The organism is Falsiroseomonas frigidaquae (assembly GCF_012163145.1).
GTDB classification, from domain to species: Bacteria; Pseudomonadota; Alphaproteobacteria; order Acetobacterales; family Acetobacteraceae; genus Falsiroseomonas; species Falsiroseomonas frigidaquae.
This window is the reverse complement of sequence record NZ_JAAVTX010000009.1, coordinates 1-56,390: the sequence shown is the minus strand read 5'-3', so window position 1 is coordinate 56,390 and position 56,390 is coordinate 1. Positions and strand designations below refer to the sequence as shown.

Sequence of the window (56,390 nt, the reverse complement as noted above, 5' to 3'; positions counted from 1 at the left end):
GGCGGCGAAGGCGGCCGGATTCATCAGGTGGTGCGTGGCGGGCGAGAGCGGGCAATGCAGCGTCACCACATCCGCCTCGCCCAGCGCCGCATGCAGGTCGCGCACGGCCCGGAAGCCGTCGGCGGCGATGCGGTGCGGGGAGAAGCCGGGATCCAGCACCGCCACATCCATGCGGAAGGCCTTCAGGTACTGCGCGACGCGGGTGCCGATGCGGCCATAGCCCACAACCAGGGCCCGCTTGCCGGCCAGGTCCACCATCCGCAGCCCACCCGGCGGCCACCAGCCGCCGCCGGCGACGTGGTTGTGGATATCCACCGCCCGCCGCGCCACCGCCAGCAGCAGCATCATGGCATGCTCGGCCACCGAGAGGTCGTTCGACCCATTGGCCACCATCACCGCCACGCCGCGTTCGGAACACGCCGGCACATCCACCGTGTCGTAGCCGACGCCGATGCGGGAGACGACGCGCAGCTGCTTCGCCGCGGCCAGGGCCGGGTGGTCCATCTTCTCCAGCCAGCACAGCGTGCCATGCGCATCGGCGATCGCCGCGTGCCACTCCGCCACGCCGGGATTGTCCAGCACCACAAGATCCAGCTCCGGCCGCGCGGCGAAGACCGCCATGCCGGCCTCCGGCAGCCTGCGGCCGAGCACCACCTTGAACGCCATTGCGCCTGTCCCCCCTTTTGAATCGTGCCCGCATGCTGGCAAGGCCCGACGCATCGCGCCAGCGCTTGCGGCCCAGGCCATGCCTCGCTATCGTCGCCACAGCCATGATGCCCCGCGCCGCCCGTATCGAGCTGTCCGCCGCCCTCCGGGCCGGCCTGCTGCCGCGCGCGCTCCTTCTCCTTCGACTTAGCCACCCCTGGGCGTAAGCTCCGGCCCCCCTCTTCGAAAGAGGTAACGGCTGGTATCGCTCAGGGGACCCCCGGGGGCAGCTTTGCCCTCGCGCATGGCATGACGAATCAGAAGCAAGGAACGCCCCCAATGGCCATCACCCACCCGTCCTTCGGCACCATGGACCCCGACCGGGTCATCGTCTTCGACACCACGCTGCGCGACGGCGAGCAGTCGCCCGGCTTCTCCATGAACCTGGAGGAGAAGCTGCGCATGGCCGAGGCCCTGGCCGAGCTCGGCGCGGATGTGCTGGAAGCCGGCTTCCCCATCGCGAGCCCCGGCGACTTCGAAAGCGTGCAGTCCATCGCCCGCCGCTTCGCCAAGGATGGCCCGGTGGTCTGCGGCCTGGCCCGCACCGCGCCCGGCGATATCCAGAAGGCGGCGGATGCCATCAAGGACGCCGCGCGCGGCCGCATCCACACCTTCGTCTCGACCTCGCCCCTGCATATGCGCGTGAAGCTGCGGATGGAGCCGGAGAAGGTGCTGGAGCTGGTCACCGCCTCCGTGACCATGGCGCGCAATGCCACCGATGACGTCGAATGGTCCGCCGAGGATGGCACGCGGACGGAGATGGATTTCCTCTGCCGCTGCGTCGAGGCCGCGATCAAGGCCGGCGCCACCACCATCAACATCCCCGACACGGTCGGCTACGCGGTGCCGGAGGATATGTTCCGCATCTTCAACATGGTGCGGGAGAAGGTGCCGGGCGCGGATCGGGTGATCCTGTCCACCCACAACCACAATGACCTTGGCCTGGCAGTGGCCAATACCATCGCCGCCATCCGCGCCGGCGCCCGCCAGGTGGAATGCACCATCAACGGCATCGGCGAGCGCGCCGGCAATGCGAGCCTGGAGGAGATCGCCATGGCGCTGCGCACGCGCCATGACGCCATCCCGGTCAGCAACGGCGTGCAGACAAAGAATATCCTGCGCACCTCCCGCCTGCTGGCCACCATCACCGGCTTCGACGTGCAGCCCAACAAGGCGATCGTCGGCCGCAACGCCTTCGCGCATGAATCCGGCATCCACCAGGACGGCATGCTGAAGGATTCCTCGACGTATGAGATCATGACGCCGGAGAGCGTCGGCTGGACCAAGTCGTCCCTCGTGCTGGGCAAGCACTCCGGCCGCGCCGCCTTCAAGGACAAGCTGAAGGCGCTGGGCTACGAGGTCGGCGACAACGCCATGAACGACGCCTTCAAGCGCTTCAAGGACCTCGCCGACCGCAAGAAGGTCGTCTACGACGAGGACATCGTGGCGCTGGTGGATGACGAGGTCGTCCGCGCCAATGACCGCATCAAGCTGACCGGCCTGTCCGTCTCCACCGGCATGCACACCCGCCCCATCGCCTCCATCGCGCTGGAAGTGGATGGCGAGGCGCGGGAAGGCGTCGCCGGTGGCGATGGCGGCGTGGATGCCACCTTCGCGGCGCTGCGCCAGGCCTTCCCGCACGAGGTGAACCTGAAGCTCTACGCCGTGCAGTCGGTTACCGGCGGCACCGACGCCCAGGCCCGCGTGACGGTGCGGCTGGAGGAGGATGGCAAGCTGGTGGACGGGCAGGGGGCGGATACGGACACCATCGTCGCCTCCGCCCGCGCCTATGTCCACGCGCTGAACAAGCTGCTGGTCAAGCGGGCGCGGACGGCCCCGGGGGCGTTGCCGGAGGCACTTTCGGCCTGAGCGCCGGCGGCGGGCGGGGGGTGGGCGGGCGCAGCGGGAATTCCAGCGCCAGCCCGGCCTCCTGCCGCTTCAACTCCGCGCCCAATTGCCGCGCCAATCCGCGTAGCAGCAGGGCGCGCAGCTGGTCATCCGGGCGCGGCACCACGCCGTCATCCTCGATCGCCAGCGAGGCCCGGCGCTCATCCGCCGCCACATTGATCGAGATGCGGCCGCCCTGGCCGGGCGGGAAGCCCTGCTTCAGCGCGGCGGACACCGCCTCCGTGATGATCAGCGCCAGCGGGACCGCCTGGTCCGAGGAAATCCGCAGCGCCGGCGCGGTGACATCGAGCGCGATGCGACGGCCGGGCTTGTCGCCGATCGCCGCGAACAACTGCACGCCCAACTCCTCGATGAAGGCGCGGAGGTCGATCGCCTCCGGGTCGTGATGCGCGTACATGTGGCGATGCAGCGTCGCCAGCGCCCCGATGCGGTCGCGCGCCGCCTCGAATTCCGTGCGGGCCTGGCCGTCGGTCACCCGCTGCGCCTGCAAGGCCAGCAGGCTGCTGACGATCTGCAGGTTGTTCTTGACCCGGTGGTGGACCTCCGCGGCCAGGATCTCCGCCCGCTCGATCGCAGCCTGCAGGTCGCGTTCACGGTCTGCCAGTGCCTTGGCGCCGGCCTGGAAGCTTTCCGCCAGGTCGCGGATCTCGTCCGGCATGCCGGCGGCGCCGGGAATCTCGAAGGGCGCCGCGCCGGCATTCCACTTTGCCACGGCGTGGCGCAGCCGGGACAGCGGGCGGGTGACCGCGTAGTTGGCGCCGAGCACCACAGCGAGGATGGACAGGGCGAGCAGCGCGCCGACCTCCGCAAGCCGCTGCGTCGCGGCGAGGGACGCGGCGGCGCGGATCGGCGCCATTGGCCGGGCCACCACCAGGAACGCATGGCTGGAGAGCATGCCGCGCGCCGCCACCACATCCGCCCCGCCGAAGCTGGTCTGGGTGGCGGCCCCATCCGGCGCGACGACGGGCGGCGCCGCGGTGGAGGCTGTCCGGCCGAGCGGCCAGGACCGGTTTTCGGCATCCACCAGCCAGCCGAGCAGGCCCGCGGGCAAGGCTGGCGGCGCGACGCGCGCCAGCAGCAGGCGGCCCGATGCCGGCAGTGTCCGCAGCACGGAGATCATGCCGGAGGCACCGGCCAGGATCAGCGAATCGGTCGCACCGGCCACGCGGGCCCGCAGTTCCGGGCCGATACCCGGCAGGGCGGCACCGGGGCATTCCACCAGCACCACCACGCCCTCCGGCGCCGTGTCGCGCAGCCATTCGCCGCAACGTCCGGCATCCGGCTGCCAGGTTCCTGCAATGCCGCGCAGCGCACCATCCGCCGAGGCGATGCGCGCCGCGAAGGAGGCAACGGCAAGGTCGCGTTCCAGGGTAAGGTCGCGGTCAGCCTGGCGAAGTGCACCGCGATAGCCGACGAACGCGCCGGCCAGCACCAGCAGGACAACCGGAAAGGCGGCGACCAGCAGCAGGCATAGCAAGCGGCCCCGCAGGCTGGCCTGGGGGCGCGGAAGTCTCCAGCGTCGCGGCGTCCCGCCGGGTATACTCATCGCGGCTGTCGTGTCTCTCCGGCACGGCGGGGCTTACTTGCCGCGCCGGGACCGATCCTCCTCGATGAGTCGCATAAGCTCCGGCGGAATCGGCTCCGCCGCAACGTCGTCATAAAGCTGGTGCAGCCCACGCTGCAGCCAAAGATCGAACGCATCCTCACCCGCACGCTCTGCCTTGCGCTTCGGGGCTTTTGGGGAGGGCGCGGGCTTGCTGCTGTCGCTGCTGTCCATGTCCATCGCCGAAGCCAGCGTCGCCCATGACCCATGTCCGGGGCGACGGCTGGCACCTTCGACTTAAGCCAGCAGATGGTGTTCGCCAACCCCCGAACCGTTTCGGGCACGCTGGCCGCCGCGCTCGCTACTGCGCCCGCTGATACGCGCCCGCTCCGTCCGCTGCTCCTCGGTGGTCGCCTCGGCGGATTCTTCGCCGGCGAGCCAGGTCTGCAACTGGCGACGTGCACGGAACACCCGGCTTTTCGCGGTACCGACGGCGCAGCCGGTGGCTTCCGCCACATCCTCGTAGGACATGCCCTGCAGCACCACCATGAACAGCGCCTCGCGCTGGTCCGCCGGCAGGCGGTTCACCGCGTTGCCCAGCTCCTTCAGCACCAGCCGGTCCTCATGCGTCGCGGACACCGCGAAGGCACCTGCCGGCACATCCTCGATATCCGTCGTCTCGCGCTGCTTGCGGAGCGTGCTGATGAAGCGGTTGCGCAGGATGCGATGCATCCAGGCGGCAAAATTGGTGCCCGGCGTGAAGCTGTTCTGGGCGGCAAGGGCATTGGCCACGGCATCCTGCACCAGGTCGTCCGCGGCGGCCCGGTTGCGGGTCAGGGCGAGCGCCTGCACCCGAAGCCGGGGCAGCAACGCGATGACCTGACCGTGGAACTCGTTTGCCATGCTGATCGCTCCATCCTCTATGCAACCTGAATGAACGGGCCGAAGGGATGGTTGCATCGCGCTTCCGTTACTCATTCACAGGAGCGAGAGCGCGCGAAAGCGCGGCGCGGGCGCGGGATACGCGGGCCTTCATGGTGCCCACCGGCACCTCGCAGATTGCCGCGGCCGCTTCCAGGCTCAGGCCGCGCGCCGCCACCAGCATCAGCGCTTCCCGCATGGCGGGGGGCAGTCGGGACACGGCCCGGGCCAGGTCGCGCACCTCATGCGCGCTTTCCTGGTCCGACTGCCGGCTGGCCTCGGCTTCCGGCGGGTTGGCCTCGGCATGGTCGCGTTCCCGCCGCGCCTTGCGCCAACCCTCGCGGAACGTATTCCGCAGCACGGTCAGGCCCCAGGGCCGCAGGGCGGCCTGCGGGTCGCCGGCCAGCTCAGGGGGCGGCACGAAGCCGTCCAGGCCGCGAAGCATTCGCAGTACCGTCTCCTGTACCAGATCGTCGGCTTCGGCTCTCGAACGCGTGAGCATTCGGGCGGCGGCGCGCAGTTCCGGCAACAACTGCGCGATTACGGCGCGCAAAGCGCCGGAGTTCTCTTGTTCGTCCACACCACACTGCATATCAAGCCCGGAAGGTATGCGGCAGCGCGCGCCGCTCGTTTGGGAGATGAAAAAGCGATGAGCGAGATGGATCGCACGGCGCTGATCGGCGCCCTGCCCTATGCGCGCCGCTTTGCCCGCGCGCTGACCGGTTCCCAATCACGCGGGGACGGGCTGGTGGCGGAGGCTTTGCGGGGCGAGTTGGAGGCGCCGGCGGGTCTGGCGGATGCGGCGCTTTTGGCGCGGCTGACGCTGTATGGCGCCATCTGCCGCATCTCGGCGGCCCGGCCGGATGCGGAGGAGGGCCCGGCAAGCGGCCTGAGCCGACCGCAGCGCATGCTGCTGCTGCTGACCTCGCTGGAGGAGCTGGAGCCGGCGCATGCCGCGCTGGCGCTCGGCATCTCGACCGACCAGGCGATGGCGCATGCCGATGCGGCGCGCAGCCACCTGCGGGCCGGCGCCGTCGCCCGCGTGCTGATCATCGAGGATGAGCCGATCATCGCGCTCGACCTGCAGCAACTGGTGGAGGCGGCCGGGCATGAGGTGGTCGGCATCGCCGCCTCGGAGGATGAGGCGGTGGCGATCGCGGCCGCCGAACGCCCCACCCTGGTCCTGGCGGACGTCAACCTGGGCGCCGGCGGCGATGGTACCTCCGCCGTCGCGCGCATCATGCGGACCCAGCAGGCGCCGGTGATCTTCGTCACTGCCTATCCCGAGCGGCTGCTGACGGGGCAGGACCTGGAGCCGGCCTTCATCATCACCAAGCCGTTCGAACCGACGACGCTGGCCATCGCCACCTACCAGGCGGTGACCCGTGGGGTGCATCTCGACCCGGTGTAACATTCAGTGACGCCCCGGAGGGTTGTGCCGGAACCGTTCCGGCCCTCCCGGCGTTGTTCCGGCACAGACTGACGCCGGAGTTTACAATGCTTTACTGGACCCTCGTCTTCCTGGTCGTGGCCCTTGTTGCCGGCCTGCTCGGTTTCGGCGGCGTCGCCTCCGCCTTCGCGGGGATCGCCAAGATCCTGTTCGCCGTCTTCATCGTGCTGTTCCTGCTGAGCCTGATCTTCGGCGCCTTCCGCACCAACTAGCAGCAGGATATTCGCGCCATGCGCGCCATCCGGTTGCTGGTGCTATGCGCCGCGGCGCTGCCGCTGGCGGCAGCACCGGCCGTGGCCCAGCAGCCGCCGGACCCGGCACCGCGGGCGCATTTCTGGTTCGATCCCACCCAGCTACCGACCTTCACAGGCACGGTGGACCGTTATCTGGTGAACCCGGCCGGGGAAACCGACGCCTTGCTGTTCCGCGAAGGACCACAGGTGGTGTTTCCGCCCGATGTGGCGGAGGCGGTGCGGCAGGCAGGTCCGGCTGGGCAGCGGCTGATCGTCTGGGGCATCCGCGCCCGGCAGGCCCCCGTCATCACCATGCTGGCCTTTGCCGCGACGCAGGAAGCGGAGCCCGGCGTCGTGGACCGCTTTTACTGGCGCCTCGGCGGCGGCCCCTCCGAGCAGTCGCAGCGCCTCGCCGTCTCCGGCACCGTCCGTGCGCCCTACTTCGCACCGCAGGGCCAGGTGGCCGGCGCGGTGCTGGAGGATGGCACGGTGGTGCTGCTGCCGCCCGGCATGGCGGAGCCGTTCGCAGATCTGCTGCGCGGCGGCGCCCGGCTTGCCGCGGAAGGCCGCGGCTTTGCCGGCAAGGCGGGCCGCGCGCTGGTCGCAGAACGCCTGGGCGAAGCTGCCGATGCGCTGCGCCCGGTTCTCCCCGAATCCCCCCCGAATGGTTCCCCCACGCCTGCGCCGTCCGCGCAGCCGCAACGCTGAGCCGCCATGTCCGACCCGATACCTGCGGCCCCCGAGCTTCCGCCGCAGGATGGCCTGATGCGCCGCTTCTGGCGCCTGGCCCGAGGCTACTACACCTCCCCCGCCGATCGCCGTCAGGCCTGGCTGCTGACAGTGGCGGTGATCGGCCTGACCCTGTTCCAGATTGGCGTGCAGGTACGCTTCAACCTGTGGAACCGGGATTTCTTCAACGCGCTGGAAAACCGCGACAGTCCGGCCTTCTACGGCCAGATGTGGATGTTCGCGCTGCTGACGGGGCTGGCGATGGTCGCCGCTGTCGGCCAGCTCTGGGCGCGCCAGGCGCTGATGCTGGGCTGGCGGCGCTGGCTGGTGCACCGGCTGCAGGGGCGCTGGCTGGAGCATGGCCGGCACTACCAGCTCAACTTCCTGCCGGGCGCCGCCGACAACCCTGACCAGCGGATCAGCGAGAATACCCGCTGGGCAACCGCCATGGCGGTGGACCTGACAATCGGCCTGCTCAGCGCCCTGCTGACGCTGGCCAGCTTCCTCGGCATCCTGTGGTCACTCTCGGGTCCGCTGCGGATGTCCGCCGGCGGCACGGAGTTCGAGATTCCGGGCTACATGGTCTGGTGCGCGCTGATCTACGCGCTGATCGGCTCGATCGCCACGATGTGGATCGGCGGCCCGATGGTGGATATCAACATCCGCCGCAACGAGGCCGAGAGCGACCACCGCTTCGCCCTGATCCGCATGCGGGAGAACAGCGAGGGCATCGCCCTGATCCGTGGCGAGGCCGATGAGGACCGGGGCCTGCAGCGCGCCTTCGGCCGCGTCGTCTCCGTGATGAAGGAGCTGTACGACCGGGAAAGGCGGCTGATGTGGCTGACCAGCGGCTACGGCATGGCGGCGACGGTCATCCCCATCCTGGTCGCCAGCCCGCGCTACTTCGCCGGCGCCATCACGCTGGGGGTGCTGATGCAGATCAGCTCCGCCTTCCTGGAGGTGACGCGCGGCCTGAACTGGTTCGTCGACAACTTCCCCCGCCTGGCCGACTGGCGCAGCCACGTGGAACGCGTGGTCGATCTGGAGGACACCTTCGACATGGCGGAGGCCGGGGCCGGGCAGACCCGCATCGACGTGCTCGAGGCCCAGCCGGGGGAGGAGCCGGAGGTGCTGGCCTTCAAGGACCTGCAGGTGGCGCATTCCGACGGCAATGTGGTGATCCAGGACGCGAATGCGGAAATCCGCGCCGGCGAGAAGGTGCTGATCGTCGGCGAGAGCGGCACGGGCAAATCGACGCTGTTCCGCGCCATCGCCGGCTTCTGGCCCTGGGGATCGGGGCAGATCCGCGTCCCGCCCCGCGCCCACATGATGTTCATGCCGCAGCGCCCCTACATCCCGCTCGGCACGCTGCGCGCCGCGCTGACCTATCCGGCCTCCACCGACCATTTCCCGCCGGAGGACCAATCCGCGGCGCTGGAACGCTGCGGCCTGCCGCATCTGGTGGCGCGGCTGGATGAGGAGGAGCGCTGGGACCGCGTGCTGTCGCTCGGCGAGCAGCAGCGCCTCGCCTTCGCCCGCCTGCTGCTGCACAAGCCGCGCTGGGTGTTCCTGGACGAGGCGACGGCGGCACTGGATGAGGAAAACCAGGACCAGATGATGCGCCTGTTCCGGGAGGAACTGGATGGCACCGCGCTGATCTCCATCGGCCACCGCCCCGGCCTCGACGTGTATCACGACCGTACGCTGCAATTGCTGCGGGCGCCGGATGGGGCGCGGCTTCAGGTACGCCGCAAGCCGGTGCGGGAGCGCGGCCAGCGCGTCTCCGGCGGCCGCGCGGCGCTGCGGCGCATGCTGCGACGAAGCTGAACCGGCGAAGCTGAGACGGCAGGGCGCCTGAACAGGAAAGCCGCCACCCCGGGGGAGGTGGCGGCTTCTCTGGAGCGTCGGGATGGTCCCCGGCGGGTCAGCGCCGGGGGATCAACCCCAGCTGGTTAGCGCCAGGCGGGGCGGCCCAGGTTGACCGTGCCCGGGTTGGTCAGGGCGCCGCCGGCCGCACCGGCCGCGCCGCCGAGCAGAGCACCGGTCCCGGCACTGCCGCTCAGGGAGCCGATGGCAGCGCCGGCGCCGGCGCCGAGCAGGCCGCCGGAGACTGCGCGGTCACCCGTGGTCTGGCCGCAGGCACCCAGGGTGGCGGCAAGGACCAGCAGCATCGGAAGTTTACGCATCGGGGGGATTCCTTCGGGATTGAACGATGCAGCAACAACGCGCGACGGCTCCGCCGGTTCGCCGCACCATTGCGGTTTCGGTCTTTTTCCGGCGGCGCCTGCCTGCCCCGCGTCCAGGGCGGTGATCGGGGCTTGAGCCTGGGGCGGGGGAGGGGTATCGGGTGCGCCTCGCGCCATCCCGCGGAACCGTCGGCACCGGACGGTGCCAGGCCCCAGGCTTCCAGCCCGGGACTGGCCCGAAACGGCCGGATGAGGCCCGGCGCGGTGCCATCTGCGATACTCGGAAGGTTCCGGCTGCATGTTCTCCCGCCTGTTCGGCTTCCTCTCGGCCGACATGGCCATCGACCTCGGCACCGCGAATACGCTGGTCTACGTGAAGGGGCGGGGCATCGTGCTGAACGAGCCCTCCGTCGTCGCCATCTCCGACCATCGCGGCAAGAAGCAGGTCCTGGCGGTGGGGGAGGAGGCCAAGCTGATGCTCGGCCGCACCCCCGGCAACATCGCCGCCATCCGCCCGCTACGGGACGGCGTGATCGCCGATTTCGAGGTGGCGGAGGAGATGATCAAGCATTTCATCCGCAAGGTGCATAACCGGCGGTCCTTCGCCTCGCCGATGATCATCGTCTGCGTGCCCTCCGGCTCGACCGCCGTGGAACGCCGCGCGATCCAGGAATCCGCGGAGAGCGCGGGCGCCCGCAAGGTGTTGCTGATCGAGGAGCCGATGGCCGCCGCGATCGGCGCCGGGCTGCCGGTGACGGAGCCGTCCGGGTCGATGGTGGTGGATATCGGCGGCGGCACCACGGAAGTGGCGGTGATCTCGCTCGGCGGCATCGTCTATGCGCGGTCCGTGCGCGTCGGAGGCGACAAGATGGACGAGGCCATCATCTCCTACATCCGCCGCAACCATAACCTGCTGATCGGCGAGAGCACGGCCGAGCGCATCAAGATGGAGATCGGCGCCGCCGCGCCGCCGTGGGAGGGCGAGGAAGGCCCGATGACGGAGGTGAAGGGCCGCGACCTGATGAACGGCGTGCCGCGTGAGGTGGTGGTCAGCCAGCGGCAGATCGCCGAAAGCCTGTACGAGCCGGTGATCCAGATCGTCGAGGCGGTGCGCGTGGCGCTGGAGAATACGCCGCCGGAACTCGCCGCCGACATCGTCGACAAGGGCATCGTGCTGACCGGTGGCGGCGCGCTGCTGCACCGCCTGGATGGCGTGCTGCGGGAAGCCACCGGCCTGCCCGTTGTCGTGGCAGAGGAAGCCCTTTCCTGCGTCGCCCTCGGCACCGGACGGGCCCTTGAGGAAATGAAGCGGCTTCGCCACGTGCTCACCTCGATGTATTGAGGGTCTTTGCGGAGCGTTGGGGACGCTCCGGAAGATGTTGATCTTAAAGCTTCGAATGGGGTCAGATGGTGGTCTGATCCCGCATTGCCCTGTGGGGCAGGGGGGAGCGCCGCTTGATCCGACTCAGCATTCCGCTCCGCCAGGCGCTGGCGCGGCTTTCGCTGCCGGTGCTGATCGCGGCGGCCTTCGGCACCATGCTGCTCGGCAAGGCGGATGCGCTGCTGGCGGAGCGCGCGCGGATCGCGCTGGCCGATGCGCTGGCGCCGTTCTACGCCGCCTTCGCCGAACCCGCCCGGGCGCTGCGCGACGCGGCAGAAGACATGCAGCGCCTGCTGGTGCTGCGGGAGGAGAATGCCCGGCTGCGGGAGGAGAATGAGCGCCTGCGCCGCTGGCAGGCCGCCGCCCTGGCGCTGGAGGCGGAGAATGCCATGCTGCGCCGGCAGCTCGATTTCGTGCCGGAGCGGGCGCCCGCCTTCCACACCGCCCGCGTGGTGGCCGATGGTGGCGGTGTCTATGCCCGCGCGGTGCTGCTTTCCATCCCGCCGGAGATGCAGGTGCGGCGCGGCCAGATCGCGCTGGATGAACGCGGCTTCGCCGGGCGTGTCACCGAAGTCGGCACCCGCTCCGCACGGGTGCTGCTGGCCACCGACATGAACAGCCGCATCCCGGTGACGCTGGAGGGCAGCCGGGTGCGCGCCATGCTGGTCGGCACCAACGGGGCCCGGCCGCGGCTGCAGCACTGGTCGGAAGGCAGCCGCCCGGCAGAGGGGGAACGCGTGGTGACGAGCGCCGAGGGCGTTTCCTTCCCCGCGGGCCTGCCGGTCGGCGTGGTGCGCTGGACCGAGGGCGGCGTGGCCGAGGTCGAGCTGTTCGCGCGGACGGACCGGCTGGACGTGGTGCGGCTGTTCGATTTTGGCCTTGGCGGAATCCTGCCGCCCGAGGCCATCGCGCGGCCCGAACCGCGTGCGCGGCGCTGAGGCCCGGAGCCGCCCATGGTCGGACACCCGGAGCCATCGCCCGGACTGCTGCGCCGCCTGGACGACATGGCCCGCGCCGCCTTTCCCGCCACCGGGACGGCGCTGCTGATGGTGCTGGCGGCCGGGCCATCCGGCGTGCCGGGGCTGGTGCCGGCGGCGACGCTGCCCTGCATCATCTTCTGGTCGGTGTTCCGGCCCGGCGCCATGCCGCCGCCGGCGGTGTTCCTGCTCGGCCTGCTGCAGGACCTGCTGACCATGGCGCCGCTCGGCACCGGGGTGGTGACGCTGCTGGTGGCGCATGGGCTGGCAGTAGCCTGGCGGCGCTTCCTGGTGCGGCAGAGCTTCATGTTCGTCTGGCTGGCCTTCTGCGCCTTTTCGGCCGGCATGGCGCTGCTTGGCTGGCTGCTGACCGCGCTGCTCGCCTGGGACCTGCCGGCCCCGGCGCCTGCCCTGCACCAGGCGGCGCTGTCCGCCGGCCTGTATCCCGCCTTCGCCTTCGTCCTCAGCCGCATCCACGGCGTGATGCGCCGCGCGGAGGAGACACCGTGACGCCTGGGTGCCGCCCCCCGCACCCCACGCGCAGCGCCGCCTTCCAGCCGGCGCAGCAGTGGGTAGGCGCGCAGGCAAGCGCGCGGAGCCCGCGCCCAGGCCATCCGCCCGGCCAGGCGCACCAGTGCGCCGGCGCGCAGGCAAGCGCGCGCCCGCCGCATGAGGGCGCACCAGGCGGCCTGCGCATTTCAGCAGGCCGAGGCCGCGAATGCGGCCCGCGCCCAGGCCATCCGCGCGGCCAGGCGCACCAGTGCACCGGCGCGCAGGCAAGCGCGCGGAGCGCGCGCCCGCCGCTTGAGGGCCTGGAATCATGAGCCGCAAGCAGCGGGAGGAGGAGAGGGTCCGCGGCATCTTCGGCCGCCGTGCGCTGGCGCTGGGCCTGGGGCAGATGGGACTGCTCGGCTTCCTGGCGCATCGGCTGCACCGGCTGCAGGTGGATGAGGGCGAGCGCTACGCCACACTGGCGGAGGAGAACCGCCTCTCGGCGCGGCTGCTGGCGCCGCCGCGCGGCCGGGTGCTGGACCGCGAAGGCCGCGTGATCGCCGGCAACCAGCTCAACTGGCGTGCCCTGCTGACGGCGGAACAGACCACCGATGTCGGCGCCACGCTGGAGACCTTCAGCCGCATCGTGCCGCTGACCGATGCCGAGCGCGCGCGGATCGAACGCGACGTGCGCCGCCGCCGGCGGTTCGTTCCGGTCACGGTGCGCGACTTCCTGACCTGGGAGGAAATGGCGCGGATCGAGCTGAACGCGCCGGATCTGCCGGGCATCAGCGTCGATGTCGGCACCACGCGGGTCTACCCGGAAGCGGACCACCTGGCGCATATCGTGGGCTATGTGGCGCCGCCGGCGGAGCGCGACATGGATGGCGACCCGTTGCTGGAACTGCCCGGCATCCGAGTCGGCCGGTCGGGCATCGAGCGGCACCACGACCTGGCGCTGCGCGGCCGCGCCGGGGCGGTGCAGATGGAGGTCAACGCCGTCGGCCGCATCATCCGCGAGCTGGACAGGCGCGAGGGCGTGCAGGGCCAGGATGTGCAGCTTTCCGTCGATGCCGCGCTGACCCGCACGCTACGCGGCAAGATCGAGGAAGGCACCTCCGTGGTGCTGATGGATGCGCGGAACGGGGAGGTGCTGGCGATGGCCACCCAGCCTTCCTTCGATCCGAACCTGTTCAATTCCGGCGTTTCCACCGCGCAGTGGCGGGAATGGACACGCAACCGCGCGACGCCGCTGATCAACAAGGCGACCAACGGGCTGTATGCGCCGGGTTCCACCTTCAAGATGGTGGTGGCGCTGGCGGCGCTGGAGGCGCGGGCCGTGACGCCGGGGGAGCGGGTGTACTGCCCTGGCCACATGGACCTCGGCGAATCCCGCTTCCATTGCTGGAACCGGGGCGGCCATGGCGGGGTGGATATGCGGACGGCGCTGAAGCTGTCCTGCGACGTCTATTTCTACGAGATGGCGAAGCGCCTCGGCATCGACAAGATCGCCGCCATGGGCCGTCGCTTCGGCCTCGGCGTGCCGCTGGATATCGAGCTGCCGGGCATCCGCAACGGCCTGATGCCGACGCGCGAATGGCGCCAGGCACAGGGCCGCGGCTGGGCGCTGGGCGATACGGTGATCCATGGCATCGGCCAGGGCTTCTACCAGCTCACCCCGCTGCAACTGGCGACGATGACGGCGCGGCTCGCCACCGGGCGCGCGGTGCAGCCGCATCTGACGCGCAGCATCGGCGGCCGGCCGGTGCGTGGCACGCGGGCGGAGGATTGGCCGAGCCTCGGCATTCCCGAACGCGACCTGCGCCTGGTGCGGGACGCCATGTGGTCGGTGGTGAACGAGGCGGGTGGCACCGCCCGGGTCGCCCGCCTGCCGCCCGAGATGGGCGCGATGGCCGGCAAGACCGGCACGACCCAGGTGCGGCGCGTGACGCGCGAGCAGCGCGAACGCGGCTACCGGGTGGACCAGGTGCCGCGCGAATGGCGGCCGCATGCGCTGTTCGTGGCCTTTGCGCCGCATGACAATCCGGTCTTCGCGGTTTCCGTCATCGTCGAGCATGGCAGTTCCGGCTCCGCCGCCGCGGCGCCGCTGGCGCGCGACGTGCTGATCGAGGCGTTCCAGCAATTGCGCCCCGGGCCGGGCGGCAGTTTCGGTGCGCGGGTGGCGGAAGCGCCGCGCCCGGCAGGTCCGGCGCGGCCATGAGGTTGGCCCGATGAGGTTTGTCCCATGAGGTTCGAGCGCCGCCTGCTGCTGCGGGAACGCGGCACCGGGGTGCTGGAGAAGCTGTGGCAGATCCCGTGGATCTTCGTGCTGCTGCTGTGTGCGGTGGGCGGCGTGGGCTATGTCGCGCTGTATTCCGCGGGCGGCGGCGCACCGGAGCCCTATGCGGCGAAGCATGCCATCCGCTTCGGCTTCGGCCTGGTGCTGATGCTGTCGATCGCGCTGGTCGATGTGCGGCTGATCGCCCGCTTTGCCTGGCTCGGCTATGCGGGCGGCATCGGCCTGCTGGTGATGGTGGCGCTGCATGGGCAGATGGGCGGCGGCGCGCAGCGCTGGCTGGACCTTGGCGGCTTCCAGCTGCAGCCCTCGGAGCTGATGAAGATCCTGCTGGTGGTGGCGCTCGCCTCCTGGTTCCACAAGGCGTCCTGGGAGCGGATGGGCAACCCGCTGTTCCTGGTGCCGCCAATCCTGGCGGTGCTGTTGCCGGCGGCGCTGATCCTGAAGCAGCCCAATCTGGGCACGGCGCTGATCACGCTGATGGTGGGCGGCGCGGTGTTCTTCGCGGCCGGCGTAAGGCTGTGGAAATTCGCCGTGGTGCTGGGCATCGTCGCGGTGGCGGCGCCGATCGCCTATGAGCAGCTGCACGACTACCAGCGCGCCCGCATCACCACCTTCCTCGACCCCGAGAGCGACCCGCTGGGGGCTGGCTACAACATCATCCAGTCCAAGATCGCGTTGGGGTCGGGTGGCTTCTGGGGCAAGGGCTTCCTGCAGGGCACGCAGGGCCACCTGAACTTCCTGCCGGAGAAGCAGACGGACTTCATCTTCACCATGCTGGCCGAGGAGTTCGGCCTGGTCGGCGCGCTGAGCGTGCTCGGCCTGCTGGCCACGGTGATCGCCTTCGGCTTCCTGGTGGCGCTGCGCAGCCGGCACCAGTTCGGCCGGCTGCTGGCGGTGGGTCTTGCGACCAACTTCTTCATGTACGTCTTCGTCAACATCGCCATGGTCACCGGCGCCATCCCGGTCGGCGGCGTGCCACTGCCGCTGATCAGCCATGGCGGGTCCGCCATGCTGACGGCGATGGTGGGCTTCGGCCTGCTGATGTCCGCCCATGTGCACCGGGACACGGAGTGGGAGGCGGCGCGGGACGAGCAATGAGCGACGGACATGGCGGATTTGCGCATGGTTCTGGCCGTACCTGTCTGGACAAGCCTGTCGCGCCGATCTAAACGACCGCTCTCGCCGCAACGCGGTGCGGGCGCTTAGCTCAGTTGGTAGAGCAGCTGACTCTTAATCAGCGGGTCGTAGGTTCGAGCCCTACAGCGCCCACCATTCATTCCAAGACCTTATATCCGGCAAGAACGCGATCCCAAGCGGGGAACGTGCGTCCAGCCTGCGCGCGTCCCCCCACCCGGAAAGCGATGTCCGCCGATCAGGCGGACACCTCCTCGGCCACGCTTTCCGCAAACGTTACGCGATTGCGGCCTGCGGCCTTCGAAGCGTACAGCGCCCGATCGGCATGCCTCAGGGCGGCCTGCAGGTTCATCCTGTTGCTTTCGATCACCGCGACGCCGATCGAGACCGTGACGCTCGGCAGCACGGCGTTGGCGTTGGCTATGGTCAGTTCGGCGACACCCGCGCGAAGTGCATCAACTCGCGCTTCGATCTCGTGCAGCCCGGCTTCTCCGATCAGCAGAACGAATTCCTCGCCGCCGTAGCGGAACATCCAATCGCTTTCGCGAATATGCCGCCTGATATAGTCGCAGACCGTCACCAGCACGAAATCGCCGGCGGCATGGCCGTGAACGTCGTTGAATTTCTTGAAGTGATCGACGTCGAGCATGACAACCGCCAGGGGCTGGTTGAGGCGCAGGCTCTGAGCGATCTCCTTTTCCCCGACAATCTCCAGGTACCTGCGATTGAACGCGCCGGTGAGCGGATCGCGGATTGCCTGTTCCTTCAGCGAGTCACGCAGCTGGAGATTGGCAACCGCCAGGCTGAGCTGACGCGCCGCCATCTCGGAGAACTGAGACATGCTGGCGTCAAAAGCCTCCTCATCCTCTGCGGCACCCTTCTGCGCCACGAAGGAAAGCAGGCCGATCGTTTCGCCGTACGCAATCAGGGGCAGGCAAAGGCTGTCATGTTCCGGCGCTTCCCCGTGATGGTGGGCACAGACCGGCGCTCCGGCGCTGAAACGATGGACCTGGCCCCGGCGCAGTCCCCAGCAATGCTCGGGTAGGACGACCTCCGGGCTATCACTTCCGCCCCATTGCGCATGCCGGACAAGCTGGTTGCGCGACGCCGCATAAAGATAGAGCGCGCCGGAATAATTCGGGAAGAGGCGTTCCAGGAAGGTGCTCGCCAGCGAGCCGATCTCCTGCAGTGACTTGCAGCTTTGCAGAAAGCTGTTGATCTCGCCGATCCGGCCCACATAGTTGCGCTCGATCTGCAATGCGCGAACGGTTTTTTCTATTTCCACCACCTGGCTGGCATGCAGCGTCGGGGACTTTATCCGATGCCGGTTTTCGCGCCGCATGAGGAAAAACAAGGCCAGGACAAGCATACTGCAGGTCAGTGCAAAGGCGAGCATCGACAGGACGGACGACCGCCATTGCGAATCGTAGATCGCCTGTCGTTCAGCCAGCAGGCGCGCCTCCTCCGCGGACATGTCCCGCAGGATGGAGCGGCTGACATCCATATTGATGATGGACCGGCCCTGATCAACGGAGGTGGACGCCTCGCCACTGAAGACGACGCCGGCCAGGATGGTTGCCGACATCTCGTTGAGACGCTCGGTAACCGCTTGGCGAAGTTCCACGACCCGCGCGATCTGTAGGGGGTTGTCGTCGACTTCCCTCTGCAATGCATCCAGCTTCTGCGGAATAGATCCGCCGGCTTCGTAGAATTCGGCCAGATAGCGCTGGCTGGACGTAATCAGATAGCCGCGTTGCCCACTCTCGGCTCTCAACAGCGTTTTCAGGAGATCGGCCATCAGTCGCTCGCTGGCCAGGGTATGGTGGACCCAGCTCGTGGCCTGCGTCAGTGATTGCAGGTTCTGATAAACGACGATGCTGTTGACCAGCACGCCGACCAACCCGGCGACCAGAAGGCCGAGGCTGCTGACCCACTTCCTGACGGCCATCAAAGTCCAGCTCCAAGAGTGCCTGGTGGCAATGTGCGGTTAGGTCACCCGTCGCGGGTCCGACCACGCCCACATCTGATGAACTTGTCTGTCTCGCATGTTAAGGAGATGACGGATGTCGATGGGCTGGTGGTGACCACCGCAAGGGCGGCCCACCCGCACGAACGCGGTTGCCCGCCCCGCGCCTGGCGCGTCTGTTAGGAGGCCTCGCTGCTCACCAGCGGCAGACGCCGAGACCGACTGATCGCCGGCATCATCAGTTTCTCTGGCCGCGACGAACCGCCACCGCGCCATCGTTCAGCCGGAATGGCGAGGCGATCCGTGCTCGGGCAGCAGAGCGGCCCTTTCAGATCACCTGGCCAAGCTCCGTTATCCGGCCGCGCAAAGTGTCAGCGGTCACCGATTCGCGGCGTCGGCAGCAGCAGAATTGTTGCCGGTCTGCCCCCGCCGTGAAGTAAACATTGTTGTCTCTTGCGATAAATGTATCAAATATCTCAACGGCCTCCGAGCGAGTCGCTGGCACCATAAAAATGGCAAATGGCAACCATCCCGGTTTCAGTGAACCGGCCGCGATATTGCTCGTCTCACGCGCATTTTTACCTGGACGTCGCAACGACTGAATTTTAATACATTCAGGCGTGGCCGGCTTGTGCAGCTGCGTCAAGAGGCGAAAGGGGCAAGGAGGTGATGATGGATGCGAAGCAGGGCCGAACCCGGGAGGTCGTGGCCGACCATGCCGCAAGCGCGGAGGTAGCCGAGCTGGTGGCGATATGGCGCGGCCTGCCTCTGTCCAAGCGACGCATCCTGCTTGAGCAGTTCCGTGCCGTGGCGCATGCCGAGCGGGGAGCGGAGAGTGCGCCGATGCTGGAGGCGGAGCGCCACTCATAGCGGCACGGCCCTCTGCAACCGAAGCCGGGCCACCTCGTTCCCGTCGCAACCGACCATGCGCGAGGGCTTTGCCATGAACCCGATCCCGTTCTGCGGCCCGCCCCCGCTACCCGGCGGTGCCGTCTGGAATACCCACCCGATATTGATTTCCGCGCTGTTGCTGGGCGCCGCTGCAACCCTGCTGCTGGTGCGACGGGCCGGGCAGGGTGCTGCCTGGCCGATGGCCGGCTGGGCCATGCTGGCGCTGGCGCTCGTCTCCCCGCTTTGCAGCCTATCGGTTGCCCTGTTCAGCGTGCGGGTGACGCAGCATCTGGTGGTGGTGCTCGGCGCGGCGCCGCTGTTGGCGATGGCTGCGATGCGGCTGCGGTCGGTCGCGCGCTGCGGCATCGCCGCGCCAGCCGCCGCCTTCGCCGTGCTGCTCTGGCTGTGGCATGCCCCCGGCCCCTATGCCGCGACCTTCGCGGCGGATGGCATCGCCTATTGGATGATGCATGTCTCGCTGGCCTTCAGCGCAACCTGGTTCTGGGCCGCGCTGCTGCGCGTGGACCCGGCACGCCCCCTGGCGGCCACGGTCGGCGCGCTGGCGACGGCGATCCAGATGGGCGTGCTCGGCGCGCTGCTGACCTTCGCGCCGCGACCGCTCTATGCCGTGCATGCGCCGGACGTGACCCTGCCCTGGGGCTACACGCCGCTGGAGGACCAGCAGCTTGGCGGGTTGCTGATGTGGGTGCCGGGCGGGCTGCTGTTCGTGCTGGTATTGGCCGCGGGCCTCACCCTGGCGCTGCGCCCCGGCGCTCGCACCGCATCCTGAGGGCCGCATCCTGAGGCAAGGTGCCGGCGCTCAGCGCGCGCCGAACCTCGCGTGCCGTTCCAGGATCGCCGCCCGCGCCGCCGCATCTTCCGTCCCGCGCAGCGCCGTGTCGCGGGCCAGCGCGGCGTGGCGGGCCAGCACCGCATTGCGGCCAGGGTCGGATTCCACCGCCGCCACCGCCCCCAGAACTTCCAGCAGCCGGATCATCACGGAGGGCTGGGTCTCCCCGGCCTGGCGCAGCATGTGGAACATCGCATCCGCCAGCCCGCCGTAATCCGTTGCCGGCCGGACCAGGCGAAGCCGGTCCTCCCGGCGCAGGCGTCCGCTGGGCAGGTTGCGCCCGGCAAGGCCCGCCAGAGACGCCCCCAGCCGGTCCAGCACGCCGATCGCGGTGAAGGGGTCGTTGATGCCGGGCGACAGGGCACGCAGGGCAATCTCGACCAACTGCCGCACGGCGTATTCCAGGTCCTGCTCCACGCTCCGCGCCTGGCCGAGCACCATCACCCGCTCGATCTCCGCCTGCGCGGCTTCCTGCAGCCGCGTCGGTGTGACGTGACCCACGACGCTGCCCGGAAACACGAATCCGCCCGGCCGCACTTCCAGATGCAGCACCGCGTCATGCTCCGCCGCCCAGTCGGCCAGTGACGAATCGTCCAGCACCCGCAGATAGCCGCTGCCGGGTGCCGTCAGCGGGGCGGTGTTCTGAGGTTCGGCCACCGCCTCGGGCGGTTCCTTCGGCGTGTCGCGACAGGCCAGCTCCAGCGCCGCGGTCATGTCATGGTGGACCAGGGCGACGACGCGATCGACGCTGATCGAGGCGGCGACATGGTGCAGGAACCAGATCAGCACGCCGATGCAGGCGAAGCCGAGCAGCAGCCCCACCGAAACGGCAAGCTGCGGCACGAAGGCGCCTTCCTCGGCATCATGCACCGAGCGCAGCGCCACCAGCGAATAGGCGAAGGTCGCGACCAGCGCGCCGAGCGCATACTGGTTGCCCGGGTCACGCGTGAAGTTCCGCAGCAGCCGGGGCCCCATCTGGCTGGAGGCGAGCGTCAGCGCCGCGACGGTGATGGAGAAGGTGGTGCCCGCGACGCCGATGGTGGCGCTGGCCAGCACGCCCAGCACGTCGCGGGCGCCGGCGGCGCCGCCTGCGTAGATCCAGTCATCCAGCCCGTCCGGAAGCTCGTCCCAACCTTCCGCCCGGACCAGCACCTGTGCCAGCGCGATCGCCGCCACGGTCATCACCGCCGGCCGCAACCAGAAGGATGCCAGAAGGTCCGCCCACCATTGCCGCAGCCGCGCTACGCCCACCGGACCCGCCCCTCATCTGTCTGCGGGACGTAACGAGCCGGCGGGCGCGCGGTTCAGCCCGCCCACCTGCCGCGGCGGGGCTCGCGCATCAACCCTGGCCTGCCGGTACCACGCTCAGCGTCCCATCGGTTTCCAGTACCACGGATTCCGCATTCTCGGGCCCGCTGAGCCCGCCGGCGCGCAGCGCCGCCAGCATTTCCGCCCGGGTCACCCGCTGCCGGCGCATCGCCGCCTCCAGCAACTGGCCCTTGTGCAGCAGCAGGGTCGGCTCCGACTTCACCAAGTCGCTGAAGCGGCCGGAGCGCACGGAAAGCCACGCGACCAGGAACTGAAGCCCGATCAGCAACAGCAAGGCCACCAGCCCCTCGGCCAGCGTCACGCTGCGGTTCAGTAGTACGGTGGCCAGGGTGGAGCCGAGGGCCACCGTCACCACCAGGTCGAAGGCGTTCAGCTTGGCCAGGGTGCGCTTGCCGGAAACGCGCAGGAACAGCACCAGGGCGGGATAGGCGAGGCTGCCCACCAGCAGCACCCGCAGCAGGGAATTCCAGTCCTGGAACAGCATGTCGGCGACAGGCAACGGCGCATTCCCTTCACGTCATGGGGTGGCCGGAACGGCCACCCCGCCGGCACGCCCCGGCTTCAGCCGGCCTTTAGGGGATCAACCGCGATCCTGCTGCTGCCAAAAGCGGTCGATCTGCTGGCGCCGCTGGCCATAGGCCTCGGCATTCGCCATCGCCTCCGGCTCCACCTGCGGCGCCTGGTCCAGCGCGGCCTCGGTGACGTCCAGCACGAAGACATCCATGTTCGGCGTGGCCCGCATGCGGTCCCACGGCACCGCCACATAGTCCTCGCCAATGCCGAGGAAGCCGCCACGACCCAGGATCAGATAGCCGATGCGGCCGGTATTCGGATCGACGATCACGTCTTCCACGCTGCCCAGCCACGCGTCGCGCGGGTTGCGGACATCGGTGCCGGTGATGTTGTCGGCACGGAAGGCGCGGTTCATCTCGGTCACCGGCGTGGCGGCGACGAGCTGCTGCTGCCGGTAGGTGACGATGTTGTCGGGGTCCACGCCCGCCTCGCGCAGCCTGGCACCATAGCTGTCATAGGCTTCCCGCGCCTCTGCCAGGATGAGCTGGCAGCCGCGCTCCTCGCCGCGCTGCGCCATGGCGATGGCGCCGGCGTGCAGCGTGCGGATTTCCTGCATCGGCGGCCTGGTCCAGCCGGTATTGGCCCAAGGCGTGCGGGCGCCGACCATCGGCGCGCCGATCGCGCCGCCGCCCTGCGCCTGCACATCCGCCGCCCGGGCACGGTCGGCCGAGCCGCCGCGCGCGCCGACGGGACCAGTGCCCACCGGGGTGTCCGCCGCAGTGCGGTTGGCACTGGGGCTGGCGAGCGGGGCACCGGTGCGCGCCCAGCCATAGCCGGTGCGGTAGCCGCTGAGCCACATGCCATCCTCGCGCATCTGCACGCCGAAGGCCTGCAGGTCCTGCATGCATCGCTGGGCCACCTGCGGCCGCGCCGCATTGGGGGTCTGGGTCTGGGCCATCGACAGTGCCGGGGCCAGCAGCAGGGCTGCGGTGGTGCCGAGAAGAAGGTGCTTCATCTGTCGCCTCCGTCTGTTGGGGGGGGGGCGGCGGTCTCGCATCCATGTCGCGCTGGTGAGCAGGCCAGGGCTGGCTGCCGCCATGCACATCGGGGACCGCCGAAGGTCGCCGGACGACCACAGCCGCCCGTCCACAGCCAACGTCGGCCATGGAAGCGCGTTCCCCGATTGCGGCAGAATTCGGGCACCTATTGGTTGGTCGGAACGGTGGCGATCACCAAGCAATTGTGAAGGATGTATTTACTAAAAATGACAGACTGAAGACTAAACCAGCCGGGCAAAATGCGCGATTAAGTTCCGGCGAAAGCGCGGCTCGGCGCGGATTTCGCCGGGAGCTCGGAATTTTGATCTCAAGGCAGGTATCCAGCAAATTTTTGAAGCCGGAATTCGATTCATTCGCGTCGAGGGATCTGAATTACCTGGAGATCAGGCCGGACCGCGTTTTCTTGCTTCATGGTTTGGTGATATTCGTTCTGGTTCTGGCGCATCTGGCAGTCAGCTGGCTGCACATCCAATCCGGGCGCGACCATCTGCTCGGCCTGACGAGCCGCCTGCAGTTCCTGACGGAATCAAGCATCCCGGCCTTCTTCTCCGCCGTCATGCTCGTCGCGGCGGCCGCCATCGCCGCGCTGCTGGCCCGCGTCGATGCCGCGCGCGACGCCCGCATCTGGACCTTCATTACCCTGCTGCTGCTCTACATGGCGGTGGATGAGGCCACCTCCATCCATGAGGTCTTCAACAATCTCGGCGACCGCCAGGCCGAGGATGGCGCGCTGTTCTATGTCTGGGTGGTCCCCTTCGGTGCGTTGGCGCTGATCTGCGCCGGCATCCTGCTGCCGTTCTGGTGGCGGTTGCCGCCTGGCACAAAATGGTGGCTGGCCGGCGCCGCCGCGCTGTTCATCACCTCCGCGATCGGCATGGAACTTCCAGAATCGGTGGTGGTCGCCCAATACGGCGAGGAAGCGGCCTTCATGCGCTGGGATTTCATCGCGATGGTCACGGTGGAGGAGGCGGGGGAGATGCTGGCCGTGGCGATGGCGATCCGCGCCCTGCTGCACCACCTGGCCAGCCTGCGGGGCGATTCCGCCACCCTGCGGGTGAGCCTGCCCTGAGGCGGCGTCAGGTGCCGCAGAAGGTGGCCAGGACGCGCTCCTCGGGCCGTGCCGGCAGCGCATGCCGGGCGTGTTCCGGCTGATCCTCGAAGGGGCGGGACAGGATCTCGACCAGCGTCGCGAAGGGGCCGAAATCATCCCGCGTGACGGCGGCGGCAATGGCTTCCTCCACCAGATGGTTGCGCGGGATGAAGGCCGGGTTGGCGGCCCGCATCGCCGTATCCGGCAATCCGCCCTGGGTGCGCCGCGCCTGCCAGGCCTCCGCCCAGCCATCGAAGGCCACTGGGTCCGCGAACAGGTCCCGCGCCGCGCGGGGTCCGGTCGCCAGGGCGCGGAAGGTCAGCGTGAAATCGGCCCCGTTCGCCGCCATGCGGGACAGCAGGTCCTGGATCAGCGTCGCGTCGTCTTCCTCCACCCCCGTCAGGCCGAGCTTGGCGCGGAAGGTGTCGAGCCAGGCGGCCTGGAAGGCCGGTGCGAATTCGCCCAGCGCTGCCTGGGCGACCTGGATCTGCTGGTCCTCGCCCTCCGCCATGAAGGGCAGCAGCGTCTCCGCCAGCCGCGCCAGGTTCCATTGCGCGATGCGCGGCTGGTTGGCGTAGGCGTAGCGACCGGCATGGTCGATCGAGCTGAACACGGCGCCGGGATCGTACGCCTCCATGAAGGCGCAGGGGCCGTAGTCGATCGTCTCCCCGCTGACCGTCATATTGTCGGTGTTCATCACGCCATGGATGAAGCCGAGGCCGAGCCAGCGCGCCACCAGCGCCGCCTGCCGTGCCACCACGCCCTGGAAGAAGGCCGCCGCCGGGCTTTCGGCCCGGGCCGCGGCGGGATCATGCCGCGCGATGGCATAGTCCAGCAGCGCCTGCACGGCCTCGCCGTCGCCGCGGGCCGCGAAATACTGGAAGGTGCCGACGCGAATATGGCTGGCGGCAATGCGGGTCAGCACGGCGCCGGGCAGGGGGGTTTCGCGCATCACCTCCTCCCCGGTCGCCACCGCCGCGAGGGCACGGGTGGTGGGCACGCCGTAGGCGGCCATCGCCTCACTGACGATGTATTCGCGCAGCACTGGCCCGAGCGCCGCGCGGCCATCGGCGTGGCGGGAGAAGGGGGTGGGGCCGGAGCCCTTGAACTGGATGTCGCGCCGCTGTCCGTCCCGGTCCACCACCTCGCCCAGCAGGATGGCGCGGCCATCGCCGAGGCGCGGGGTGAAGTGGCCGAACTGGTGTCCGGCATAGGCCTGCGCCAGCGGTTCCGCGCCATCCGGCACGGTGTTGCCGGCCAGAACATCGGCGGTCAGCGCGGCGGGGTCGATGCCGAGCTGTCCGGCCAGCGCGGTGTTCAGCTTGATCAGCCGGGGCGCCGCGACGGGCACCGGGGCCTGCCGCGCGAAGAAGCGGTCCGGCAGGCGGGCATAGGAATTGTCGAAGGGAATGGTGGGGGCCATGGGGGTGGCTCCTTTGAAATTGGGCGCGGCGCCGGCCCCCACCCAACCCTCCCCCCCAGGTGAGGGGGGAGGGCTTTGGGGTCAGGCCTCGAGGAAGCTGCGCAGGGCGCGGCCCTGGGAGGATTGACGCAGCTTGCCGAGCGCCTTCGCCTCGATCTGGCGGATGCGCTCACGGGTTACGCCGAAGGTGCGGCCGACCTCCTCCAGCGTGTGCTCGCTGTTCATGCCGATGCCGAAGCGCATCCGCAGGATGCGTTCCTCGCGCGGCGTCAGGTCGCCCAGCACCTTGCCGGCGGCGTCGCGCAGCCCGGCGCGGGCGGCGGCGTCGAAGGGCAGGATCGCATCCTTGTCCTCGATCAGGTCGCCGAGCCGGGCATCGCCTTCCTCGCCGATCGGCGCTTCGAGGCTCACCGGCTCCTTCGCCAGGCCCTGCACGGTGCGGACCTTCTCCAGCGGCATGCCGAGGCGGTTGGCCAGTTCCTCCGGCGTCGGCTCGCGGCCGGTCTGCTGCGCCAGGCGGCGACCGGTGCGTACCACCTTGCCCACCGTCTCCGTCATGTGGACGGGAACGCGGATGGTGCGGGACTGGTCGGCGATGGCGCGCGTCACGGACTGGCGGATCCACCAGGTCGCGTAGGTCGCGAACTTGAAGCCGCGCCGCCAGTCGAACTTCTCGACCGCGCGCATCAGGCCCAGGCTGCCTTCCTGGATCAGGTCGCCCAGCATCAGGCCGCGGTTGCGGTACTTGCGGGCGATGTAGACCACCAGGCGCAGATTGGCCCGCGTCAGTTCCTCCCGTGCCCGGCGCATGTCGCGCTCGGCACTGGCGGCTTCCACATGCAGGCGGCGGAGCTGCGGCGCGGTCAGGCCGCAGCTTTCCTCGATGCGCTCCAGCTCGGCGCGCACATCGACCAGCCCGGCCTTCAGGTCGCGCAGGCCGGCGGGCTTCGCGGCACCCTCCAGCCGCGCGATGGCGCCGGCGGCACCGCCGTTCCACAGCTTCAGGAAGTCGCCACGGCTGATCCGCGCGGCCTCCGCCAGGCGCAGCGCGCGGCCATCCAGCATCATCAGCGCGCGGTTGGCATCGCGCAGCCGCTCGATCAGCTCCTCGATCCGGGCCGGGCGCAGGCGCAGGCCGGTGACCAAGGCCACCGCCTCGGCGCGCGCCTTGGCGGCCCCGGCGCCGGAGGCGCCGTTGGTCGCCGTCACGCCGGCGACGCCCTTGGTCGATGTCACGCCGGCGGCGCGGAGCGCGGCCAGGCCTTCCAGCGCGGCCTCGATGGCGGCGAGCGCCTCGGGCTTCAGCCGGGCGTCGATGGTCGCGTGCGGCGCCTCCGCGGCGGCCTCCTCGCCTTCCGGCGCGGGCTCCAGCAGGGTCTCTTCCGGCAGGTTGGCGGCGGCGGTCGCCTCCAGCTCGATCACGTCGCGCAGCGGCATGCGGCCGGCGGCGATCGCATCGCGCCAGGCAATCAGCGCGGCGGAGGTGGTGGGGCTTTCGCACAGCGCGGCCAGCATCGCGTCGCGCCCGGCCTCGATGCGCTGGGCGATGGCGATCTCGGCTTCGCGCGTCAGCGGCTCGGCGACACCCATCTCGCGCAGGAACAGCGCGACCGGGTCGTCGGAGCGGCTGGCGGCGGCGGCCGCGGCGGCGGAGATGTTGCGACCGGCGGGCTGACCGTCGCCCGTCTCCTGCGGCTCATCGGCCGCAAGGGTGGGCGCGCTTTCCTCGTCGTCGCCATGCGCGACGCGGTCATCGCTGCCGGTGTTGCCGAGGCCGAATTCCTCGAGCAGGGAATTCGCCGCGTCCTCGATCTCGTCCATCGGCAGCGGGTCGGCCACCATCTCGACGTCGAAGGACTCATGCTCCGCCATTCCGGGCATGTCCGTGGCGCCGGCATGGTCGTAGGGCATGGCCCCGGCTCCAGCCATTTCGTCCCGATCCGTTGCCTTACGTGCGAACATGCCGTCCATCTGTCGATCCGCTCCTCTTCGTTCCGCCCGAGGCGGCCGAAGGCCACTTCTTCACCGGTTAACCACGCCCCGACTTAACCACGCCCCGACTTAACCAGCCCCGGCCTGCACCGATGACACATCTCCGCCCCTGCCGGGGTGACCGGCAGGCGGAGAGGCCGACGGAAGGGGGACGCGCCGCCATGACGGCGAGTGGGCCATATGGGCATCTGGACCCGCGCGGACACCCCTTATCGGAAGAAACTGTGACGTTGTCCCGGCTTTTCTGCATGGCTCGTCCCCATCCGTGCGAGAAGGCCTTCAACTCCCTGGTTCGGGGACCCCTTTTAGCTCCCGGTTTGGCTCATGGTCTGGCGCAGGCGTGATGCGGCTGCACCGGTGACGTGTCTACGCCATGGCCAACCTCATGGGCCGACCCCCCATTACAAGCGGGAACCGATGAACGAAGTCTTCATCAACCGGATCGCCACCGCCGTCCCGCAGCACCAGGTGCACGGCGCCTTCCGCGCCTTCGCCGCCGCCCAGGCCCTGGGACGCGATGAACGCGCCTTCGGCCGCATGGCGGAACGCGCCGCCATCACCACCCGGCATTCCGTGCTGGAGCCATCCCTGCCCGAAGGCTCCGGCACCATCTGCGGCTTCTATCGCCAGGGCGGCGCCTTCCCGACCACCCGCGCCCGCATGGCGCGCTGGGAGGCGGAGGCCCCGCCGCTGGCCGAGCAGGCGCTGCTGCGGCTCGGCATGGAGCAGGACGGCGCCGGCATCACCCACCTGATCGTCGCCACCTGCACCGGCTTCGTCGCCCCGGGGCTCGACCGCCAGATCATCGCCCGCTTCGGCCTGCCGCTGAATGTGGAGCGGACGACGGTGGGCTTCATGGGCTGCCAGGCGGCGATCAACGCGCTGAAGCTGGCCTGGCACATGGTCCGCAGCCAGCCCGGGGCGCGGGTGCTGGTGGTGTGCCTGGAACTCTGCACCCTGCACCTGCAGGACACCACGGCGCTGGAGCAGCTTCTGTGCTTCCTGCTGTTCGCCGATGGCTGCGCCGCCGCCGTGGTTTCGGCGGAGCCCGAGGGGCTGCGGCTGGATGGCTTCAGCAGCGTCGTCATCCCCGAGGCGGCGGACCAGATCACCTGGCGCATCGGCGATGCCGGCTTCGACATGACCCTGTCCGGCATGGTGCCCTTCACCCTGGCGCATGCGCTGCCGGATCTGGCACCGGTGATGCTGGCGGGACGGGGGGTGGATGAGGTGACGCATTGGGCGGTGCATCCGGGCGGCCGCTCCATCCTGGACGCGGTGGCGCATGGGCTGGAGCTGCCGGAGCAGGCGCTGGAGACCAGCAGGGCCGTGCTGGATGCGCATGGCAACATGTCCTCCGCCACCGTGCTGTTCGTGCTGGCGCGGATGCTGGCGGAGGGGCGGCCCGGCCCCGGCTGCGCACTGGCCTTCGGCCCGGGCCTGTCGGCCGAAGCGATGCGCTTCCAGGTCGCCTGACCATGCCCCGCAGCACCGCCGCCGAGATCATGGACGACCCGGGCCAGAGTGAGGCGGATTTCGACGCAGCGCTGGCCGACCTGGCGCGGATCAACCGCATGACCTTCGCCAGGGCGCCGTTGCTGCGGTTTCTCGACCGGGTGGCGGCGGCGCAGCCCGGCCAGCCGCTTTCCGTGCTCGATGTCGGCGCCGGCGGCGGCGACGCGCTGCGGGCCGTGGCCGCCTGGGGCGCGCGACGCGGCGTGGCGCTGGAACTGTGGGGGCTGGACCGCAGCCCCTGGGCGGAGGCGCATGCCATCCGCCAGGCCACGCCGGCGCGCTGGATCACCGCCGACCTGTTCGACCTGCCGGAAGCGCGCCGCTTCGACGTGGTGGTGTGCGGCCTGTTCGCGCACCACCTGGATGACGCCACGCTGGTCCGCTTCCTGCGCTGGCTGCCGGCGCATGCGCGGCGCCGCTGGCTGATCCTGGACCTGCATCGCCACCCGGTGCCCTGGGCCGCCGTCTGGGCCGGCACGCGGCTGCTGCGGATGCACCCGATGGTCTGCCATGACGGCCCGATCTCGGTCGCCCGCGGCTTCAGCCGGGCCGACTGGACGCGGCTGATCGCCGCCGCCGGCGTGCAGGCTTCCCCGCGATGGGTGCTGCCCTTCCGCTGGGCGGTGGAGGGGCCCGGCGCAGCAGGGCCGGGCGGATGAGAACGCTGATCCTCGGCGGTGGTCCGGCGGGTGCGGCTGCGGCCATCGCCCTGGGGCGTGCGGGCGCGGCGCCGCTGCTGGTGGAACGCGCCGCGCAGCCGGCCGAGAAGGTCTGCGGCGAATTCCTCGGCGCCGATGCCGCGGCGCTGCTGGCCGGGCTGGGGCTGGACCTGGCGGCGCTGGGCGCGGTGCCGATCCGGCGCGCCATCTTCGGCGCCGGGCGCCATCGCGGCGCCTTCACGCTGCCCTTCGCGGCCTGGTCGCTGCCGCGGGCCACGCTGGATTCGGCGCTGCTGCAGCGCGCCGCGGCGGCGGGGGCGGAACTGCGCTGCGGCGCTGCGGCCGTGGCGGCGGAACCCATCCCGGCCGGCTGGCGGCTGCGGCTGTCCGATGGCGCGGTGCTGGATGGCGCGCGGCTGGTGCTGGCCACGGGCAAGCATGAGATGCGCGGCCTGGCGCGCCCCGCCCCACCCGGCGCGCTCGGCCTGAAGCTGGCGCTGGATGGGGTGCAACTGGACGATTGCATCGCGCTGCTCGCCTTCGGCGGCGGCTATGCCGGGTTGCAGCCACGCGCCGGCGGCGGCGCGAACCTTTGCCTGGCTCTGGCGCCCGGCGCGTCCGGCCTGGCGCAGGCGGCGCGCGACCCGGCGGCGCTGCTGGAGATGGTCCGGCAGGGCTCCGCGCTCGCCGCCACGCTGCTGCGCGCCGCCCGGCCCGCCTGGATGAGGCCGATGGCGGTGGCGGGCGTGCCCTATGGCTACATCCACGGCGCCGGCGGCCCGGCGGGACTGTTCCGGGTGGGGGACCAGGCCTCCGTCGTGCCATCCCTCTGCGGCGACGGCATCGCCATGGCGCTGGCGTCCGGGCAGCGCGCCGGGCTGGCGATCCTGGCCGGCGGGTCGGAGGCGGCGCATCACGCCGCCTGGGCGCGGGCGGTGCGGCCGGGGATGCGGCTGGCGGGGCTGGCGGACAGGCTGATCGCAACCGCCCCGGCGGCGCTGGTCCTGGCCGTGGCCGGGCTGCCCGGCCTGGCCGGCTGGGCCGCCCGGCACACCAGGATGGGGCTGGCGTGAACCCGCCAACCCCTGAAAGGGGGTTGACCAAAGGCCGATCGGACGCCATACGGCCCGCCATCCCAGCCTGTCCCGTTCGTCTAGAGGCCTAGGACACGGCCCTTTCAAGGCTGTAACACGGGTTCGAATCCCGTACGGGGCATTCCCTTGATCCGCCGCGATAATCCTCCCGACCAGGCCGCACCGCCGCGATGCTGACCGGCACGGTTCTGATGATCCTGGCCGGCGCCCTGGCAGGCGGCTTCGTCTCAGGCCTCGCGGGGTTCGGCACCGGGCTGGTGGCGCTCGGGGTTTGGCTCATGGTGGTGGAGCCGGCGATGGCGGCGACGCTGGTCGTGCTGTGCTCCGTCGTCGCGCATCTGCTGACCATCCGCAGCGTCTGGCAGGCTGTGGACCGCGCCCGCATCTGGCCGATGCTGGCCGCCGGGCTGGCCGGGGTGCCGGTCGGCACCCTGCTGCTGGGGCAGGTCGATCCGCAGGCATTCCGCGCGGGCATCGGCGTTCTGCTGCTCGGCTTCTCCGGCTTCATGCTGCTGGGGCGCTATCGGCCGCGCCTGCGCTGGGGCGGGCGCGGGGCGGATGCGGTGGTGGGGTTCTGCGGCGGCGTGCTGGGCGGGCTGGCCGGGCTGTCCGGCCCGCTGCCGACCATCTGGGCCACGCTGCGCGGCTGGGGCAAGGATGAGCGGCGTGGCGTCTTCCAGGCCTTCAACTTCACCGTGCTTGCCGCGGCCCTGGCCTGGCATGCGGCCTCCGGCCTCATCACCCGCGATTTCGCCGCGCTGGCGCTGGTTGCCCTGCCGGGCACGCTGCTCGGCACCTGGCTCGGGGCGCTGGCCTACCGGCGGTTGAGCGACCAGCATTTCCATGAGGTGGTGCTGGGCCTGCTGGCGCTGTCCGGCATATCGCTGGTCGCTTCCAGCCTGTAGCCCGGCCCGGCGGGTGAACCGACCCGGCGGGGCGGCGTTGCATGGCGACGCGGTGCCGTGGCCGGTGCCGCACGCAATGGCAGGAGGAACCTCCCATGGGTCTGTTCTCGAAATCCATCAAGTCGCTCGATGACCTGTTCGTCCACACGCTGCAGGACATCTATTACGCCGAGCAGCAGATCGTGAAGTCGCTGCCGAAGATGATCGACAAGGCAACCAACCCGCAGCTGAAGCAGGGCCTGCAGGCGCATCTGACGGAAACCGAAGGCCAGATCCGGCGGCTCGAGCAGGTGTTCGAGATGCATGGCCAGCCGGTGAAGGGCACCACCTGCGCCGCGATGGACGGCATATTGGAGGAGGCCAAGGACATCCTCGGCACCGCCAACGACAACGATGTGCTCGACGCCGCCATCATCTCCTCCGCCCAGGCGGTGGAGCATTACGAGATCACCCGCTACGGCACGCTGGTGTCCTTCGCCAAGGAACTCGGCCGCAACGACTGTGCGGCGGTGTTGCAGCAGACGCTGGACGAGGAATACGCGGCCGACCGCAAGCTGACCTCGATCGCGGAGAGCCGCGTCAACAAGGCGGCGGCATGAGGCCCGCCGCGGCGGGCGGCATCCCTCTCGCCGCGGCGCAGGAAGGGTGAATACGGCTCAAGGAATGGATCAGCTTTTCCGGAAGATGGTGGCGACGCGCGCGATGCCCGTCTGGGCGCGCTATGGCGCCACCACGATGATGGTGCTCGCCTGCCTGGCACTGCGACTGGCCTTGCTCGGACGGGATCCGGCGATGCCCTACCTGATGTTCCTGCCGGCGATCATGGGGGCGGGCATCGTCTTCGACCGCGGCACCGGCGTCTACGCCTCGCTGCTCAGCGCCGGGCTGGCGGTCTGGTTCTTTGTGCCGCCGGCCTTCTCCTTCCTGATCGCAGAGCCGACGGCGCTGGTGGAGCTGTTCGTCTTCCTCGCCATCGCCCTGTTCACCGCGACGCTGCTGGAAGCGCTGCACCGCGCGCTGAGCAGCCTGGCGACGGAGCGGGCGGAACTGGCCAGCGCCAATGCCAGCCTGCGCAACACGGCAGCGCAACGCGGCACGCTGTTGAGCGAATCCGTGCATCGCGCTCGCAACGACCTCCAACGCCTAGCGGCCACGCTGCGACTGCAGGCCGGTTCCTCGAAGGAAGCCGCCGCGCGCGACGCGTTGAACGACGCGTCCGCCCGCATCGCCGCGCTGGCGCGGATCAACGGCCGCCTCGACCGGCACCGGGAGGAGGATGGCCGCGCCGAGGTCGAAAGCCGTGGCTACCTGGAAGGCCTGATCGGCGACCTCGACGATGCCGCGGTGGACATGCGGCCAATCGCCCTGACGGTTTCCGCCGAGAGCACGGTGCTGCCGATGGCGCGTGCCGTCGCGATCGGCCTCATCGTCAACGAGCTGGTCGGCAACGCCCTCAAATACGCCTTCCCGAACGACATGGAGGGCCGCGTGGACGTGGTGTTCCGGCGTGAGGGGAATGAGTTCGTGCTGATCGTGCAGGACAATGGCGTGGGCACCAGCCCGGGCTCACCGCCTCTGGGTAGCGGCCTTGGCATGCGGATCAGCCGTGCGCTTGCCGGCCAGCTTGGCGGCAAGCTGGAAGTCGCGCCATCCGCGCCGGGGACGGACCGCCCGGGCCTGGCCAACTCCCTGCGCTTCCCCGCGGGCTGACAGCCGCGGCCACCCGCCCTGCGGAAGCCGCGGCGGCCGCAGATGATTCACCCGGCCGTTGATCAGGCCGCCTGTTCCACGCGCCGCCCATTTCGTCGGTACCGGAAACTTCGGCGGGCGATCGGCTTTCTTGGCACGTATCGAGACAGGATCGGCAAGCGTTGCGGCACGAACCGCAGGAAAATCGGGAGCGTCCCCGAAGCGGACGCGAGAAGGAGCTCCTGCGGCAGCAGGAGGTTCTGGTGCGCTTCGGCGAACTCGCATTGCGGTGCGACGACCTCGATCACATCCTGGAACAGGCGAGCCTTCTGGTCCGTGATGCGCTGGGCTCGGACCTGGCGAAGGTCATGGAGCTGCAGGAGGACGGCGAAACCCTGCTGGTCCGCGCCGGCGTGGGCTGGCCGCCAGGGATCGTCGGCCAGGTGCGGGTCAAGGCGGAGCGGGGATCGTCGGAGGGATTCGCGCTGCGGAAGGGCGAGCCGGCCGTCTCGCCGGACATCGATGCGGAAGAGCGCTTCACCTACCCAGCTTTCATCCGCGACACCGGGGTGCGAGCCCTGGTCAACGTCATCATCATCGGCGGCGAGGGGCGCCCGCCCTATGGCATCCTGCAGGTGGACAGCCTGCGGCCGCGTGAGTTCAGCGACACCGACATCAGCTTCCTCCGCAGCTATGCCAACCTGCTGGCCGCGGCGGTGGACCGCCTGCGCGTCGCCGCGGAGCAGGAGGCGGCGCAGCAGGCGCTGCGGGAGAGCGAGGACCATCATCGCGCCTCTGTCGAGCTGAACCCGCAGATCCCGTGGACCGCCGACGCCAACGGCCGCATCACCGGCTTCAGCGACCGGTGGCTGGATCTCACCGGGCAGACGCGTGAGGAAGCGCTGCGGACCAGCTGGCGTGATTCGCCGCATCCGGAGGACCGCGAGAGGCTGGAGGGCGCCTGGCGCAACGCGGTGCGCAGCGGGCAGCCCTTCGACATGGAGGCGCGCATCCGCACCGCCTCCGGCGACTATCGCTGGCTGCGCGCGCGCGCCGCGCCGCGACATGGGCCGCAGGGTACCATCGTCGGCTGGTACGGCACCCTGGAGGATATCGAGGACCGCAAGCGGCTCGAGAACGCCCTGCACGCGCTGAACGACGCGCTGGAACAGCGCGTGATCGAACGCACCGAGGCATTGGAACGCGAGCAGCAGCAGCGCGCGGCGGCGGAGGAGAAGCTGCGGCAGGCGCAGAAGATGGAGGCTGTGGGCCAGCTCACCGGCGGCATCGCGCATGACTTCAACAACCTGCTGACCGCCATCATCGGCAGCCTCAGCTTCATGGAGAAGCGGCGCGCGCAGGGCCGGATCGGTGAGCTGGACCGCTACATCGCCGCCGCGCAGAGCGCCGCCAAGCGCGCCGCGGCGCTGACGCACCGGCTGCTCGCCTTCTCCCGCCGGCAGACGCTGGACCCGCGGCCGACGGACATCAACCAGCTGGTGCGCGGACTGGAGGAGATGATCCGCCGGACCGTCGGGCCGGAAGTCGAAGTGGAAGTCGCGCTGCGGGCGGGGCTGTGGACCGCGCTGGTGGACCGCAACCAGATGGAGAACGCGCTGCTGAACCTTTGCATCAATGCGCGCGATGCGATGCCGGATGGCGGGCGACTGCGGATCGAGACCGCGCATGCCTGGGTGGACCCCCTGATGGCGGAGGAATGGGACCTGACGGCCGGCGCCTATGTCACCCTCACCGTCACCGATACAGGCACCGGGATGCCGCCCGAGGTGGTGGAACGCGCCTTCGATCCGTTCTTCACCACCAAGCCGCTGGGCAAGGGCACCGGGCTCGGCCTGTCGATGATCTACGGCTTCGTGCGGCAATCCGGTGGCCATGTGCGGATCGACTCCGCGCCAGGGCAGGGCACCAGCGCCGTGCTGTACCTGCCACGCCACAGCGGGGCGGCGGCGGCGGCCGAGGCGCCCCCTGGCGCGACCATGGCGGCCGCGGCGGCGCCTGGCCGGACGGTGTTGGTGGTGGATGACGAGCCCGCGATCCGCAGCCTGGTGACGGAGGTACTGGAAGACATGGGCTGCAGCACGCTGCAGGCCGCGGACGGCGCCACCGGACTGAACGCGCTGCGCGCCGCGGGCCAGGTGGAACTGCTCGTCACCGATGTCGGCCTGCCGGGCGGCATGAATGGGCGCCAGGTGGCGGAGGCGGCGCGGGCGCTGCGTCCCGGACTCAAGGTGCTGCTGATCACCGGCTACGCCGAATCGGCCGTGATCGGCGAGGTGGCGCTGGAGCCGGGAATCGAGCTGCTGACCAAGCCCTTCGTGATGGATGATCTGGCACGCCGGATGCGCCGGATGCTGGCTGCGTAATCACCGCCTCGTCATGCGTCGCCCGCGGCGTCGGCGCGTTCGCTGCGCGGTGCCTGCCGCTGGCGGGACCGCCCTAATGCAGAATACGGAGAGCGCCATGCAGGAGAACATCCGCGAGATCTATGTCTCGGGTCTGGTCAACGCCCGCGCCCTGGAGACGCAGGCCATCCAGTTGCTGTCGCGCCAGGTGGAGCGGCTGGAGAACTACCCGGAGGTGGAAGCACAGCTGCGGCGCCACATCCAGGAAAGCGAGGTGCAGCGCGACCGGCTGGATGAGCTGCTCAGCTCGCTTGGCACTTCACACTCCGCCTTCAAGGACATGGTGACTGGGTTCATGGGCAACATGGCCGCGGCCGGGCATGTGGTGGCGCCGGACGAGGTGCTGAAGAACCAGATCGCGAACTACGCCTTCGAGCATTTCGAGATTGCCAGCTACCGCTCCCTGATCACGCTCGCGGAACTTGCCGGCCACGCCGCCGCGCATGCGCCGCTCGATCTCTCGCTGAGGGAGGAGGAACGCATGGCGCAGTGGTGCCACGACAACCTCGATACGGTGACACGGCGCTACGCGAGCCTGCGAACCCGCGGGGAAACCGCAGGGGTGTAGTCGGTTCAGGCGGCGGCTTGGTGCAGGCTCGCCGGCAGCTCCAGGCAGGCCTCGGTACCGCCGCCTTCCGCCGCACGCAGCCGCAGCCGTCCGCCATGCGCGGCGGCGACGCGGGTAACGAGGGCGAGGCCCAGCCCGGCGCCCGGCCAGCTGCGGGTAAGCGACATGTCCGCCTGCAGGAAGGGTGTGCCGATCTGTTCCTCCAGCCCGACCGGCAGGCCGGCGCCGTGGTCGCGGACCAGCATGTCGACCCCGCCATCCGGCCGTACCGAGCAGCCAAGCTCGACGGTACCGCCGGACGGGGATGCCTTGATGGCGTTGTCCAGCAACTGGCCCACGGCGGCGGCCAACAGGCGGAGGTCGCCGGCCACCAGGGCCTGCGCCTCGCCATCCGCCAGTTCCAGCCGGACGTCATGCGCCTTCGCGTGCATCGCCTGTGCGGCGAGGACCCGCGCCAGCAGGCGCGACGCCGGCTCCGGCAAGCCCGTGGTCAGGCCGCGCCCATGCTCGAGCGCGACGATGTCCAGCGCGCTCTCGATCAGCGACAGCAGGCGCTGTGCGCCGGACTGGATCAGCCTGCCGTAGTCGCGGACCTCGGCCGCCGGCAGCGCCGTGCCGCCGGCCAGGATCTCGGAAAAGCCGAGGATGGGAATGAGCGGCGTTCGCATCTCGTGCGAGATCACCGCCAGAAGGTCGCTGCGCATGCGCTGGCTGGCAACGAGCGCACTCTGCACGTCGTCGAGCCGTGCGGCGGAGGCGTTCAGGCGGTCTGCCAACCGTGCACGCTCAGCCTCCGCCGCGCCGATGCGGATCTCAACCTCGGCATCGCGCATCGCGCGCGCGCGCCGCTCCTGGCAGCTTGCGAGTGCGCGTTCCACCACCGCGGCCACCTCGCTCAGGCGTAGCGGCTTCTGCACCAGGTCGAAGGTGCGGGCGCGCAGCGCGCCGAGTGCGACATCGGCCGTGGCGCCGCCGGTCAGCAGCACGACCTCCAGCGCGCGCGCTTCCTCCCGGTCGCGCAGCAATTCCTCGGCAAGCGCCAGGCCGGTCTGGCCCGGCATGCGGACATCGGAGAGCAGCACGCCGATGGTCTCGTCGGCATCGATGGCGGCCTTGGCGGCGGCCGCGTCGGGTGCGCCCCTGACGTCGAAGCCACGCTGCGCCAGCGCCCGCACCAGCAGCTCGACGATCTGCCTCTCATCATCCACCACCAATATGCTGAGCGGTGGCGGCATGGCCGGCGCGGTCGTCGTCGCGGGATCGGCGGGGGCGGTGTCCATCACCAGACGAGCCGGTAGCCCCGGCCGCGCTGCGCCGCGATGGTCATCTGCCCGGCGGAGGCAGCAAGCAACTTCTGCCGGAGGTTGGAGGCGAGCTGGTCAACCCCACGCTGCTCCGGCAGCAGCTTGCGTCCCAGCACGCGCTGCGAGATCGTCGCCCGGTCCGCCAGGTGGTCCGGCTCGGTCAGCAGCAGGGCCAGCAGGCCGGCCTCCGCACCGGTCAGCCGCGTCTCATTGGAATCCGCGGCCACCAGCCGGAATCGCGATGGTTGCAAGGAAACGCCGGCAATGGTCCACGCGGTCGGTTCTGCGATGGTCGCGCCCGGCGTCCACTCCGGGTCGTGCGGCATCGGCGCGCTGGCCTGCGCCTCCTGCAATCCATTGCGCGGGGCGTGAGGTGCCGCAACGGGCGTGACCGAATCGAGCCGCCGGCTGAGCGCGCGGACGCGCGCCACCATCTCCCGCAGCGAGAAAGGTTTGGTGAGGTAGTCGTCGGCGCCGACCTCGAGCCCGATCACGCGATCGACCTCCTCGGCCCGGCCGCTGACGACGATGATGCCGAGATCGGCACAGGCGGCAGCCTCACGGACGAATGCGATGCCGTTGCCGTCGGGCAGGCCGAGATCGGCGATGACAAGGCGCGGGTTGTCGCGGTGCAGCCGCAGCCGGCCCTCGGCGAGGGTGCTGGCGGTGACGGTTTGCCAGCCATCCCGCGCGAGCGCCGTGCAGATGGTCGCGGCCACTGCGGCGTCATCCTCCAGCACCAGGACGGGCCTTTGCTGCCTGGTCATGTCGCCCGTCGGAATGGGGCTGGGGGTTAAATAGGCTGCCACGGGCGCTCCCCCTGTTTCGTAAGCAAGCGGCACCGTTAAATGTATGGCCCGAAGGCTGACATGTCCAACCTGCAGGCGATTTGCTCTCCATAAATTTGAACACCGATCCACCTTGGCGAAACAATGTCATCCACCGCAACCTTGATGCATGGCCGGGTCGTCACTCATCGGAAGACGCGAAGAACGGCCTGTCGCGCCGGCTGCCGGCGGAATCGAGCGCCTCGCGGATCTTCTCCGCGAGGTCCCGCCGCCGGTAGGGCTTGTTCAGCAGCAGCACGCCCGGATCGAGCCTGCCATGGTGGACGATACCATTCTGCGTGTAGCCGGATGTGAACAGCACGCGCAGCCCGGGGTGAATGCGCCGGGCTTCCTGCGCCAGTTCCGGCCCATGCATGCCGCCCGGCATCACCACGTCCGTAAACAGCAGGTCGAAATCCGCCTGCTGGAGCAGTGCCTCAATCGCTTCTGTCGCGTGGCTCGCCACCACCACGCGGTAGCCCAGGTCCCGCAACTGCGCCGCGACATGGTCGCGCACCAGCGGATCATCCTCGACCACCAGCAGCTTCTCCGGCCCGCCCTGCAGCACGCCGCCCTCACTGGTGCGGAGACTGCGTGCCGAGGATATCGCGGCACGCGGCAGGTACATCTTCACCGCGGTCCCGTGGCCGGCCTCGGAATAGATCTTCACGTGCCCACCCGACTGCTTCATGAAGCCGAACACCATGCTGAGCCCGAGGCCGCTGCCCTGGCCGACCTCCTTGGTCGTGAAGAACGGCTCGAAGGCCCGCGCGGCAACTTCGGGCGTCATGCCGCTGCCGGTGTCGGAGACGGCGATCAGCACATAGGCGCCTGGCGCGACCTCGCCCTCCGCTTCCGCATAGGCGTCATCGAGATGCACATTGGCCGTCTCGATCACCAGCTTGCCGCCCGCGCCCATCGCGTCGCGCGCGTTGATGCACAGGTTCAGCACCGCGTTCTCCAGCTGCGGCGGGTCGATCAGCGCCTGCCACAGTCCCGGCGCGCTGACGATCTGGATCTCGATATGCTCGCCCAGCGTCCGCTGCAGCATCTGGTACAGATCCCCCAGCAGGCGGCTGACGTCGATGACCTTGGGATCGAGTGCCTGGCGGCGGGAGAAGGCGAGCAGCCGGCTGGTGAGTGCGGAGCCGCGTTCCGCCGCCGCCATGTTCATCGCAGCCATCTGGCGAAGATCCTCGTCATGCGGGAGGCTTTCGGCGAGCATCTCCGAATTGCCCAGGATCACGGTCAGCAGGTTGTTGAAGTCGTGCGCCACGCCGCCGGTGAGCTGGCCGATCGCCTCCAGCCGCTGCGCCTGGCGCAGCTTCTGCTCCAGGTCCAACCGCTCGGTGATGTCGGTGTTGACGGCGAGAATTGCGCGCGGCCCGCCATCCTGGTCGCGCACCAGCGACCACGCGCCTTCCACCATCAGGCGCGAGCCATCCTTGCGGAGTTGCTCGATCTGCCCGTTCCATTCGCCCTGCGCCAGAACCGCCGCGGTTGCGGCGCGGAAGGCCAGGGTCTCGTGGTACATCAGGTCCACGACGGATTGCCCGACCGCTTCCTTCGCGGTCCAGCCATAGAGGCGTTCCGCGCTGCGGTTCCAGTACAGGACGCGGTGGTCGGTGCCGCAGACCAGGATCGCGTCCCGCGCCTGGTCGAGCAGCGCCGCCTGCTGCTCAAGCTGGATCTGTGCGTGCTTGCGCTCCGTGATGTCACGTTCGACCGAGACCCAGTGCGTGAACACCCCGCGGTCATCGGCGACCGGCACGATGTCCAGCTCGAACCACAGCTCCTGCCCATCCTTGCGATATCTCAGCAGCTCCGCGCGGATCGGCTGGTGCGCCGTCAAGGCGGCCTGGATGCGTGCCAGCTCCGCGGCATCGGTCCTTGGGCCCTGCAGCATGCGCGGCGTCAGGGTGGTGATTTCCTCGGCACGGAATCCGGTGAGGCGCTCCAGCGCATCGTTGATGAACAGGGTGCGCGGACCACCCGGCCCGGCCGGCCCGGCTTCCGCGATCATGATGATGTCGTTCAGCTTGTTTGCCGCCACCTCCAGCAGCCGCAGGCGTTCCTCGCGCTGGTGCTGGGCGGTGATGTCGCGGAAATAGACGGTCAGCCCCCGCCGCGCCGGATAGACGGTGACGTCGAACCAGGCGCCGAGCGTGACGAAGAAATACTCGAACCGCCGCGTCCGCCGCTCCTGCGTCACCAGGCGGAGTTGTCGCTCCGCTTCAGTGCCTGCCGCCTCGGGGAAGGAGTCCCAGATCACCTGGCCGATCAGCGTAGCGGCGTTGCGCCGCAGCAGACCCTCGGCATGGGCGTTGACATGCGTGAATCGCCATTCGCGATCCAGCGTGAAGAGACCATCGCTGATGCTCTCGAAAGTCGCGTCCAGCTCCGCCGCCAGATCACGCGCCTCGGCTTCCGCGCGCAGCCTTTCGGTCAGGTCCCAGACCACGACAAGCCGCGCCTCGCGCCCGTGGAACGTGATCATGCGCGCCAGGATCTGGACCTGTCGGATCCTGCCGCTGGCGGTGCGGTGCGGCCAGGGGCCGCTGACGCGCCGTCCCGTGAAGTCTTGCCGCGCCAGACTGTCCACCAGCTCACGCTCTTCCTCCGGCCGGACATCGAGCACGGACATGCGGAGGAACTGCTCTCGCGACCAGCCATAGGCCGCGACGGCTGCGTCGTTCACCTCCAGGAAGGCAAGCGTGTCCTTGTCGAACACCCACATCGGCGCCGGGTGCTGGTGGAACAGGTCGCGGAATGCCGCTTCGCTTTCGGTCAGCGCCTCCGTCTCCGCGCGCTGGGCGGAGATGTCGCGCTGGATCGACATCCAGTGCGTCCGCCAGCCAGTGTCGTCCACGACAGGCGAGATGTTGAGCTCGACCCAATAGGGCGAGCCGTCGCTACGGCGGTTGAGAATCTCCTGCCGGATCGGCCGGCCTTCGGACAGGGCGGCGCGGATCTCCTGGCGTGCCTCCGGCGCCGCATCGGCATGCGTCAGCATGCTGGGCGAATGGCCCGTTACCTCCGCCGCGCTGTAGCCGGTCTGGTGCAGGAAGGCGTCGTTGACGTAGCGGATGCGAAGCCCCGGCGCGCCGCCGGGCATGATGTCGCTGATCACGACAGGCTCGCTGCTGGCATCCACCACGCGGCGGAACAGCTCCGTCTCCTCCGCGTCGCGCAGCCGGCGCAGCAGCGGGCGCAGCGTGCCGGCCGCCTCCTGCAGCCGCTCCGCCATCGCCGGCAGGTCGGTGCGCCCCGGGCCGTAGCCGAGCGCGCAGCAGTAGCGTTCCTCACCGACGGAGGTAGGCGTGAGGATCATCGCCGTCATGCCGCGGGCCGCGGACATCGCCGCCCCCGGCAGTTGCTGCATCAAGGCAGGCGTCAAATCCGCAACCAGAATCTGCCGGTCCTCGCGGATCGCCCGGCCGGCGGCGGTGTTGTCGATGGTCAGCGCCAGCGCGCGCAGCCGGGCGAGATGCGCCGGATCCGCCAGCGCGCCGCTGCCCTGCGCGGCGACGAGCTGCAGGTGGTGGCCGTCCGGTGCCAGCCGGAAGAACAGGCACAGCAGGCTGTCCGTGTCTTCGCGCAGCGCCGTCATCGCCGCGTCGATCGCGGCCTGGAAGGTCGGCGTCTCCGCCACGCTTCGCAGCAGCCTCTCGCGCAGCGCGGCGCGCGCCATCTCCCGGTCGCGCGCCAGGATCTCCCGCCGCAGTTCCAGCTGCGCCATCACCGCCGCGGCCAGATCCTGCAGCGCCCGGGTCTGGGCCGCGTCCAGCGGCGGGCGCGGCACCGTATCCATGACGCAGAGCGTGCCGAGCGGCTGGCCCTCCGGCGTCAGCAGCGGGACGCCGGCATAGAACCGTATGCCCTTCTCCGAGAGCACCAGCGGATTGTCGGCGTGGCGCGGGTCCTGCGTCGCATCCGGAACCTGGTGGATTCCCGCGCCATGGATCGTCGTGTTGCAGAAGGCGATGGCGCGCGGCGCCTCATCCAGCGAAATGCCAAGCTTCGCCTTGAACCACTGGCGGTCCGCATCGATGAAGGACACGAGCGCAATCGGCACGTCGAACAACTGCGCGGCCAAGCGCACGATGTGGTCGAAGGTCGAATCCGGCTGCATATCCAGCACCGCATAGCGGTTCAGCGCAGCAAGGCGCTCGACCTCATGCTCCGACATCGCCGGTTCGGTGGGCGGGCGCGGCAAAATGGTGATCTCCGGAGCTCAGGCGCCCGTGTCATACAAGAATGTCGCAGGTTTCGGGCCGCCCGAGTAGCGACAGACGATATCCTGCCATCCCCGCAGGTCAATCGTTTCCTGGCTTGGCGGCCAGTTGGATTTTGTAGGGCAATGTCAGCGGCAGCCCCATTTCCGCGTGGTGGCGTGCGATCTGTATCTACAGCTGATTCGACTGCATCTTGTGGGTGTTGGCGGGCCGCATCTGGCGCGCCGTCGTGGCGCGGGCAATGCTGGCATCATCGGGGAAGGGAACAGCATCGGCATGAGGATCGAGCCTGCGCGGCTGCGCGATGTGGTGGGCCGGATGTATACAGCGGCGGGGCTGCCGCCGGCGGATGCGGCGCTGGTCGCGCACAGCCTGGTGCAGGCGGATCTCTGGGGCCACTCCTCCCATGGTGTGATGCGCGCGCCCTGGTACCTGGACCGCGTGCGCGCCGGCATGATGCAGGCGGTGACGCAGGCCGAATGGCTGGTGGATGCGGGCGCCATCGCCGTTCTGCATGGCCATGACGGCGTCGGCCAGGTGATCGCGCAGCAGGCGATGCGGCACGCGATCCGCGCGGCGAAGGCGCATGGCGTCGGTATCGTCTCGGTGCGGGAGAGCAACCATCATGGTGCGCTCGGCTACTTCACGCGCATGGCGGCGGCGGAGGGCTGCATCGGCATGCTGGTGGCGAATGGCAGCCCGGCCATGGCGCCCTGGGGCGGGCGGGTGAAGGTGGTGGGCAACAATCCCTGGTCGATCTGCGCGCCGGCCGGACGCCACGCACCGATGATGCTGGACATCGCCAATACCAGCGTGGCGCGCGGCAAGATCTTCCTCGCCCGCCAGAAGGGCCAGCCGATCCCCGATAGCTGGGCGCTGGATGAAACCGGCGCGCGCACGACGGACCCGGTGGCGGCGCTGGCCGACGTGATCCAGCCGATGGCGGAGCACAAGGGCTACGCGATCTCCGCCATGATGGACGTGCTGGCCGGCGCGCTGTCCGGCAGCGGCATGCTGACCGAGGTGAACGGCCCCTACCAGGCAAGCAAACGCAGCCGCAGCGGCCATTTCGTCATGGCCCTGAACATCGCCGCCTTCGGCCCGCTGGCAGTTTTCGAGGCGCGCATCGAGGCGATGATCGCGGAGCTGAAGGCGACGCCGCTGGCGCCCGGCTTCGAGCAAATCCTCTACCCGGGCGAGTTCGAGGCGGTGAACGAGGCGCGCCACGCGGCGGAGGGCCTCGATCTGCCGGAGCAGACGGTGCTGGACCTGCGCAAGGCCGCCGCCGATTGGGGCGTGACGGCGGAGGAACTCGCGTGATGTGGCAGGTGGAAACGCTGATCCAGGGCTATCCCGGTAAGTCGAAGCAGCAGGGCGGGCTGGGCTGGTCCACCGTGGCGCTGGCGCGCGGGCCGGAGGGGCGCATCGCGGTGCTGGATACCGGGCGCAGCGGCGCGCGGCGCCTGCTGGTGGAGAAGCTGGCGGCCAGCGGCGTGGCGCCGACCGATGTCACCGATGTGCTGATCACCCATCTGCACTACGACCATTGCGAGAACTGGTCGCTGTTCCCCAATGCGCTGATCCATGTGCCGGGCGCGGAGCTGGACTGGGCCGCGGGCCTGCCCGATGGCGCGCCGCTGGTGCCGGAATTCTGCGTGCGCGCCCTGGCGCAATCGCCGCGGCATCGCCGGCTGGTGGAGGGTTCGACCGGCCTGCCGGGGATTTCCTGCTTCGACGCGCCGGGACATTCGCCGCATCACATGGTCTTCGTGCTGGAGGGTGCGCCGCGCACCATCTTCTCCTCCGACGTCGCGAAGAATCGGGCGGAGCTGGCCACCGGGCGCGCCGACATCACGCTGGATGCGGCGCAGCACAAGGCGGCGATCGCGCGGCTGAACGCGGTGTGGCGGGAACAGCCGGGCACCGTGCTGCTGCCCGGCCATGACGTGCCGCTGCGCCTGGATGCGCAGGGGATGCCTGAGCCGCTGGCGCCGCGCGTGATGACCATCGAGGCCTGGTTCGGCGACAGCCTGGAGGATGCGACCCGCTTCGACCTTACCTGATGCGGTCGGTGTCGCCAGTGAAGCCGAGCCCGCTGACGACGCCACCATGGAAGCGCGCGGCGACGCTGCCCGGCTCGGGTCGGTTGGCCTCGATCGCGGCGGCATAGGTTTCAGCATTATCCCGCGGCTGCCAGCGCAGCGCGGCGCGTGCTTCAGAATCATTGCCCCATAGCGCGCGCGTATTGGCGGAGACGCCCCAGACGACCAGGAAGTGGAAGGCCTCCGCCTCCACCGCCGCGCGCGCCAGTCTCGCCATGTCGCCATGGCTGATCCAGCCGCCGAGCTCCCGCGCATTGCCGGGCGTCTCGCGGAAGGCGCCGATGCGCAGGCAGGCCACCTCGATGCCGTGCTTGTCGGCATAGAGGCGGCCGAGCGTCTCGCCCCACACCTTGCTCGCGCCATACTGGCCGCTTGGGCGCGGCGGTTCGGTGGTGCCGACCAGGGTGTCGGCGGGGTGGAAGCCGATGGTGTGGTTTGAGCTGGCGAAGATGAAGCGCTTCACGCCGTTCTGCCGCGCCGCCTCATACATCGCATGGCAGGCCAGCACATTGGCGCGCAGGATCTGTTCGACCGTGCCGCCCGTCTCGCGCGGGATGCCGGCCAGGTGGATCAGGCAATCCACCCCCTCCGTCGCGCGCAGCGCCTCGCCCGGCTCCGCCAGGTCGCCCCGAAACACCTCGGCATCTTCCGCCACGATCGGGCGGATGTCGTGCAGGCGCAGCTGCTGCGCGGCGCCGTGCAGGGCAGGGCGGATGCAGCGGCCGATCTCGCCGGCCGCGCCCGTCACCAGCAGGCGTTGCCAGCGCGGCATCAGCCATCCACCGAGATATTGGCCTGCTCGACGATGCGCCCGAATTTCTGGGATTCGTTGCGGACGAAGTCGCGCGACTGGGCGAGCGACATGGACTGCACCAGCAGGCCCTGTTCCTCAAATCGCGCGCGCAGCGCCGGCGCCTGCACGGCGGCGGAGACCACCCGGTGCAGCCTTTCCATGATCGGCTCCGGCGTCGCGGCGGGGGCGAAGACGCCGAAGTAGTTCACCAGCTCATAATCGGCGAGCGGCGCGTATTCGGAGACGGAGGCAGCATCCGGCAATTGCGGCATGCGTTCCTTGCTGGTCACCGCCATCGCCTTGATGCGCCCGTCGCGGATCAGCGCCAGGCCGGAGGCCAGGCTGTTGTAGCCGAACTGCACCTGGCCCGAGGCGATGTCGATGACCGCGGCGCCGGAACCACGATAGGGCACATGCAGTGTCTGGATGCCCGCCATGTGGTCCAGCAGCGCGCCCGCCAGATGCTGCGGATTGCCGATGCCGGAGGAGGAATAGGACAGCTTGCCCGGATTGGCCTCGGCGTATTCCACCAGCCCCGCGACGGTGGAGAAGGGCGCCTGCGGGTTCACCATCACCACATTCGGCACCTTCACCACCACCATCACGGGGCGCAGGTCGCGGATCGGGTCATAGGCCATGCGGGCCCGGAACAGGTGCTGGTTCACCGCCGTCTCCCCGGCGCCGCCCAGCATCAGCGTGTAGCCATCCGGCGCCGCCTGGGCCAAGGCCTGGGCGGCGATCATGCCGCTGGCGCCGGCGCGGTTCTCCACCACGACCGGCTGGCCGAGCGCCGCGCGGATCGGCTCCGCCAGCAGCCGGGCGGAGATGTCCTGCCCGCCGCCCGCGGCATAGGGCACCAGCATGCGGATTGGCCGGTCGGGGTAGGCGGCCTGGGCCAGGGCCGGGGATGCCAGCGCGGAAAGCCCCGCGCCGGCCAGCAGATTGCGTCGTGTGAACATGAATGTTTCCTCCCATTTGGGAAGAAGCCTAACCCTGGACCGCGCCGCCCGCCAGTTCCCGCAGGATGCGGAGATCCGCTTCCTTCACTCGGGCACCCTCCGTCCGCTGGCGCTTCAGCGTCGCCAGTTCACGCTCCCCCGGCACCATCACCGGCTTTGCCGGGTCGGCGGCGGGCGTGGCGTGCAGGATGCCGATGAAATCGGCCATCCGCGCGGCGAAGGACTCCGTGCTGGCCAGCTTCGTCGCATCGATGGCGATGAAGACATGGCCGAGATTCTGCGCCACCTCCGGGTTCTTGTCCCAGGCCTGCACATGGGTGAGGTAGGCGGCGCCCGAGAGCAGCCCGGCCAGCAGGTCCACCATCACCGCCAGCCCGTAGCCCTTGTGGCCGCCGACCGGCAGCAGGAAGCCGGCCAGCGCCGCCTTCGCATCCGTCGTCGGCCGCCCTTCCGCATCCGTCGCCCAGCCCTCGGGCAGCGGTGCGCCGCTGGCGGCCAGGTCGCGGATCTTGGCGCGCGCGGCGACCGAAAGCGCCATGTCCAGGATCACCGGGTCACCGCCCGGGTTCGGCACGCCGATGCCGATCGGGTTGTTGCCGAGCCGCGTATCCTTGCCGCCCGAGGGCGCGATGGTGGTTGTGGCGTTGGAGGCGATGAGCGTGACGAAGCCCTGCTCCGCCGCGATCAGCGCATAGGGCAGGATCGGTCCGAAATGGTTGCTGCCACGCGCGAAGGCGACGCCGATGCCGCAATCCCGCGCTCCGACCATCGCCTCCGCCAGGCCGCGCATGCCGACCAGCGGGCCGATGCCGTTGCGGCCATCCACCATGGCCAGCGCCGGCATCACCCGCATCACCTGCAACTCGGCCTGCGCATCGATGCCGCCGACCTTCACCCGGTTGAGGTACTGGCCGACGCGGCTGATGCCATGCGTGGTCAGCCCGGCGAGTTCCGCCAGCACCAGCACACGCGCCGCCTGTGCCGCTTCCTCCGGCCGCATGCCGCCATGGGTCAGGGCACGGATGGTGAGGTCGAGAAGCGCCGCCTCGGCGATGGTTTCCCCCTTCACTTGCCGGCCCACACCTTGGCGGGGATGTACACCTCGCCCTTCATGATGCGGCGCGCCGTGCGCAGCGTGCCGCCGCCGAGGATGGTGGCGCTGCCGTCTTCCGCCGTGCCGGTGGTGATCACCGCCTCCATCACGCCCGTCGGGTGTTCCAGCGTGATCATCTCCCGCGCCTCGTCGTTCACCACGGCGATGCCGGCGGCGACGGTGCCGGGCAGCTTGCAGGCGCTGGCGATGCAGATGCCGCCGGTGACGGCCATGGCTTCATGGGTTGCGAGCGGCGTGAAGTAGCGCGCGGCGACGCCCGCGCCGCCCGCCGGTTCGCCGACCATGGCGAATTTCGGCATCACCTTGCCGGCCACGTCGCCCATGCCCATGGCGAGGCCGGCGGCACGGCGGATGCGCTCGATCCGCGCCATGAAGTCCTTGTCGGCATCGAGTTCCTTGGCGGATTCGCGTGCCGTCTTGCCGAGGTCCTTCGCCCGCGCGATCACCACCGGCATGGCGACGTCGAGGCAGGTGACGTCCACGCCCTCGATATGATCGAGCGCATTGCCCGTCGGCATCAGCTTGCCGGTGGCGCCGCCCACCGCATCGGCGAAGTTCAGCACGATGGGCGCGGCGGTGCCCGGCACGCCGGCGATGGATGCATCGCCATCATAGGTCACGCGGCCGCCCGGGGTCTGCACCACCGCCTCGATCAGCGCGCCGGTGTTGACGGCGCGGATCAGCACCTTGGTTTCCCCGTCCTGCGCCGGCACCAGGCCTTCCTCGATGGCGAAGGGGCCGATGCCGGCCAGCATGTTGCCGCAGGTCGGCCCCCAATCGACGAAGTCCTTGTCCACCGAGACCTGCGCGAACAGGTAGTCCACCTGCTGCTTCTCCCCCGGCGCCGCCTTGCTGACCATGACGGTCTTGCTGGTCAGCGTGGTGGCGCCACCGAGGCCGTTGATCTGCCGCGCATCCGGGGACCCCATCACCGCCAGCAGGACGCGGCCCGCATCCTCCCGGCTCTCCGGCAGGTCGCCGCGGTGGAAATAGGGGCCGCGGCTGGTGCCGCCGCGCATGAAGGTGCAGGGGATGGCGGTCTGGAGGGTCATCGGGTGGTCCTTGCAGGCGTCAGCGGAACGGCCAGGGCAGGTCCAGATACTCCTGCAGCAGCCCCCCGGGGAAGACCAGGTTCAGCGCATTCGCCAGCACCAGCATCAGCCCGCCCGCACCCGCCGTCAGCGCGACCGCCTGAACCCAGGAGGATCGCGCGATGACGCGCAGGAACACCATGAAGAAGCCGACAAGCGCCGCGAAGAAGCCGACCAGCCCGACCGAGACCATGAAGCCGATGAACCACAGCAGGAAGCGCCAGGGCCCGCCATCGCCGGCCTGCGCCTCGCCGTCGAAATTGGCGGAGCCGGCGGCGGCCGGGCCGCGCGCCTGCTGCACCAGCAGCAGTAGCGTCGCCGCGCCGCCGACCACGCCCACCGCGATCGGGAAGATCTGCGCCAGGAAGGACACGCCGAGGCCCTGCTGGATGGCGAAGCCGAAGCCCGCCAGCACGACGCCGGAGAAGATGATCTGCGGCGTCATGTTGCGCGCGACGGAGAACTCTGCCGAGCCTTCGGTGTGGATGCTGCTGCCACCCTTCGTCCCGCGCAGCCCGGCCCAGATCGAGATCACGATGATGGCCGCGATCACCAGCACCAGCGGCCGCGTCACGAAGCCCCAGCCATAGAACTGCACCGCCTGGTACAGATAGCGCTCGCCGCCCAGCGCCAGCACGAAGCCGATCAGGAAGGCGGGGCGGGACCAGCCGAAGCGGCGCAGGAAGATGCCGAGGATGCCCATGGCCAGCAGCGCCATCAGATCCGCGAAGCTGCGCGTCGCCTGGAAGGCGGCGAAGCAGATCACCATGATCATGAAGGGCGCGATCAGCGCGTAGCGCACCGCCGTCAGCTTCGCGATGCCCGGCGCCAGCAGGATGCACATCGCCGTGCCGATGACGTTGGCGATCGCGAGCGACCAGATGATGGTGTAGGTGACGCCGAGATTCTCGGCCGCCATGCTCGGCCCCGGCTGGATGCCGAGCAGGATCATGGCGGCCAGGAAGATCGCCATGGACCCTGAGCCCGGGATGCCGAACAGCAGCGTCGGCAGCAGCGCCCCGGCCGAGGTGGCGTTGTTGGCCGATTCCGGCGCGATCACACCGCGGATGTCGCCCTTGCCGAATTGCGACTTGTCCTTCGATGTCTGCACCACGTGGCCATAGGCGACCCAGTCCACCACGCTGCCGCCGATGCCCGGGATGGCGCCGACCAGCGCGCCGATGCCGGAACAGCGCAGCGTCAGCCAGATATTGGCCATCGTGTCGCGCACGCCGCGGTACCAGCCGCGGCCGAGCGGCGCGCCCTGCGCGATGGCACCGCCGCCGCGCAGCAGGTCCAGGATCTCCGGCAGCGCGAAGATGCCGAGTGCCACGGTGACCAGCGGAATGCCGTCGCTGAGATACAGCAGGCCGAAATCCATGCGGTACTCGCTGGTGGCCGGCGCGGCGCCGACCAGGCCGAAGCCGAGGCCGAGGCAGGCGGAGGCGATGCCCTTCACCATGTTGGCGCCGGACAGCACGCCCACCATCGAAAGCCCGAACAGCGTCAGCATGAACAGCTCCGCCGTGCCGAAGGCCAGGATGATCGGGCTGGCCACCAGCACCGCGAAGGTCAGCAACAGCGCGCCGAACAATCCACCGATCATGGAGGCCGCGAAGGCCGCTGACAGCGCGCGTGCCGCCTGACCCTGCCGGGCCAGCGGAAACCCGTCCAGCACCGTGGCCTGGGAGGCGGAGGAGCCGGGGATGCCCATCAGGATGGAGGTGAAGGTATCCGCCGTCGGCACGATCGCCAGCAGGCCGATCAGCATGGCGAGCGCCGAGGTCTCGTTCATGCCGTAAAGGAAGGGCAACAGCAGCGACAGGCCGGCGATGCCGCCCACCCCGGGCAGCACGCCGATCACGAGGCCAAGGCTGACCCCCGCAAGCATGTATCCCATATGCTGCAACGTCAGCAGGTTGCCGAGCGTCGCGAAGAAAAGGTCGATCATGGCATGGGCAGCCTTCGCGGCGCGGGATGGCGGGCGGGCGGCGGCTGCCGTGCGGGGCTTTGGGCCGGCCCTTCAGGACCGGCCCGCGCCCCAGGCGCCGTGCCCACCCAACCGATCAGAAGCGGACGTTGTGATTTGTCGCCAGGAAGTTCCGCACCCATTCGCGGGCCTCGGGCTTGATGGTGGTGGCGACGCGGTACACCGCCTGCACGTCATCGCCCACGGCCTGCTTGTATTCGCCCAGCACGTCGCCCTTGCGCGCCTGCAGCTCCGGGTCCGCCACCGCATCGGAGAAGGCCTTGCGGTAGGCGGCGACGATGTTGTCCGGCGTGCCGTGCGGCAGCATCGCCGGCTTCTGCCCGGCGAAGCCGGAGGCGAAGAAGGCGAGGTAGGCGTCGTATTCGACGCCGGACGGCTTGCTGCCGTTCACCATCTCGAACGCCTCGACGAAATGCGGCAGGTCCGGGAACGAAGGGTCGCGCTGCACATTGCCCTGGCCGTCCAGCACGCCCCAGGAGAACATCGGCACCGCGGTGCCGGCCTGCACCATCGGCATCACCTGCGTGATATAGGCCGACGAGGTCTGGTAATCGATCGTGATCTCGCCGCGCATCAGGCCGAGCCGCCCCTCGCCACGGCCGCGCATGCCGAAGACGTGGCGCACATTCAGCCCGAGCAGCCGGAAGGCCAGCATCGGCACCAGGTCGAGCGAGGTCGCGCCCTGGCTGCCATAGACCAGTTCCCGGTCGCGCAGCCGGGCGAGCTGGGAGACGTTCTCGATGCCCAGGCTCTTCGGCAGGTAGACCACGCCCCCGGTGGGGGAGACGTAGGTCGGGATCATCCGCGTGTAGTCGTAGCGCACCCGTGGGTCGCCGAGCAGGTAGGGGAACTGCGTGGAGCCGGAGGTGCCGATGAAGCTCAGCCCATCCGGCCGTGCGCGCTGGTAGAAGGTGTTGGTGCCGGTGATGGAGCCGCCGCCCGGCACGTTGCGGACGATGACGTTGGGCTTGCCCGGCAGGTGCTTGGCCAGGAAGGGTGCCATGAAGCGGGCCCAGACATCGCTGCCACCCGCTTCGGCAAAGGGAATCACGAACTCGATCGTCCGCCCGGCGAAGTCCTGGGCCTGCGCCAGGCCCGGCAGGGCGGCGGCGGCACCGAGGCCCGCACCGGCGCGCAGCAGGCCCCGTCGGCTGGACAGGAAGGGGGTGTTGGGACGCGTCATATGAATTCTCCCTTGGGCGGCCGCGGGTTGGCTCCGCGCGGTCGATCAGCATGTGCCTTGAATCGGCCGAGGCGCCGCGCCCTCCCCGGACGCTGCGCTCGCACCTTGCTCTTTGTCTCAATTCAGCATCGGCGTCCATGCCGGATGTTGCGCGGCCTCAGAGGGCTGTGTGGACCGCGCACGGATCGGCTCCGCGGGGCTTCGCCACCCCCCGCGGCATTGGCGGCTTTCGCCCTCCGCCAGGAGCGCAAGATCCCCTGCGGATCCTCACGCGCCGGCCTTCTCAAGGCGGTTCGTTGGACAGCCGGAGCACAACCGACGTGCCAGGCCCGCGGCTATATAGGTCCGCGCTTTCTCAGGCCTCCAGCAGTCCTGCGATCGCGGCGGCGATCGGCGCCGGGCACTCCACCGGGGTGATGTGGCGTGCCCCGGGCAGGATGGTCAGCGTGGCGCCCGGGATGGCCTCGGCAATGCTGCGCGCCATGGCGGGCGGCGTCGCCTCGTCCTGCTCGCCTACCAGCACCCGGGTCGGCGCGGCGATGCGCGCAAGCAGCGGGCGCAGGTCGGCGTCGCCCAGCATGCGGCAGGCGGCCGCGTAGCAATCCGGATCGGTCGCGGTGAATACATCCAGCCAATGCACCAGCACATCCGGATGGGCGGCGCTGAAGCCGGCGCTGAACCAGCGCGCGGCCTGGAACGGGCGCAGCGCCGCCAGGCCGTCGCGCAAGCCTGTTTCCGCCCGCTGCCGCCACTGAACGGGGGCGTCCGGCCCGTACCAGGCCGTGGTGTCCATCGCCACCAGCCCGGCTGTGCGCGCCGCGTGCCGGGCGGCGAAATCCAGTGCGACGCAGCCGCCCATCGAACAGCCCGCCACCACGGCCCGGCCCCAGCCGAGTGCATCCATCACCGCCGCCAGGTCATCGGCCATCTGCGCGGTGGCATAGGGGCCTGGCGCGCGGGCGGAGTTGCCATGGCCGCGGCAATCGATCGCCAGCAGCCGCGCCCGCCCGTCCAGCGCCGCCGCCACGCCCGCCCAGATCCCGCCATCCAGCGCCAGGGAATGCACGCAGGCCACCGCCGGCGCCTGCGGCCCCGCGGCCTCGCCCCAGATGCGCCACGCGATCCGCGTGCCATCCGCCGCCACCGTGTTCCCGCGCCGCATCCGGTATCCCCTTGCATGCCTCGCGTGCCAGGGTGACGTCGCCTGCGAGAAAGTCCAGAATGGTGGGACAACGACCTGCCGAGACAGGCCGAGGATGGAGGAGACCCCGATGAATCGTCGCAACGCCCTGATGCTGGCCGGTGGCGCGCTTGCCGCACCGCTGCTCGCCTCCGGCGCCGCCCGTGCCCAGGACTGGCCGGTGCGCCAGGTGAAGGTCGTGATTCCCTTCGCCGCCGGCGGGCCGCAGGACATTCCCGCCCGCATCATCGCGGACCGGCTGAGCCGCACCATGGGCGCCACCTTCTTCATCGAGAACCGGCCCGGCGTCGGTGGTGGCCTCGGCGCGCAGATGGTGGCGAATTCGCCGCCGGATGGGGCGACGCTGCTGTTCATCTCCTCCTCGATCTCCATCCTGCCCACCATGCAGCGCCAGTTGAACTTCGACCCGCTGCGCGACTTGGCGCCGCTGACCGTGGTCTGCGACGTGCCGGCCGGCATGATGGTGCGCGCGGATAGCCGCTTCGCCGACCTCGCCAGCCTTATCGCGGAGGCCAAGGCCAATCCCGGCAAGCTGACCTACGGATCGGGCGGCGTCGGCTCCGCCAACCACCTGGCGGGCGCGCAATTCGCGGCGCTGGCGGGCATCGAGACGGTGCATGTGCCCTATCGCGGCGTCAGCCAGGCGGTGAATGCGATCTATACCGGGGAGATCGACTTCGTCTTCGGCAGCAGCGTCGAGGTGCTGGCGCACCACCGCCAGGGCCGCGCCCGGTTGCTCGGCATGACCATGCCCGCTCGCGTGCCTGCGGTGCCCGAGATTCCCGCCATCGCGGAGCTGGTGCCCGGCTACGCCGCGCCGAACTGGTTCGCCATGTTTGCGCCGAAGGGCATGCCGGAGCCGATGATGCAGCGCCTGGTGGCGGAGCTGACGGCGATGAAGACGGACGAGACCCTGATCGCCCGCCTCAGCCCCGCCGCCGCCGTCATCCGCATGGATGGGCCCGCGGCGCTGACCGCGCAGCTCACCGCCGAGATCCCGCGCTGGCGGGAGGTGATCCGGCGGGCCGGCATCGGCGGCGATGCCTGACGGGCGCGGGGGTGGCCTGCAGGGGGACGCTGTCCCCCTGCACCCCCTGCCAGGGTCGACGCATGCTTCGACCGGGCCCCTGGACCGCGAGGACTTGAAGCGGAGGAGGACAGCGTCCTCCCTGCCGGCAACCGTGCGGCCCTCAGACCAGCGCCGCCGCCACCTTCACCGCGCTCTGCTCCCCCAGGATTTCCCGGATCGCCTGGCGCAGCAGGCGCACGTCGCGGATGCGGCTGAAGCCGGGGCGGTGGAACAGCGCCACGTCGCGCGCCATGCTGCCATCGCCGATGCGCCGATACGCCACCATGTCGTCCAGCAGCGCGCCGACCTGGACGGCAAGCTGCGGCATGAAGGACACGCCGACGCCAGCGGCCACCATCTGGCGCAGCGTCTCCAGGCTCGCCGCCTGCAATTCGGGGCGGTCGATCTGCAGCCGCGTCGGGCAATAGGCCAGCGCATGGTCGCGCAGGCAGTGGCCTTCGCTCAGCAGGATCAGCTCCGACGTCGGGATGTCATCCCGCACCACCTGCTCGACCCGGGCCAGCGGATGGTCGCGCGGCACCACCAGCACGAATTCCTCGCGGAACAGCTTCAGCTCGGTCAGTTCCGGGCCGGGCAGGGGGGAGGCAGCAAGAACCGCATCCAGCTCGCCATCTTCAACCTGCCGCGCCAGGTGCCGCGTCAGCCCCTCGGACAGCAGCAGGCGCAGATGCGGGAAGCGCGCGCGCAGCGGCTTCAGGAGGAAGGGCACCAGATAGGGGCCGAGGGTGGAGATCACGCCGAGGCGGAAGGTGCCCTCCAGCGGCGCGGCGCCGGCAGCCGCGATCTCGAACATCCGCCGCGCCTCGGCCACCACCAGGCGAGCCTGCGCCACCAGCTCGGCGCCGCGGGGGGTGACCAGCACGCCGCGCGGCGCGCGCTCGAAGCACTCGACCTGCAGCAACTCCTCGATCTTGCGGATCTGCGCGGAAAGGGTCGGTTGGCTGACGGCGCAGGCCTGCGCGGCGCGGCCGAAGCTCAGATGCTCCGCCACCGCCAGCAGGTATTCCAGGTCACGCAGCGACAGGCCGGCGAGCGTCATGAGGGCGAGGTCCGGAAACGCATAATGCAACTGATACGCATCTGGGCGTAAATGGTCCAGCGCTGCCACCCGGCGCAGCTGGCCGCAGTACCAGCCGGCGCACCTGACCCGGGCACCCTGGATTGACCTCCGCCGAGCCGGGGTCCTACGCCTGCGATCCAGGGGAGGGCCGCAATTTGGAACAGCAGGGAAAGCCGCGACAGCCGAAGCGGCGGCGTTCATTCGACCCGGCGGCCAGGGGCGCGCTGCAGGGGGTGCGGGTGGTGGACCTGTCCCGCCTCGTCGCCGGCAACATGCTGACCAAGGTGCTCGCCGACCACGGGGCCGAAGTGGTGAAGGTGGAACCGCCGGCCGGCGACAGCCTGCGTGCCTGGAAGGTCGGCGGCATCGAGACCGCCTGGAAGACCTGCTGCCGCAACAAGCGCAGCATCTGCCTCGATCTGCGGAAGGCGGAGGCGGTGGCCGTGGTGAAGCGGCTCGCCGCCGATGCCGCGATGTTCGTCGAAAGCTTCCGTCCCGGCGTGCTGGAGGAGATGGGGCTGGGGCCGGAGGAATTGCTGGCCATCAACCCGGCGCTGGTCATCGTCCGGGTCTCCGGCTGGGGCCAGACCGGGCCGTATCGCCACAAGCCCGGCTTCGGCACGCTGGTGGAGGGCTATGCCGGCTTCGCCGCGCTGAACGGCTTCGCGGACCGGGAACCGGTGCTGCCGCCGATGTTCATGGCGGATGCCTATGCCGGGCTGTACGGCGCATCCGCCGCCATGATCGCGCTGTGGCATGCGAAGGCGACAGGCCAGGGCCAGGTGGTGGATCTGTCGCTGTTCGAGCCGATCTTCGCGGTGCTGGAGCCGCAGATGGCGAATTGGCGGATCAGCGGCCAGGTGAAGCCGCGCACCGGCAGCCGCAGCACCAATACCGCGCCGCGCAACGCCTATCGAACCCGGGATGGCGGCTGGCTCAGCCTGTCCACCAGCACCCAGGCGGTGTTCGTGCGGCTGATGCACAGCATCGGCCGGCCGGAACTGGTGGATGACCCGCGCTTCCGCACCAACCCGGACCGGCTGGCAAATATCGAGGTGATCGACGGGGTGATCCGCGACGCGATCGCCGGAATGGACCGTGCCGATGCATTGGCGCAGTTCGACCGGGATGGCGTGACCATCGGCCCGATCATGGATGTCTCGGAGCTGGACCAGGATGCCTACATCGCGGAGCGGGAGGCGCTGATCGAGGTGCCGGACGACGACATGCCGGATGGCTGGCTGCCCATGCATGGCGAGGTGCCGCGCCTGTCCGTGACCCCCGGCATCCTCCGCAACCCCGCGCCGAAGCTGGGCGCGGACAATGACGCGCTGCTCGGGCCGTTGCTGGGGGTGGAGGAGCTGGCCCGGCTGAGGGCGGCCGGGGTAGTGCAGCACGGAGCGTAGTTCCAAGGGGGGCTAGGTCGTGGACTCGTAACTGCGCGCCCAGAGGCGTGCGGCGGCGAGGTGGAGCGCGGCGAGGTAGTTCCGGGCGAGCTTGTCGAAGCGGGTGGCGACA

The 56,390-nt window shown here is 69.9% G+C and carries 48 protein-coding genes, 2 tRNA genes and 1 pseudogene (1 of these 51 running past the window's edge); 27 read left to right on the top strand and 24 right to left on the bottom strand.

Annotation, left to right across the window (positions count from 1 at the left end):
- On the bottom strand, nt 1–666 hold the 5' portion of the coding sequence (locus HB662_RS26405; RefSeq protein ID WP_168054621.1) for an NAD(P)-dependent oxidoreductase. It extends 315 nt beyond the left edge of the window; only the first 666 of its 981 coding nucleotides appear in the window; its start codon is at nt 664–666; its stop codon lies beyond the left edge, outside the window.
- Nucleotides 667–984: 318 nt separating this feature from the next.
- Between HB662_RS26405 and HB662_RS26400 the strand changes: the two genes are divergently transcribed.
- Nucleotides 985–2,574 (top strand): 2-isopropylmalate synthase, encoded by a 1,590-nt coding sequence (locus HB662_RS26400; RefSeq protein ID WP_168054619.1) that lies wholly within the window; start codon nt 985–987, stop codon nt 2,572–2,574.
- Here the strand turns inward: HB662_RS26400 and HB662_RS26395 are convergent.
- The 4 genes from HB662_RS26395 to HB662_RS26380 form a co-directional block, all read right to left on the bottom strand.
- Nucleotides 2,522–4,090 carry a sensor histidine kinase gene (locus tag HB662_RS26395; RefSeq protein WP_168054617.1) on the bottom strand — a complete coding sequence of 523 codons (1,569 nt, stop codon included), beginning with the start codon at nt 4,088–4,090 and terminating at the stop codon, nt 2,522–2,524. The genes HB662_RS26400 and HB662_RS26395 overlap by 53 nt on opposite strands.
- Before the next feature lie 102 nt (nt 4,091–4,192).
- Nucleotides 4,193–4,390: a hypothetical protein gene (locus HB662_RS26390; protein WP_168054615.1), complete on the bottom strand. Its 198-nt coding sequence runs from the start codon at nt 4,388–4,390 to the stop codon at nt 4,193–4,195.
- 63 nt (nt 4,391–4,453) lie between these two features.
- The gene (locus HB662_RS26385; RefSeq protein ID WP_168054613.1) at nt 4,454–5,059 is read right to left on the bottom strand and encodes a sigma-70 family RNA polymerase sigma factor; all 606 of its coding nucleotides are present in this window, start codon (nt 5,057–5,059) and stop codon (nt 4,454–4,456) included.
- A 67-nt stretch (nt 5,060–5,126) separates the two neighbouring features.
- Nucleotides 5,127–5,669: a sigma-70 family RNA polymerase sigma factor gene (locus HB662_RS26380; protein ID WP_168054611.1), complete on the bottom strand. Its 543-nt coding sequence runs from the start codon at nt 5,667–5,669 to the stop codon at nt 5,127–5,129.
- Nucleotides 5,670–5,726: 57 nt separating this feature from the next.
- Between HB662_RS26380 and HB662_RS26375 the strand changes: the two genes are divergently transcribed.
- From HB662_RS26375 to HB662_RS26360, 4 genes are all read left to right on the top strand, one after another.
- Entirely contained in the window at nt 5,727–6,488 is a 762-nt protein-coding gene (locus HB662_RS26375) for a PhyR family response regulator anti-anti-sigma factor (RefSeq protein WP_168054609.1), read from the top strand.
- 86 nt (nt 6,489–6,574) lie between these two features.
- Complete coding sequence (locus HB662_RS26370) at nt 6,575–6,739, top strand: DUF1328 domain-containing protein (protein ID WP_168054607.1); 165 nt, start codon at nt 6,575–6,577, stop codon at nt 6,737–6,739.
- A gap of 18 nt (nt 6,740–6,757) precedes the next feature.
- Nucleotides 6,758–7,468 (top strand): hypothetical protein, encoded by a 711-nt coding sequence (locus HB662_RS26365; protein ID WP_168054605.1) that lies wholly within the window; start codon nt 6,758–6,760, stop codon nt 7,466–7,468.
- A 57-nt stretch (nt 7,469–7,525) separates the two neighbouring features.
- Complete coding sequence (locus HB662_RS26360; RefSeq protein WP_168054603.1) at nt 7,526–9,316, top strand: ABC transporter ATP-binding protein/permease; 1,791 nt, start codon at nt 7,526–7,528, stop codon at nt 9,314–9,316.
- 125 nt (nt 9,317–9,441) lie between these two features.
- On the opposite strand, the gene HB662_RS26355 is transcribed toward HB662_RS26360, so the two are convergent.
- Nucleotides 9,442–9,675 (bottom strand): YMGG-like glycine zipper-containing protein, encoded by a 234-nt coding sequence (locus tag HB662_RS26355; RefSeq protein WP_168054601.1) that lies wholly within the window; start codon nt 9,673–9,675, stop codon nt 9,442–9,444.
- Nucleotides 9,676–9,973: 298 nt separating this feature from the next.
- Between HB662_RS26355 and HB662_RS26350 the strand changes: the two genes are divergently transcribed.
- From HB662_RS26350 to HB662_RS26325, 6 genes are all read left to right on the top strand, one after another.
- On the top strand, nt 9,974–11,017 hold the full coding sequence (locus HB662_RS26350) for a rod shape-determining protein (RefSeq protein ID WP_168054599.1): 1,044 nt from the start codon (nt 9,974–9,976) through the stop codon (nt 11,015–11,017).
- A 113-nt stretch (nt 11,018–11,130) separates the two neighbouring features.
- Nucleotides 11,131–11,994: a rod shape-determining protein MreC gene (mreC, locus tag HB662_RS26345; RefSeq protein ID WP_168054597.1), complete on the top strand. Its 864-nt coding sequence runs from the start codon at nt 11,131–11,133 to the stop codon at nt 11,992–11,994.
- 15 nt (nt 11,995–12,009) lie between these two features.
- Nucleotides 12,010–12,543 carry a rod shape-determining protein MreD gene (locus HB662_RS26340; RefSeq protein ID WP_168054595.1) on the top strand — a complete coding sequence of 178 codons (534 nt, stop codon included), beginning with the start codon at nt 12,010–12,012 and terminating at the stop codon, nt 12,541–12,543.
- Nucleotides 12,544–12,853: 310 nt separating this feature from the next.
- Entirely contained in the window at nt 12,854–14,746 is a 1,893-nt protein-coding gene (gene mrdA / locus HB662_RS26335; RefSeq protein WP_168054593.1) for a penicillin-binding protein 2, read from the top strand.
- Nucleotides 14,747–14,770: 24 nt separating this feature from the next.
- Entirely contained in the window at nt 14,771–15,922 is a 1,152-nt protein-coding gene (gene rodA, locus HB662_RS26330; RefSeq protein WP_168054591.1) for a rod shape-determining protein RodA, read from the top strand.
- Between the two features lie 98 nt (nt 15,923–16,020).
- Nucleotides 16,021–16,096: transfer RNA gene (locus HB662_RS26325), tRNA-Lys, on the top strand.
- A gap of 100 nt (nt 16,097–16,196) precedes the next feature.
- Here HB662_RS26325 and HB662_RS26320 read toward each other — a convergent pair.
- Nucleotides 16,197–17,906, bottom strand: a complete 1,710-nt coding sequence (locus HB662_RS26320; RefSeq protein ID WP_168054589.1) for a diguanylate cyclase — start codon at nt 17,904–17,906, stop codon at nt 16,197–16,199.
- Between the two features lie 687 nt (nt 17,907–18,593).
- Between HB662_RS26320 and HB662_RS26315 the strand changes: the two genes are divergently transcribed.
- Together HB662_RS26315 and HB662_RS26310 are read left to right on the top strand one after the other, a co-directional pair.
- A complete protein-coding gene (locus HB662_RS26315; RefSeq protein ID WP_168054587.1) occupies nt 18,594–18,794 on the top strand; it encodes a hypothetical protein in 201 nt (66 codons plus the stop codon).
- Between the two features lie 55 nt (nt 18,795–18,849).
- Nucleotides 18,850–19,605, top strand: coding sequence for a cytochrome c oxidase assembly protein (locus HB662_RS26310; protein WP_245185927.1), 756 nt, complete (start codon nt 18,850–18,852; stop codon nt 19,603–19,605).
- Nucleotides 19,606–19,635: 30 nt separating this feature from the next.
- On the opposite strand, the gene HB662_RS26305 is transcribed toward HB662_RS26310, so the two are convergent.
- The 3 genes from HB662_RS26305 to HB662_RS26295 form a co-directional block, all read right to left on the bottom strand.
- The gene (locus tag HB662_RS26305) at nt 19,636–20,916 is read right to left on the bottom strand and encodes a DUF2254 family protein (RefSeq protein WP_168054585.1); all 1,281 of its coding nucleotides are present in this window, start codon (nt 20,914–20,916) and stop codon (nt 19,636–19,638) included.
- Nucleotides 20,917–21,004: 88 nt separating this feature from the next.
- On the bottom strand, nt 21,005–21,493 hold the full coding sequence (locus tag HB662_RS26300) for a DUF421 domain-containing protein (protein ID WP_245185926.1): 489 nt from the start codon (nt 21,491–21,493) through the stop codon (nt 21,005–21,007).
- A gap of 81 nt (nt 21,494–21,574) precedes the next feature.
- Nucleotides 21,575–22,522, bottom strand: coding sequence for a PRC-barrel domain-containing protein (locus tag HB662_RS26295; protein WP_168054583.1), 948 nt, complete (start codon nt 22,520–22,522; stop codon nt 21,575–21,577).
- Between the two features lie 461 nt (nt 22,523–22,983).
- On the opposite strand from HB662_RS26295, the gene HB662_RS26290 reads away from it, so the two are divergent.
- Nucleotides 22,984–23,634 carry a hypothetical protein gene (locus HB662_RS26290; RefSeq protein WP_168054581.1) on the top strand — a complete coding sequence of 217 codons (651 nt, stop codon included), beginning with the start codon at nt 22,984–22,986 and terminating at the stop codon, nt 23,632–23,634.
- 7 nt (nt 23,635–23,641) lie between these two features.
- On the opposite strand, the gene HB662_RS26285 is transcribed toward HB662_RS26290, so the two are convergent.
- Nucleotides 23,642–25,078, bottom strand: coding sequence for a protein adenylyltransferase SelO (locus tag HB662_RS26285; RefSeq protein ID WP_168054579.1), 1,437 nt, complete (start codon nt 25,076–25,078; stop codon nt 23,642–23,644).
- A gap of 81 nt (nt 25,079–25,159) precedes the next feature.
- Nucleotides 25,160–26,989, bottom strand: coding sequence for an RNA polymerase sigma factor RpoD (gene rpoD, locus HB662_RS26280; RefSeq protein WP_168054577.1), 1,830 nt, complete (start codon nt 26,987–26,989; stop codon nt 25,160–25,162).
- Between the two features lie 498 nt (nt 26,990–27,487).
- On the opposite strand from rpoD, the gene HB662_RS26275 reads away from it, so the two are divergent.
- The 9 genes from HB662_RS26275 (at nt 27,488) to HB662_RS26235 (ending at nt 35,923) form a co-directional block, all read left to right on the top strand.
- Nucleotides 27,488–28,546, top strand: a complete 1,059-nt coding sequence (locus HB662_RS26275; protein ID WP_168054575.1) for a type III polyketide synthase — start codon at nt 27,488–27,490, stop codon at nt 28,544–28,546.
- Nucleotides 28,547–28,548: 2 nt separating this feature from the next.
- Nucleotides 28,549–29,244, top strand: a complete 696-nt coding sequence (locus tag HB662_RS26270) for a methyltransferase domain-containing protein (protein ID WP_168054573.1) — start codon at nt 28,549–28,551, stop codon at nt 29,242–29,244.
- On the top strand, nt 29,241–30,317 hold the full coding sequence (locus HB662_RS26265) for an NAD(P)/FAD-dependent oxidoreductase (protein ID WP_168054571.1): 1,077 nt from the start codon (nt 29,241–29,243) through the stop codon (nt 30,315–30,317). The genes HB662_RS26270 and HB662_RS26265 overlap by 4 nt, the downstream gene beginning before the upstream one ends.
- Nucleotides 30,318–30,386: 69 nt before the next feature.
- A tRNA-Glu gene (locus HB662_RS26260) sits at nt 30,387–30,459 on the top strand.
- Between the two features lie 49 nt (nt 30,460–30,508).
- Nucleotides 30,509–31,243: a sulfite exporter TauE/SafE family protein gene (locus tag HB662_RS26255; RefSeq protein ID WP_168054569.1), complete on the top strand. Its 735-nt coding sequence runs from the start codon at nt 30,509–30,511 to the stop codon at nt 31,241–31,243.
- Nucleotides 31,244–31,338: 95 nt separating this feature from the next.
- A complete protein-coding gene (locus HB662_RS26250; protein ID WP_168054567.1) occupies nt 31,339–31,842 on the top strand; it encodes a YciE/YciF ferroxidase family protein in 504 nt (167 codons plus the stop codon).
- Nucleotides 31,843–31,906: 64 nt separating this feature from the next.
- Nucleotides 31,907–32,953 (top strand): sensor histidine kinase, encoded by a 1,047-nt coding sequence (locus tag HB662_RS26245; RefSeq protein ID WP_168054565.1) that lies wholly within the window; start codon nt 31,907–31,909, stop codon nt 32,951–32,953.
- 242 nt (nt 32,954–33,195) lie between these two features.
- Nucleotides 33,196–35,316: an ATP-binding protein gene (locus tag HB662_RS26240; RefSeq protein WP_209443490.1), complete on the top strand. Its 2,121-nt coding sequence runs from the start codon at nt 33,196–33,198 to the stop codon at nt 35,314–35,316.
- Nucleotides 35,317–35,413: 97 nt separating this feature from the next.
- Nucleotides 35,414–35,923 (top strand): ferritin-like domain-containing protein, encoded by a 510-nt coding sequence (locus HB662_RS26235; RefSeq protein ID WP_168054563.1) that lies wholly within the window; start codon nt 35,414–35,416, stop codon nt 35,921–35,923.
- Nucleotides 35,924–35,928: 5 nt separating this feature from the next.
- On the opposite strand, the gene HB662_RS26230 is transcribed toward HB662_RS26235, so the two are convergent.
- The 3 genes from HB662_RS26230 to HB662_RS26220 form a co-directional block, all read right to left on the bottom strand.
- The gene (locus HB662_RS26230; RefSeq protein ID WP_168054561.1) at nt 35,929–37,203 is read right to left on the bottom strand and encodes a hybrid sensor histidine kinase/response regulator; all 1,275 of its coding nucleotides are present in this window, start codon (nt 37,201–37,203) and stop codon (nt 35,929–35,931) included.
- Nucleotides 37,203–37,994: a response regulator gene (locus HB662_RS26225; protein ID WP_408871683.1), complete on the bottom strand. Its 792-nt coding sequence runs from the start codon at nt 37,992–37,994 to the stop codon at nt 37,203–37,205. The genes HB662_RS26230 and HB662_RS26225 overlap by 1 nt, the downstream gene beginning before the upstream one ends.
- A gap of 202 nt (nt 37,995–38,196) precedes the next feature.
- Nucleotides 38,197–42,270 carry a PAS domain S-box protein gene (locus HB662_RS26220; RefSeq protein WP_168054558.1) on the bottom strand — a complete coding sequence of 1,358 codons (4,074 nt, stop codon included), beginning with the start codon at nt 42,268–42,270 and terminating at the stop codon, nt 38,197–38,199.
- Between the two features lie 295 nt (nt 42,271–42,565).
- Here HB662_RS26220 and HB662_RS26215 point away from each other — a divergent pair, with 295 nt between their 5' ends.
- Together HB662_RS26215 and HB662_RS26210 are read left to right on the top strand one after the other, a co-directional pair.
- Complete coding sequence (locus HB662_RS26215; protein WP_168054556.1) at nt 42,566–43,609, top strand: Ldh family oxidoreductase; 1,044 nt, start codon at nt 42,566–42,568, stop codon at nt 43,607–43,609.
- Entirely contained in the window at nt 43,609–44,352 is a 744-nt protein-coding gene (locus HB662_RS26210; RefSeq protein ID WP_168054554.1) for an MBL fold metallo-hydrolase, read from the top strand. Before HB662_RS26215 ends, HB662_RS26210 begins: the two co-directional genes overlap by 1 nt.
- On the opposite strand, the gene HB662_RS26205 is transcribed toward HB662_RS26210, so the two are convergent.
- The 7 genes from HB662_RS26205 to HB662_RS26175 form a co-directional block, all read right to left on the bottom strand.
- Nucleotides 44,345–45,163 (bottom strand): NAD-dependent epimerase/dehydratase family protein, encoded by an 819-nt coding sequence (locus HB662_RS26205; protein WP_168054553.1) that lies wholly within the window; start codon nt 45,161–45,163, stop codon nt 44,345–44,347. The two genes, HB662_RS26210 and HB662_RS26205, sit on opposite strands and share 8 nt — an antisense overlap.
- On the bottom strand, nt 45,163–46,143 hold the full coding sequence (locus HB662_RS26200; protein ID WP_168054551.1) for a Bug family tripartite tricarboxylate transporter substrate binding protein: 981 nt from the start codon (nt 46,141–46,143) through the stop codon (nt 45,163–45,165). Before HB662_RS26200 ends, HB662_RS26205 begins: the two co-directional genes overlap by 1 nt.
- A 28-nt stretch (nt 46,144–46,171) precedes the next feature.
- The gene (locus HB662_RS26195; RefSeq protein WP_342449590.1) at nt 46,172–47,212 is read right to left on the bottom strand and encodes an Ldh family oxidoreductase; all 1,041 of its coding nucleotides are present in this window, start codon (nt 47,210–47,212) and stop codon (nt 46,172–46,174) included.
- Entirely contained in the window at nt 47,209–48,309 is a 1,101-nt protein-coding gene (locus HB662_RS26190; protein ID WP_168054549.1) for a 4-oxalomesaconate tautomerase, read from the bottom strand. The genes HB662_RS26195 and HB662_RS26190 overlap by 4 nt, the downstream gene beginning before the upstream one ends.
- Before the next feature lie 19 nt (nt 48,310–48,328).
- Entirely contained in the window at nt 48,329–50,299 is a 1,971-nt protein-coding gene (locus tag HB662_RS26185; RefSeq protein WP_168054547.1) for a tripartite tricarboxylate transporter permease, read from the bottom strand.
- Nucleotides 50,300–50,414: 115 nt separating this feature from the next.
- Nucleotides 50,415–51,521 carry a Bug family tripartite tricarboxylate transporter substrate binding protein gene (locus HB662_RS26180; protein ID WP_168054545.1) on the bottom strand — a complete coding sequence of 369 codons (1,107 nt, stop codon included), beginning with the start codon at nt 51,519–51,521 and terminating at the stop codon, nt 50,415–50,417.
- A 355-nt stretch (nt 51,522–51,876) separates the two neighbouring features.
- Complete coding sequence (locus HB662_RS26175) at nt 51,877–52,683, bottom strand: alpha/beta fold hydrolase (RefSeq protein WP_168054543.1); 807 nt, start codon at nt 52,681–52,683, stop codon at nt 51,877–51,879.
- A 109-nt stretch (nt 52,684–52,792) separates the two neighbouring features.
- Here HB662_RS26175 and HB662_RS26170 point away from each other — a divergent pair, with 109 nt between their 5' ends.
- On the top strand, nt 52,793–53,770 hold the full coding sequence (locus HB662_RS26170) for a Bug family tripartite tricarboxylate transporter substrate binding protein (protein ID WP_168054541.1): 978 nt from the start codon (nt 52,793–52,795) through the stop codon (nt 53,768–53,770).
- A 142-nt stretch (nt 53,771–53,912) separates the two neighbouring features.
- Here the strand turns inward: HB662_RS26170 and HB662_RS26165 are convergent, their stop codons facing one another.
- Nucleotides 53,913–54,851 carry a LysR substrate-binding domain-containing protein gene (locus tag HB662_RS26165; RefSeq protein WP_168054539.1) on the bottom strand — a complete coding sequence of 313 codons (939 nt, stop codon included), beginning with the start codon at nt 54,849–54,851 and terminating at the stop codon, nt 53,913–53,915.
- A gap of 176 nt (nt 54,852–55,027) precedes the next feature.
- Between HB662_RS26165 and HB662_RS26160 the strand changes: the two genes are divergently transcribed.
- Nucleotides 55,028–56,278: a CaiB/BaiF CoA transferase family protein gene (locus tag HB662_RS26160; protein ID WP_168054537.1), complete on the top strand. Its 1,251-nt coding sequence runs from the start codon at nt 55,028–55,030 to the stop codon at nt 56,276–56,278.
- A 12-nt stretch (nt 56,279–56,290) separates the two neighbouring features.
- On the opposite strand, the pseudogene HB662_RS29490 reads toward HB662_RS26160, so the two are convergent.
- A pseudogene (locus tag HB662_RS29490) lies at nt 56,291–56,390 on the bottom strand (IS5/IS1182 family transposase); the annotation flags it as partial.

Bases quoted from the DNA above. Each gene is read 5' to 3' on its own strand.
- HB662_RS26295 (WP_168054583.1), bottom strand. From the start codon at position 22,522: ATGAAGCACCTTCTTCTCGGCACCACCGCAGCCCTGCTGCTGGCCCCG.
- HB662_RS26255 (WP_168054569.1), top strand. From the start codon at position 30,509: ATGCTGACCGGCACGGTTCTGATGATCCTGGCCGGCGCCCTGGCAGGC.
- HB662_RS26245 (WP_168054565.1), top strand. From the start codon at position 31,907: ATGGATCAGCTTTTCCGGAAGATGGTGGCGACGCGCGCGATGCCCGTC.
- HB662_RS26210 (WP_168054554.1), top strand. From the start codon at position 43,609: ATGTGGCAGGTGGAAACGCTGATCCAGGGCTATCCCGGTAAGTCGAAG.
- HB662_RS26310 (WP_245185927.1), top strand. From the start codon at position 18,850: ATGCGCGAGGGCTTTGCCATGAACCCGATCCCGTTCTGCGGCCCGCCC.
- HB662_RS26165 (WP_168054539.1), bottom strand. From the start codon at position 54,851: ATGACGCTCGCCGGCCTGTCGCTGCGTGACCTGGAATACCTGCTGGCG.
- HB662_RS26170 (WP_168054541.1), top strand. From the start codon at position 52,793: ATGAATCGTCGCAACGCCCTGATGCTGGCCGGTGGCGCGCTTGCCGCA.
- HB662_RS26390 (WP_168054615.1), bottom strand. From the start codon at position 4,390: ATGGACAGCAGCGACAGCAGCAAGCCCGCGCCCTCCCCAAAAGCCCCG.
- HB662_RS26225 (WP_408871683.1), bottom strand. From the start codon at position 37,994: ATGACCAGGCAGCAAAGGCCCGTCCTGGTGCTGGAGGATGACGCCGCA.
- HB662_RS26320 (WP_168054589.1), bottom strand. From the start codon at position 17,906: ATGGCCGTCAGGAAGTGGGTCAGCAGCCTCGGCCTTCTGGTCGCCGGG.
- HB662_RS26385 (WP_168054613.1), bottom strand. From the start codon at position 5,059: ATGGCAAACGAGTTCCACGGTCAGGTCATCGCGTTGCTGCCCCGGCTT.
- HB662_RS26380 (WP_168054611.1), bottom strand. From the start codon at position 5,669: ATGCAGTGTGGTGTGGACGAACAAGAGAACTCCGGCGCTTTGCGCGCC.
- HB662_RS26340 (WP_168054595.1), top strand. From the start codon at position 12,010: ATGGTCGGACACCCGGAGCCATCGCCCGGACTGCTGCGCCGCCTGGAC.
- HB662_RS26175 (WP_168054543.1), bottom strand. From the start codon at position 52,683: ATGCGGCGCGGGAACACGGTGGCGGCGGATGGCACGCGGATCGCGTGG.
- HB662_RS26190 (WP_168054549.1), bottom strand. From the start codon at position 48,309: ATGACCCTCCAGACCGCCATCCCCTGCACCTTCATGCGCGGCGGCACC.
- HB662_RS26270 (WP_168054573.1), top strand. From the start codon at position 28,549: ATGCCCCGCAGCACCGCCGCCGAGATCATGGACGACCCGGGCCAGAGT.
- HB662_RS26375 (WP_168054609.1), top strand. From the start codon at position 5,727: ATGAGCGAGATGGATCGCACGGCGCTGATCGGCGCCCTGCCCTATGCG.
- HB662_RS26180 (WP_168054545.1), bottom strand. From the start codon at position 51,521: ATGACGCGTCCCAACACCCCCTTCCTGTCCAGCCGACGGGGCCTGCTG.
- HB662_RS26370 (WP_168054607.1), top strand. From the start codon at position 6,575: ATGCTTTACTGGACCCTCGTCTTCCTGGTCGTGGCCCTTGTTGCCGGC.
- HB662_RS26215 (WP_168054556.1), top strand. From the start codon at position 42,566: ATGAGGATCGAGCCTGCGCGGCTGCGCGATGTGGTGGGCCGGATGTAT.
- HB662_RS26205 (WP_168054553.1), bottom strand. From the start codon at position 45,163: ATGCCGCGCTGGCAACGCCTGCTGGTGACGGGCGCGGCCGGCGAGATC.
- rodA (WP_168054591.1), top strand. From the start codon at position 14,771: ATGAGGTTCGAGCGCCGCCTGCTGCTGCGGGAACGCGGCACCGGGGTG.
- HB662_RS26355 (WP_168054601.1), bottom strand. From the start codon at position 9,675: ATGCGTAAACTTCCGATGCTGCTGGTCCTTGCCGCCACCCTGGGTGCC.
- HB662_RS26235 (WP_168054563.1), top strand. From the start codon at position 35,414: ATGCAGGAGAACATCCGCGAGATCTATGTCTCGGGTCTGGTCAACGCC.
- HB662_RS26200 (WP_168054551.1), bottom strand. From the start codon at position 46,143: ATGTTCACACGACGCAATCTGCTGGCCGGCGCGGGGCTTTCCGCGCTG.
- HB662_RS26315 (WP_168054587.1), top strand. From the start codon at position 18,594: ATGATGGATGCGAAGCAGGGCCGAACCCGGGAGGTCGTGGCCGACCAT.
- HB662_RS26265 (WP_168054571.1), top strand. From the start codon at position 29,241: ATGAGAACGCTGATCCTCGGCGGTGGTCCGGCGGGTGCGGCTGCGGCC.
- HB662_RS26360 (WP_168054603.1), top strand. From the start codon at position 7,526: ATGCGCCGCTTCTGGCGCCTGGCCCGAGGCTACTACACCTCCCCCGCC.
- rpoD (WP_168054577.1), bottom strand. From the start codon at position 26,989: ATGCCCTACGACCATGCCGGCGCCACGGACATGCCCGGAATGGCGGAG.
- HB662_RS26350 (WP_168054599.1), top strand. From the start codon at position 9,974: ATGTTCTCCCGCCTGTTCGGCTTCCTCTCGGCCGACATGGCCATCGAC.
- mrdA (WP_168054593.1), top strand. From the start codon at position 12,854: ATGAGCCGCAAGCAGCGGGAGGAGGAGAGGGTCCGCGGCATCTTCGGC.
- HB662_RS26230 (WP_168054561.1), bottom strand. From the start codon at position 37,203: ATGGACACCGCCCCCGCCGATCCCGCGACGACGACCGCGCCGGCCATG.
- HB662_RS26185 (WP_168054547.1), bottom strand. From the start codon at position 50,299: ATGATCGACCTTTTCTTCGCGACGCTCGGCAACCTGCTGACGTTGCAG.
- HB662_RS26400 (WP_168054619.1), top strand. From the start codon at position 985: ATGGCCATCACCCACCCGTCCTTCGGCACCATGGACCCCGACCGGGTC.
- HB662_RS26250 (WP_168054567.1), top strand. From the start codon at position 31,339: ATGGGTCTGTTCTCGAAATCCATCAAGTCGCTCGATGACCTGTTCGTC.
- HB662_RS26285 (WP_168054579.1), bottom strand. From the start codon at position 25,078: ATGGCCCCCACCATTCCCTTCGACAATTCCTATGCCCGCCTGCCGGAC.
- HB662_RS26365 (WP_168054605.1), top strand. From the start codon at position 6,758: ATGCGCGCCATCCGGTTGCTGGTGCTATGCGCCGCGGCGCTGCCGCTG.
- HB662_RS26275 (WP_168054575.1), top strand. From the start codon at position 27,488: ATGAACGAAGTCTTCATCAACCGGATCGCCACCGCCGTCCCGCAGCAC.